Origin of the sequence: Bordetella tumbae (genome assembly GCF_965139195.1) — a bacterium.
Classification (GTDB): Bacteria; Pseudomonadota; Gammaproteobacteria; order Burkholderiales; family Burkholderiaceae_B; genus Bordetella_A; species Bordetella_A tumbae.
In genome coordinates this window covers 1-54,163 of sequence record NZ_CBCSJH010000037.1, presented here as the reverse complement: position 1 = coordinate 54,163, position 54,163 = coordinate 1, and the positions used below count along the sequence as shown (strand labels likewise).

Sequence of the window (54,163 nt, the reverse complement as noted above, 5' to 3'; positions counted from 1 at the left end):
GGCCGAGGCCCCTGCTCATGGGCCGAGTCGCGGCGATAGGCCCGGCGGGGCTTTTACACGCCGACCTCCTGCGCCAAAAGAACTCCACACTACGCATGCCACAGACAGCAACCGAGGCATAAAAAAAGCCCCCACGCCGCGCCTTCGGCTTGCTGCCTCAGTCAACTCAACGTACCTTGCCTTCTTTCCAGGCTTGCAGCAGTTGATCGTATGGAATGGTCTGGCCTTGTGGTTTTTCGTTGGCCAGTTTTTTCCACGGCGCATGCTCGTCCGACAGCCACTTCGACGGATCGCTCTTCTTGTTCAGTTTCGGTGCGCACTGCGCCATCCCTGCACGTTCCAGGCGTGCCATCACCTTGTCCATCTCATCCGCCAGGTTGTCCATGGCTTTTTGCGGCGTCTGCTCGCCCGTGACGGCCGTGGCGACGTTTTTCCACCAGAGTTGGGCCAGTTTGGGATAGTCGGGCACGTTATTCCCGGTAGGCGTCCATGCCACCCGTGCCGGGCTGCGATAGAACTCGATCAGGCCGCCATAGTTGGCTGCATTTTTCGTGAAATAGTCGCTGTGTATATCGCTGTCACGCGTAAAGGTCAGCCCGGTGATGGACTTTTTCAACGATACCGTTTTGGCGTTCACGAATTGTGCATAGAGCCATGCGGCAGCCAGGCGATTCGGATCGGTGGACTTGAAGAACGTCCACGAGCCCACGTCCTGATAGCCGTTTTGCATCCCCTCTTTCCAATACGGACCATAAGGCGATGGCGCCATCCGCCATTTCGGCGTGCCGTCCTCGTTCACCACAGGCAGGCCCTTTTTGGTCATATCCGCGGTAAAGGCCGTGTACCAGAAGATCTGCTGCGCAATATGCCCCTGCGCCGGGACCGGGCCCGATTCAGAGAACGTCATGCCCATCGCCTGCGGCGGCGCGTATTTTTTCATCCAATCGATGTATTTGGTCAGCGCATAGACCGCGGCCGGACTGTTGGTCGCCCCGCCCCGTTCGACCGATGCGCCAACCGGCGTGCATTTATCGTCAGCGACACGAATACCCCATTCATCGACCGGCATCCCGTTTGGCAGGCCCTTGTCAGCGGCGCCCGCCATCGACAACCACGCATCGGTAAAGCGCCAGCCCAGCGACGGATCTTTTTTGCCATAGTCCATGTGGCCATAGACCTTCTTGCCGTCGAGTTCTTTCACGTCATTGGTAAAGAAATCGGCGATATCCTCATAGGCCGACCAGTTTGTGGGCACGCCTAATTCGTAGCCGTATTTGGCTTTGAATTTCTCGCGCAGGTCCGGCCGCGCAAACCAGTCTGCACGGAACCAATACACGTTGGCAAACTGCTGATCGGGCAATTGATAGAGCTTGCCGTCAGGCGCAGTCGTGAAACTCGTGCCGATAAAGTCCTTGATATCCAGATCTGGATTGGTCCACTGCTTGCCGTCTCCGCTCATATAGTCGGACAGCGGCAAAATCGCACCATAGCGATAATGCGTGCCGATCAAATCGGAATCGGAAATCCAGCCGTCGTAAATCGACTTGCCCGACTGCATCGAGGTCTGCAGTTTCTCGACCACGTCGCCTTCCTGAATCAGATCGTGATTGACCTTGATACCGGTGATTTCGGTAAAGGCGCGCGCCAGGGTTTTCGACTCATATTCATGAGTCGTGATCGTTTCGGACACCACATTGATTTCGTTGACGCCCTGGGCCTTGAGTTTGGCTGCCGCGTCGATGAACCACTGCATTTCGGCCATTTGCTTGTCCTTGGACAAGGTCGATGGCTGGAACTCTGAATTCACCCATTTTTCTGCCTCGGGAACGCCGGCCCAGGCCGCCGTGCTCCCGATCAACGCGATGGCCACGGCCATCGTCCGCATACGCAATTTCATGACCCATCTCCTCGAAAGACCTTCCCGTTATGCTGCGGACCTGGGCCTGGGAAGAATTCGGCCGACGGTCGTTTCCCTGCTGTTTTTTATTCAACCCTTGCGCATGACCCAGGCCAACACCACGAGCGACACCGCAAAGCTGATCCATAAGCTCGGGGGATCGTCCAATGCCAGCCAATCCATCATTTTTTCGCCGAACCCTACATAGGCCAGATTGATCCAGGCCATGATCATCAGGCCGATAAAGAGCCGGTCGCCGCGCGTCGTGGCCATAGGCAAAAAACCTTTACGCAATCGCGTTGGCGATTTCAATTCCCACACCGTCATACCGGCCAGCATGAGCACGATGCAAATGAAGAACACCGCAACCGGCGTGGTCCATACCATCCACTGAAACATGGTGCGCGCTCCTTTAGACCCGGCCCATCGCAAAGCCCTTTGCGATGTAATGCCGCACGAACCAGATCACAATGCCGCCCGGCACGATCGTCAGTACGCCTGCGGCCGCCAACACCCCCCAGTCCATGCCGGAGGCCGACACCGTCCGCGTCATCGTCGCCACAATGGGTTTGGCATTGACCGAGGTCAGCGTGCGCGCCAACAGCAGCTCTACCCAGCTGAACATAAAGCAGAAGAACGCCGCCACCCCGACGCCCGATTTGATCAGCGGCAAGAAAATCGTCAGGAAAAACCGCGGAAACGAATAGCCATCGACATAGGCCGTCTCGTCGATCTCACGCGGCACGCCGGACATGAAGCCCTCCAGGATCCACACGGCGAGCGGGACGTTGAACACCAGATGCGCCAACGCGACCGCCAGATGCGTGTCCATCAAACCCAGCGAGCTATACAGCTGAAAGAACGGCAACAGGAACACCGCCGGCGGCGTCATGCGATTGGTCAGCAGCCAGAAAAACACATGCTTGTCGCCAATAAAGCGATAACGCGAAAACGCGTAGGCAGCCGGCAACGCCACCGCCAGCGAAATCAGCGTATTGATCACCACATAAATCAGCGAATTGATATAGCCCGAATACCAGGCCGAGTCCGTGAAAATAGTGAGATAGTGTTCAAAGGTGAAATCGCGCGGCCACAAGGTCAGCGAGCCGACGATCTCGGTATTGGTCTTGAACGACATATTCAACATCCAATACAGCGGCAGGATGGCGAACACCAGATACAACACCAGAAAGCCTGTGCGCCAGGCCCAGCCTCGCTTATCCATGAGACTCCTCCTGCGTGGCCGTACCGGCGCGCTGCATCCAGTTATACAGAACAAAGCACAGCAGCAAAATAATCAGGAAATACACAATGGAAAATGCCGCCGCCGGCCCCAGATCAAATTGGCCCACCGCTTTCTGTGTCAGGTATTGCGACAGGAACGTCGTCGCATTGCCCGGCCCGCCACCGGTCAAGACAAAGGGCTCGGTATAAATCATGAAGCTGTCCATGAAACGCAGCAGCACCGCGATCATCAACACACCGCGCAGCTTGGGCAGCTGGATATAGCGAAACACCGCCCACCGCGTTGCGCCATCGATGCGGGCAGCCTGGTAGTACGCTTCGGGAATCGCGCGCAGCCCGGCATAACAGAGCAGCGCCACCAACGGCGTCCAATGCCAGACATCCATGACCAACACCGTCAGCCACGCATCCAGCGGATCGCCCGTGTATTGATACTGCACGCCCAGCCACGTCAGTCCTGCGCCCATCAAGCCAATATCGGTGCGCCCGAATACCTGCCAGATCGTGCCGACCACGTTCCACGGGATCAGCAGCGACAGCGCGATGATCACCAGCACCGCCGATGCCCGCCACCCCGAGGCGGGCATGCATAGGGCCAACAGAATGCCCAACGGGATTTCAATGGCCAGCACCGCCAAGGAAAAACCGATCTGCCGCAGCAAGGCACTGTGCAGTTCCTCGTCCTGCAGCACCGCCGCATACCACTCCGTGCCGACAAACACGCGCCGATCGGGCGACAGAATGTCCTGCACCGAGTAATTGACGATCGTCATCAGCGGCAAAATCGCCGAAAACGCCACGCATATCACCACCGGCAACACCAATAGCCAGGCACGCTGATTAATCGGTTTCACGTCAGCAGCTCCTCGTTCCGGTAGAAGCACGTATGCGTATTCAACAAAGGCAGCCACACCGTATCACCCACCGCGACCGCACTGCCGGCACGCGCACGGGCGCGCAAGAGCGAGCCCTCGAACTCGCCACTCAACAGCAGATAGGTCCCCAGGTCCTGCACTCGCGATACTTGTACAGGCACTGCGCCCGGTGTATTGGCCGCGCAAGGCTGCAAATATTCTGGCCTCACGCCCAATCGCACGTCGCCAGCATCTGCCAGCGATGCCGCCCTGTGCGGTGGCCAATCGGCGGATGGGTGGCGGCTGGACGTCGCGTCTGCGGCGTGATGGACAGAACCAGTATCAACGGGCGCATTGACATCCGGCATCGAAGCCGAGCCCACGCCTCCTCCGGTGGCAGCCGATACCGCCGCGGAATCAGACGGCGAATGCGCGGGTGCCTGCGACGCCCGGCCGTCCCATAAGCGACTCGTCCCGACCGTCAAGACACCGCCCTGCCATTGCGCCGGCAAAAAATTCATCCCCGGCGAGCCAATGAAATTCCCTACAAACGTATGCGCGGGACGCTCGAACAGATCTTCGGGTGTGCCGATCTGCACGGCCTTGCCACGCGACATGACAACGACCTCTTCGGCAAACGTCAGTGCTTCGGTTTGATCGTGCGTGACATAGATCAGCGTCAGATTCAGTTCTTGATGAATCTCTTTGAGCTTGCGCCGCAGTTGCCATTTCAGGTGTGGGTCAATCACGGTCAAGGGCTCGTCGAACAGCACGGCTGATACATCGCTGCGCACCAACCCGCGGCCTAGCGAGATTTTTTGCTTGGCATCGGCGCTCAAGCCGCTAGCCCGGCGATTCAGCTGCGCCGACATGTCCAGCATCTCGGCAATGCGCCCGACGCGGCCCTGGATATGGGCCTCGGGCATGCCACGATTGCGCAACGGAAAGGCCAGATTGTCCGCCACCGTCATCGTGTCGTACACCACCGGAAACTGAAACACCTGGGCGATATTCCGCTGCTGCGGCGTCAACCCCGTCACATCGCGGCCGTCAAACAAAATACGTCCCTGCGACGGTTTCAGCAGACCGGAAATGCAATTAAGCAGCGTCGTCTTGCCGCAGCCCGATGGCCCGAGCAAGGCATAGGCGCCCCCGTCGCGAAACGTAAAGCGCAAGGGCAACAACGCATAATCGTCATCCGATTGAGGATGACTGACATACGCATGAGCCAAATCCAGTTCAATGGCGGCCATCAGGCAACCCCCGCCGGATTACCGGCCGCCAGCAGCCGGCCCGCCGCGTCAAAGGTGTACAAACTCGCCGGATCGAAATACAGGGTCAACGGGTCCTCCAATTGATAGCGGTGTACACCCGCCAATTGGGCGACCACGGGCCCCGCCGCCGTTTCGGCATGCACATAGGTATCCGAGCCGGAAATCTCCGCGAGTTTTACCGTGCCCTGCAGCGCCACCCGGCCCGCTGCCGGCTCGACACTGAATGCGCCCGCTCGCAGCCCCGCCGTCATTTCGGACTGACCCGTGCCGGCATGTGGCTGCGCGGCTGGCGCAGACCGGCCAGCGCCGGCATGCAGCCCTGGCACGAACTCACGCGCGTCTGGACCTGCGTCGGCCGGCGCGCCTGCCGCTAGCGCAGCCTGCCCCCTGCTTTCCGGCACGCGCCCCGCCGCAATGCCTCCCTGCAACACGATGCCACCGTCCTGACGCTGTGCAGCAAATAAATTCATCGGCGGGTCGCTGAACACCTGCGCCACCCGCAAGGACGCCGGCTGGTGAAACACCTCTGCCGCAGGGCCGTATTGCAGCAACTCGCCCGCATCCATCACCGCGGTATAGCCCCCCAGCAGCAAGGCCTCGGCCGGCTCGGTCGTGGCGTACACCACAGTCGATTCCCCCTCAGCAAAGAGGCTGCCGAGCTCGTCGCGCAACTCTTCGCGCAGCTTGTAGTCCAGATTGACCAGCGGCTCGTCCAGCAAAATCAGCGGCGCCTGCTTGGCCAGCGCCCGCGCCAACGCCACACGCTGCTGTTGGCCACCCGACAATTCGGCCGGATAGCGCTGCAGCAAATGTTCGATATGCAGGCGCTCCGCCATCGCATGAACCCGAGCCCGGATGTCTGTAGCGCCTCGCAGCTTCAGCGGCGAGGCGATGTTGTCGTACACCGACATCGACGGATAGTTGATGAACTGCTGGTACACCATGGCCACGTTGCGGCGGCGTACCGGCACCCCGGTGACATCCACCCCGTCGACCAGCACCCGCCCCGAGGTCGGCCGGTCCAGCCCGGCCATGAGGCGCATCAGCGAGGTCTTGCCGGCCAGGGTCACCCCCAGCAATACCGTCATTGCCCCGGGAATCGGCGCCAAACTCATCGGATACAGATGCGTTTGTGCCCCCTCCTGCAGAGCGACCTGGTCCAGCGTCAACTGCATTGCTCTCCTCCGGATCACGGATTCGCTGCGTTTTCGTTGTATTTTTGGTTTTTTGCGTTTTAACCAACAAACGAAAGAAAAACAATCTTGCAGTGCGTCATTATTTTTCGCTTTTGTTGTTTTAATATACAGAAATGATCCTGAATCCTCGCCAAAGCGCACTGGTAGAACTGGTCCGTTCCCACGGATCGGCCAGCATCGAGTCCCTGGCTCGGCATTTTGACGTCACGCTGCAGACCGTGCGGCGCGATGTCAATCTGCTGGCCGAGGCCGGCCTCCTGTCACGTTTTCATGGTGGCGTACGCATCGAGTCGTCCACCATCGAAAACATCGCCTATCGCAAGCGTCAGGGCCTGCATGCCGAGGCCAAGCAACGCATCGCCCAGGCCGTCGCGAAAGCCGTCCCCGATGGCTGTTCGCTGATTCTGAACATAGGCACGACGACCGAGGCCATTGCTCGCGCGCTGTTGCATCATCGAGGCCTGCGCGTCATCACCAATAACCTGCACGTGGCCGATATCCTGTCCGACAATCCGGACTGCGAAATCATCATCGCGGGCGGTGTCGTGCGCTCGCGCGACCGGGGCATTGTCGGTGAAGCCACCATCGACTTCATCCGCCAGTTCAAGGTCGATATCGGTCTCATCGGCATCTCCGGCATCGAGGCCGACGGTACCTTGCGTGACTACGATTTCCGCGAGGTGCGTGTTGCACGCAGCATCATCGACCAGTCGCGCGAGGTCTGGCTGGCGGCTGACAGCAGCAAATTCCAACGGCAAGCCATGGTCGAGCTGGCGCATATTTCGCAGATCGACAGGTTCTTTACCGATGCCTATCCTCAGCCCCCTCTGGCGCAGGTGTTGCAGGAATCCGGCGTGCGCTGCGTGATCGCCGAAGCGGACGCCAATGCCTTGGAGGCAGATCCCTTGAATACGGACAGTACGGGCACGGCCGATGCCCCCACAGCCTCTCGTTCCCACCGCGCGCGGCCATAGCGCTTTACGCACGATTTTCCCATCTCTGCCCAAACCGATAAAAACACCATGAACACCGCCCCCGTTCCCAAAGCCATTCCCAGTCGCGATGCCCTGCTGGGCGTACTGAATGACAACGCGACCTGGGATGTGGTCGTGATCGGCGGCGGCGCCACCGGCCTGGGGACGGCAGTTGATGCCGCGGCACGCGGCTACCGGACCTTGCTGGTCGAGGGACAGGATTTCGCCAAAGGGACCTCCAGCAAAGCCACCAAGCTCGTTCATGGTGGTGTGCGCTATCTGGCACAAGGCAATATCAGCCTGGTGCGCGAGGCCCTGCACGAGCGTGGATTGCTCAATCGCAATGCGCCGCACCTGGTCTGGCCGTTAGGGTTCGTCGTGCCGGCCTACGGCATGTTCGATCAGCCGTTCTACGGCATCGGGCTCAAGATGTACGACATGCTGGCCGGCAAACTCAATCTGTCGCCCAGCCGCTGGCTCTCGAAGAAAGAAACCCTGGCCGAGGCCAGCACCATCGCACCGTCCGTGGGCGGCCGCCATCTGCGCGGCGGAGTGCTGTATTACGACGGTCAATTCGACGACGCGCGGTTGGCGATGGCGCTGATGCGCACCTTGTTCGACCTGGGTGGCACGGCCATCAATTACGTGCGTGCCGCCGGCCTGGTGCGCAGCGGCGATGCCCATAACAGCAAAGGCGCCATCGAAGGCGTGATCGTCCAAGACGCCTTCAGCGGCACGGAATACACGGTACGCGCGCGTTGCGTGGTGAATGCCACCGGCGTGTGGGTCGATAGCGTGCGCCGCATGGACGATCCGCAGGCACAGACCATGGTGGCGCCCAGCCAGGGCGTGCATCTGACACTGCCGCGCGACTTTTTGCCGGGCGACAAGGCCATCCTCATCCCCAAGACCGATGATGGCCGCGTGCTTTTTGTCGTGCCCTGGAACGGCCACACCATCGTCGGCACGACCGATGCCCCGCGCGACGATCTGCCGTTGGACCCGATCGCCTCAAACGCCGACATCGATTTCATTCTGCAGACAGCGGCCCGCTATCTCAGCCGCAAACCCACGCGCGCCGATGTGACGAGCGTCTGGGCAGGCCTGCGTCCGCTGGTCAAGGCGACCGGCGAGGCCGCGACGAAAACGCTCTCGCGCGAACACACGATCCTGGTGTCGCGCAACGGCCTGGTCACCGTGACTGGCGGGAAATGGACGACATACCGCCGGATGGCCCAGGACGTCATCGACACCGCCATTCAACATCAGCTGTTGCCTCAGGCGCATTGCCGCACTGCGGATTTGCCCCTGCATGGCGCAAGCCCAGTGGGAGCACAGCCTGGCCGAGCCGGTACGGGGGCGACATTGCCTACGGGCTCGAGCACCGGCTCCCACACCAACGCGACGCGCAACGCCACGGCCTCGCCGTCCGCGCATCAACCGGCCCATGGCACGCCGGACAGCTACTACGGCACGGATCTGCCGCTGCTGCGTGCCCTGCCCGGCATCGATCATGTGCTCGTCAACGCCAGCGGCCTGACAGAGGCCCACGTGCGCTTTGCCGCGCGACACGAGCTGGCGCGCACCGCCGAAGACGTCCTCGCCCGGCGCAACCGCGCCTTGTTCCTGGATAGCGAAGCCGCCATCCTCGCCGCCCCCGAAGTCGCGCGCATTCTGGCTGAAGAACTGGGCCACGACGCTGCCTGGCAACGCGCTACGTTAGAGGCTTTTATGCACACGGCGGCGCATTATCGTCTGAGCAAATAGCACGTAGATCCTCCGCGTACGAGCGATGAAATAGTGCGGACAATGACAAACGGCGCCGTTTCCCGCGCCGTTTGTCAGTCCATCTCAATGTCGTCGAGGCCAGCCAGCCGCATGAGTGATGCTCATGCGTGGGCTCACCCGCGGGTCCATGTCTTACAGCTTATCCAGATCGAGATACCGGCTGGTTTGAACGATCTGCTCGCGTTCCTTGAAACTCGTCAGTTGCGCAGCCAACGCGCTGCTGTCGCCAGTGCGCTTGATTTCCTGCAAGGTGGTTTGCATGGCATGGATGGCAGCACGCTGCAAATCAGACGGAATGATGGCGATCTGATAGCCCAGGGCCGACAATTCATCGACAGGCACCAGCGGCGTCTTGCCCCCGTAAAACATGTTGATCAGCTTTGGGCCGGGAATCCGGCGCGCGATCTCGCGGATCTGCTCGATGGTCTCGGGCGCCTCGACAAACAACATGTCCGCGCCAGCGGCGGCGTACCGCTCGGCACGCACGAGCGCCGATTCAAAGCCTTCGACAGCGATGGCGTCAGTACGCGCAATCACCAGGCAATCCGGGTCACTGAGCGTTTGCCGGGCGATCTTGATCTTGCGCACCATTTCGTCCGTGTCGACCAGACTCTTGTCGTCCAGATGGCCACAACGTTTGGGGAATGACTGGTCCTCCAGATGGAAAGCCGCCACGCCCGCACGCTCCATGACGCGCACGGTACGCTCGACGTTCGCCGATCCGCCAAAGCCAGTATCGGCATCCGCGATCACAGGCAGGCCGCTGGCCTCGACGATTTTCTCGACCCGGTCCATGACCTCGGTAAAACTCAACAACCCGAGATCGGGCACCCCGGCAGCGCGGGCGATCGCTCCGCCACTGGCATAGACGGCATCAAAACCTGCCATCGCGACCAAACGCGCCGAAAGACCATCAAAAGCGCCTGGCGCTACCAAAGTCTTGCCCGTCGTCAATGCCTGCCGCAATTGCTGCGTCGCTTTCATTCTTTGCTCCTTGTCGTTTGGCTCGGAATGGCGAACTCGCGCCTATCTCGCAAGGCAGGCCATCTCGATCAGGGCGCAAATTATGGCGCGGCGAAATCATTACGTCTAATATATGAAAAATACATAATTAATACTTTTTAAATACCGATATGGAACTACGCCATCTGCGTTACTTCGTTGCCACCGCGCAGGCTGAACACTTCACGCGTGCCGCTCAGCAACTCGGTATTGCTCAACCGCCCCTGAGCCAGCAGATACGCGAACTGGAAAAGGAAATCGGCGCCCCGCTGTTTGACCGTGTCGGCCGTGGCGTAGTGCTCAACAGCGTCGGCAAAGTCTTCCTCGAACGCGCCTCGGATATCTTGTCGCGCGTGGATGATGCCCTGCACACGGCACAGCGCGCCGCACGCGGCGAGGCCGGTGTACTGCGCGTCGGATTCACCGAATCCGCCTCCTTCAACGACCTGGTGACGCACACGCTCAGCCTGTACCAACACCGGCATCCCGAGGTCGAAGTCAGTCTGGAGGAAAGCAACAGCGAATCACTCATCGCCTGCCTCGGTGACAAGACAATTGACGCCGTCTTTGTACGGCCGCCCTTTTCCGTAGCCAGCGGCATTCACTTTGTGAAACTCGCCGAAGAATCGCTGGTCGTTGCGCTGCCAGACAAGCACCCACTCGCCACGCAAGCCAGCCTGCACCTGCAGGACCTGCACGCCGAACGCTTCATCATCTATGCCCGCAAATCCGGCTATGGCCTGAGCGCCGACATCGTCTCGGCCTGCCGCCAACACGGTTTCAGTCCGAGTATCGGGCAGCGCGCACCGCAGCTGTCGTCCGCCGTCAACCTGGTCGCTGCCGGCATGGGCATCGCCGTTGTTCCAGCGTCCATGCGCTGCATGCAACCAGCGGGTGTCACCTATCGTCCTTTGGACTCGTCCTGGCCCAAAGCCGTACTGGGCTTGGCCACGCGCCGCGATGAAACGTCCAGTGTGGTGTCGAATCTGCTGCAACTGGTGAGCGAGGGCAGCGATGGCCGAGCCGGTGCGCTCGATAGCCCGCCCCATTGAGAGGGCGTATTATCTCGGGGTTGACTACCGCACCGCTCACTTGCCATGGATGTATTTCAGCAACTGCAGACCCTGCTGACCGATCACCAGATTTCCTATCGCCTGCTACGCCATGAGCCCGCAGGCAAATCCGAAGAAGTCGCCGTCATCCGCGGCACCACCGTCAGTCAAGGCGCCAAGGCGCTAGTGTGCCGCGTCAAGATCACCTCTAACCAGCGCAAAAATGTCTTGGCGGTTTTTCCGGCCGATAAACAAGCCGATCTGGCCGCCATCGCATTAGCCGCTGGCGGCAAGAAAGCCTCGTTGGCCTCACAAGACCTCGCACGCGAACTCACCGGCTGCGAAATCGGTGCCATTCCCCCCTTCTCGTTCAACGAGGAACTATCGCTATTGGTAGATCCCTCGCTGCGCGAACGGCATGACGAAATTGTTTTCAACGCCGGGCGATTGGACGCATCCATCGTCATGCGCACAGAAGACTATTTTCGTCTGGCCCAGCCTGTACAAGCGGTGTTTGTGCATGCTTGACCAGACATACTGACTCGCTCACCAGACTAAAAACATTCCATGTGTCTCGCCGTACTCGCCCTGCACCATCTCACCGGCATTCCCGTCCTCATTGCCGCCAATCGCGATGAGTTTCACGAGCGCCCGACGCAAGCGGCGTCAATGTGGCCCGGCGAGTCCCGCATCTATGCGGGTCGCGATCTGCGCGCAGGCGGCACCTGGATGGGCGTGAACGAACACGGCCGTTACGCCATCGTCACCAATTTTCGCGACCCGCAGCATCTGCTGAACGACGCGCCGTCGCGTGGCGCATTGGTCGAGGACTTTCTACGCGGCGACGCCAGCCCAGCGGACTATCTCGCCGCGGTGCATGAGCACGCGGCGCGCTACAACGGATTCAACCTGATCGTCGGCGACATCGCCGGCGCCTGTTATCTCAGTAATCGCGACGGCGCACCGCGTGCGCTGCCGCCAGGGGTCTATGCCCTCTCGAATCATCTGCTGGATACGCCCTGGCCCAAGCTCACCCGTACCAAAACCGGTTTTGAACGCATATTAGAGGCCACGCCGCAACCCGACGTGCCCGCGCTCTACGCCAATCTCTTTGACCGCACGCCAGCCGACGACGCAGACCTGCCGGCCACCGGCATTCCGTTGGATCGCGAACGCTTGCTCAGCAGCCCCTTTATCGTCAGCCCCAACTACGGCACCCGCGCCTCCAGCGTGCTGGCTCTGCATGCTGATGGCCGCGGCGAACTGCACGAACGCCGCTACGGGCCAGATGGCGTGCCGGTCGGTGATAGCGATTTGACGTTCAATTGGCAGGCTTGAGCCGATATCCGGCAATCAGCCTCTCAACTATCGTTGACTTTTCCGCGTAACCGCTTGACCTCGCCATGCAATACCTTGCGCTGCACCCTGCGGCGCTGCGATGCCCGTGTCGGTCGCGTCGGCCGCCGGGCCTTTACGGGCTGAGCCACCGCGCGCACCATCTCTGCCAGACGCTCCAGCGCCTCGGCGCGATTTTTTTCCTGGCTGCGATAGGCCTGCGCTTTGATCACGATGACGCCGTCTTTCGACACGCGTCGATCCGGTAATTCGCACAGCGCGTCCTTGATGTGATCGGGCAAACCCGATGCCCGCACATCAAATCGCAGATGCACTGCGCTGGATACCTTGTTGACGTTCTGGCCGCCCGCCCCCTGGGCGCGGATCATGCCGAACTCGATATCGCGCTCGTCGAGGTATAGGTCGTCTTGAATGTGATACATGAATAGAAAATCAGCGCGGCGATGGGAAAACCCCTCGCCGCCCTCGATCAAAATGAGAACTACAGATCACATTTCATCGTTATTTTCCGTTTTTGTGAAGTACAGATCGCATTCTGGTGCCCATCGGGTCGAGCACGGTACCAGAACGCATCAATGGATGGGGGGCTCCGGTGTGGGGTCATTGCCCGACAGACTGGCAAAGTCGCAGCCCAGATGAGCCTGCGTCACCTCGTTTTGATAGATGCGCGTAAAGCCACGCGTATAGGGCTGCGGCGGCGGAGACCATTGGCGGCGGCGTGCCTCCAGTTCCTCATCGGACACCAGCATATCCAGACTACGCGCGCCGATATCCAGTCGCACCCTATCGCCCGTACGCAGCAATGCCAGCGGCCCGCCGATGGCTGATTCGGGCGAGACGTGCAACACACAAGTACCGTAATGCGTGCCGCTCATGCGTGAGTCGGAAATGCGCAGCATGTCGCGTACGCCCTTTTGCAGGAGCTTCTTTGGAATCGGCAGATTGCCCCACTCCGGCATGCCAGGCCCACCGATGGGTCCACCGTTACGCAGCACCAAGACCGTGTTCTCGTCCACATCCAGATCGGGGTCCGCCATCGCCTCGAACATCTCGGCGTTCGAGTCGAATACCAGCGCCGGGCCGGTATGGCGCAGCAGATGCGGACTCGCCGCCGAAGGCTTGATGACCGCGCCGTTAGGAGCAAGGTTGCCGCGTACCACGGCCATCGCCAGACCGGCCTCGGCGCAATCCCCTACACCTTGTTTGAGCGGGGCGGCGGGGTCCAGGATCGTGCCGTCCTCCTCGACCTCAGGCCAGTCCGCGAGGTTTTCTCCCAAGGTGCGGCCGGTACAGGTCAGCGTGGATAGATCCAGATGAGCGGCCACCTTGCGCAGCACCGTCGGCAATCCACCCGCATAGAAAAAATCCTCCATCAGGCGCGTGCCCGATGGGTACAGATTTGCGATCACCGGCACGTCTCGCGCAATCGCATCGATCTCATCCAGATTCAACTCGATCCCAGCCCTGCCCGCCATGGCGGGTAAATGGACGGCGGCGTTGGTCGAGCCGCCCAGGGCGACATACGTCACCACGGCATTGCGAAATGCCGCTGCCGTGCAAATCCGCGAGGGTTTCAAGTCCTCCCACACCATTTCAACCGCACGATGACCGCATTGCCACGCCATGCGAGTATGTGCGGCATCCACGGCCGGGATCGCCATCGAACCCGGCAACGATAGTCCCAGGGCCTCGACGATGGCGGTCATGGTGCTGGCCGTTCCCATGGTATTGCACGTGCCTACACTGCGCGTCATGCGCGACTCCATCGCCATCCATTGCGATTTGTCGATGGCGCCGATGGTGTACTCGGCAAAGAATTTTTTGGTATGCGTGCCGGCGCCGACGGCTTCGCCGCGATAGCGGTCGTTCAGCATCGGCCCCGCCGGCATGAAAATGACGGGCAAATCCATCGACAGCGCACCCATGACCAACGCAGGCGGCGTCTTGTCGCAGCCTCCCATCAGCACTGCACCGTCTATAGGCAAGCTGCGCAACAACTCCTCGCACTCTACCGACAGCAGGTTGCGATACAGCATCGTGGTGGGCTTGACCATGACTTCGCCCAGACTGAGCGCGGGCAGCTCCAGGGGATAGCCGCCTGCCTGCAATACGCCGCGTTTGACGGCCTCGGCCCGCTCGCGCAAATGCGCATGGCACGGCGATAAATCGCTCCAGGTGTTGATGATCCCGATCACCGGCCGTCCCATGAATTCCTCACGGTTCAGGCCCTGCTGTTGCATACGCTGGCGGTGCGCGAAGCCGCGAATATCATCGCTGGCAAACCAACGGTGGCTACGCAGCGTTTCTGGTGTCTTGCGTTTAGGTGTGGTCATGGGCGAACAGGTTAATAGGTGGCAGGCGTCACATCGGCGCCGCGTTTCGCAAACCGGGCAGCCGTCTCATCGCAGGCCTTGCGCAGCAGCACTTGATCCGTCGCCACGGCGACAAACAAGGCGCCCAGATCCAGGCACTCGCGCGCCCGAGGCTCGTCCAGCATCAATATACCCGGCGCTTTTCCGCACGCGAGGATCCGGGCGATGGCGCTATCAATGGCGGCGCGCAACTTGGGATGATGCAGCTCCCCAGGAATGCCCATACTGGCCGACAAATCTGCTGGACCGATGAACACCCCATCGATGCCGTCCACCGACGCGATCTGCTCCAGTTGATCCAACGCCTCCATGGTTTCGATCTGCACCAACACACAAAGCTCGCGTTCGGCCTCTTGCACGTAATTCGTGTCGCGCCCAAAACGCGAACCTCGCATGGAGCCACCCATGCCGCGCACGCCCCGTGGCGGATAACGTGTCGCCGCCACCGCCGCCTCGGCCTCATCGCGGTTTTGCACAAAAGGCAATAACAGCGACTGCGCCCCCACATCCAGGTGACGCTTGATCAGCACCGTGTCGTTCCACGCAGGCCGCACGACGGCGGATGCGGGCCGATCATGTTCCGCGGCGACCGCCTGCAATAGCTGCTGAACCACAATGGGATCGCTGGGCGTGTGCTCGGTATCGATCAGCAGCCAATCAAACCCGGCACCCGCGATCAGCTCGGACACCATGGGAAAGGGCAGCGTCGACCACAGGCCGATCTGTGCTTGCTGCGCCTGCAAGGCACGTTTGAAAAGATTAGGACTAGGCATAGGAAAATAGAAAGTTCAATCGATGTGTACGTTGCCGGCCTTGATGACCTCGGCCATGCGTTGGGAATCAGTTTTCAAGCGCGCCTCAAATTCCTGGGGCGTGGACGACAGGATTTCACTGCCTTGCGACTCTTGCGGTTTACGAAACTCTGGCGTGGCGAGAATGGCAGCCATTTCTTTATGCAGCCGCTCGACGATAGGCGCCGGCGTGCCGCTGCGAACCAACATGCCGCTCCACGCGATCTGTACAGTGCCTGGCGCACCGGCCTCTGCCATCGTCGGTACGTCAGGGGCCAGCGGCGAACGCTTTTCATCGGCCACCGCCAGAATACGTATCTTGCCCGCTTGCGCCACCGGCAATACCGCCGACAAATTGTGGAACATCATCGGGATCTGCCCGCCCATGACATCGGTCAGGGCTGCTGGCCCACCCTTGTACGGCACATGCACCAATTGAGTCCCGGTACTCGCCTCGAATTGCAACCCGGTCAAATGCATGGTGTTGCCGTTACCCGCTGAACCAAACGCCAGTTGGCCGGGCGCGGCCTTTGCCGCCTTGACCACATCGGCCACGGATTTGTACGGCGTCTGCGCGCCTACCACCAGTACGTTCGGCGTCTGGTTCGTCAGCGTGATGGGCTGAAAATCCTTGAACGGATCAAAGCCCGGTGACTTGTAGAGATGCGGATTGACCGCCAGCGTACTGATCGAGCCATAAAAAATGGTGTAGCCATCGGCGGGACGCTGCGCCACATAGGCCGCAGCGATGTTGCCGTTGGCCCCTGCCCGATTCTCCACCACCACGGGCTGGCCCAGCCGGGCGGCCAAGGCCTGCGCGAACGGCCGGGCAACCGCGTCGGCGGCGCCACCCGGCGGCTGGGGCACCACCAACGTGACGGGTTTCTGCGGATAGTCCGCCGCGTGGGCAAGCGGCACGGCGGCCAACGCCACCACGGAAAAAACAGCGCGGCCTAGGCGCGAAATCATCATCGTTTGTCTCCTGTCTGCGAAATTCAGGGGTTGTCGTTATCTGCTGGCCGGTCAAATGATACCGGTTTCATTCACTATGGTACCGGTATCATTTTGCACATGCAAGAGGTATAGTTCCGTCCTATGACGCATGTACCCTCGCCCCCTCCGGACTCTGATCACGCGGCCGATTCCCCTGCTGAATCTCAGCCACGGTCTCGTACTCGTCCCAAACTGGGTCATTACACGATCCATGACGTAGCCGCCCTGGCTGGTGTATCGTCTGTCACCGCGTCCCGCTATTTCAATGCGCCCCACAAAGTCTCGCAAAAGCTGCGCGAGCGCATCGATGCCGTCATCGCCCAGACCGGCTATGCCCCCAATCAGATCGCCCGGCGCCTAGCCTCGACCCATGGCGGCCCTGTCGGTGCGATCATGCAGAACGTCAGCAGCCCTACGTTCGCGCAAATGGTGCGTGGGATGACCGATGGGCTGGAGGCCCAAGGGCTGCAATTGCTATTGGCCAATACCGAGTACTCGGTGGACACCGAATCCCGCGCGATACGTGCCTTTGTGGGGTGGCATCCCAGCGGCCTCATATTGACCCGCGGCGATCACTCCCCTGCCATCGACAGCCTGCTGCAGACCTTGCAGATTCCCATCGTTGAGGCCTGGGAAATCCTGGAAGGCCGCCCGTATCACCAAGTCGGTTTTTCTCAGCACGCTGTCGGGCTGATGCTGGCCGAGCATTTCCTGCAGCAAGGCGCGCGGCGCGTTCGCTTTGCCATGGCACAGGGAGCGCACGGCGCACAGGACACACGTGCCGAACGGCGGGCGCAAGGCTATTCGCAGGCCATGCAGCAGGCGGGACTCAGCAGCGACATCGTGCGCGTCGCTGCCGACGATGACTACGCGGCAGGCTTGGCTCACGTGACGCGATTAGCCCAGGAACCCGCAGAGCAACGCCCCGAGGCCGTGATATTTGCGCACGATCATCTGGCGCTCACAGCGCTCTTGCGCGCGCCGACATTGGGTCTATCCATTCCGCGCGATTGCGCGATCGCAGGCTTTGGCGACGTCCCGCTGGCCAGCATTGTCGAACCCGGCCTGACCACCGTACGCACGCAACCCTACAAAATCGGCGAACAAGCCGCTGCCACGCTAGTGGCTGCTCTGCAAAATTCAGCCCAGGAAATCACGGCGCCCACCATCCACCACGTGCCTTGCGAACTGGTCGCACGGGGCAGCAGCCAAGTCCAGGCCTAGAACCTCTCATTGACATCGTCGACGGCCTGGATCAGGCCGGGTTGGAGCGCTTGGCCGGCCTGCCAATCAGCGACGCAATCTGAATTGCTGTTAATGCCGCTTGCGCTTCGGCGCCGGCATGCCGCGCATGCGCGATGCCAGCGTCTTTGCAATGCACGCAAAGGAGTTTGCTGCACAGCGAGTGATTTATCCGGGATCAAAACCTTTAAGCTGAAACACGCTAAGAAATTGAAGCCGCAACACAACGGAGCTTCAACTTCTAATCTAAAAATACGGAGACAATCATGATCAAACGTAGGCTATTCGCCAGCGCGCTGTCATGCCTGGTATTTTTCAGCACGCCTGCGCCGGCCCAATCATTTCCGTCTAAGCCGATAAGGCTGATTCTGGGCTTTGGGCCAGGTGGAGGCGCCGACGCCATCGCCCGTCTGTATGCCTCAGAATTGCAAAATATCCTGGATACGCCAGTGATCGTGGAGAACAAAGCCGGTGCATATGAACAGCTAGGCGGCCGTGCGACTCAGTCAGCCGATGCGGACGGACATACACTCTGGATCGCCACGACCGGCGGCGTCATCCAAGCTCCACTAATACGGGACATGCCCTATGATCCCGCTCGAGATTTCACGCACGTCGGTGTCATTGCCGAAGCCGACGCCGTGATCGCAGTCAAAAACGACCTGCCGATAAAGAGTATGGATGAGCTGATTGCATACGCACGTGCTCATCCTGGCAAGCTCAACTACGGGTCTGCCGGCACAGGTGCGCCCAGCCATTTGCTCGTGGAATACATTCAGTCCGTTACCGGCATCACGACCACACATATTCCGTACAAGAGCGCCGCTGATGTGGCTAGTGCTCTGATGTCGGGCAACGTAGACTTCGCAGTTATCGTGCCAGGCGTATCGGCGCCGTTGATCAATGCAGGGCGAATCCGTGGAATTGCCATCACCGCTAAACAGCGGGCCCCTGCTCTGCCTGATGTGCCGACGCTCGAAGAAGGTTCCATTGCGGAACTGAAGAATATGAGCGTCTATGCTTTTTACGCTGTCCTGGGTCCCAAAGGGATACCTCCCGACATCACTAAAAAGCTGAATAACGCGTTCAATCAGGCCTCCATGTCGCGGGAGGTGCAAGAACTTTCGGTAGGAATGAATTTCCGCCCGGTTGTCAGCACCCCTCAGGAGTTCACAGACCGAATTGCCCTTGACACGGCAATATGGCGCAAAGTTGTACAGAAACCAAAATAGCCTGAACTCCGACCGCGACATTCAAGTATGAAAAAGACAGCAATCATCACCGGCGGCGCATCCGGAATCGGCCAGGCAACCGCACAAACCCTGCATACCCGAGGATGGGATATATGGTGTCTTGATATCAACATACCCAAATCCGCATCGGGTGCCCTACCCGATCCGTTGGGCATTACTTATCTCCAATGCGATGTTTCCGACACCGCAAGCGTGCAGTCGGCACTGTTAAAGATCGCGGAAAGCACTGATAAAGTCGACGCATTGATCTGTTCGGCCGGAGTACTGCGCACCGGCAACCTGATGGACCAAACGCCCGGAGAAATTGACCTGATGATGCAAGTCAATATTAAAGCGCCATGGTTAATTGCCAGGGAGACACTCCCTCTGCTAAAGAGGGCCTCGCGTCCAGACGACCCGGCCCGTGTGGTCTTTGTAGGATCTATAAGTGGCATTCGGCCCAAAGTGGGAGCCGGGTTCTACGGCGCGAGTAAAGCGGCATTACATGTACTGACCGGAGTACTGGCAGTGGAACTGGCAGCCAGTGGCATATTGGTGAATGCCGTCGCCCCTGGAACCGTTGACACACCGATGATAACGGCAGCATCCCAGCCCTCTAAAACCTCTCAGTACAAGCCTTCAGGCGAGTCGCCTTTGGGCAGAATCGCGAACCCTGGTGATATTGTGCAGGTCATTCTTTTCTTTCTCAGCAACGCCGCCCAGTACGTCACAGGCACAGTCCTCCCCGTGGATGGGGGAACACGAGCAGCATTCCAGCCCAGGTAAAGCCCTGGCCCATCGATGATGAAAACAGAGACGCGGCCTAGCTGCCCAACTATGAATTTGCAAGGCGCACTCTTATACTGAGGTCCGCAGATGCATCGGGAATACGAGCCTCGAATGGACGAACTTGCAGCAATTCGTGTCTTTATCAGTGTCGCTGAATCAGGCAGCTTTTCCGAGGCGGGACGCCGGCTGGGCATGTCGACGAGTTCAGTTTCCCGGCAAGTGGGTGCCCTGGAGGAATGGGTTGACATTCGTCTATTCAAACGCACCACACGCAATCTGTCGCTTACCGAAGCGGGTGAAAACTATCTGGCCTCGGTGGCTCCCGCGCTGCGGGAACTCGAACTGGCGCGGCGCAATGCTCACTCCTATCAGCACAAGGTCAGCGGCGCCATTCGGGTCCATGTACGTGCGTCGGCAGGCACCGAGGTTATCGTGCCGGCCCTCTCATCGTTTTTCGCTCTTTACCCGGATATCGAGATTGACCTTACGCTCACAGACGAGCGCATTGATCTTTTGAAGAACGGCGTGGACGTCGCCGTGTGGTTGGGAAAACTCGATGATTCCAACATGGTTGCACGAGAGCTCAGCGGCAGTAAACGCGTCGTATGTGCAAGCCCAGCCTACCTGCAGCGCAGTGGAGTGCCGAAAAAGCCCGAAGACCTGATACACCACAGTTGCCTCGTCTATCTGAAGCACAACTACTCCAAAGAATGGCACTTCAAGAAAGGCGATGAATCCTACAGCATCCCCGTTTCCGGGGCTTTGCGTACCCCCGACAGTGCGGTTCTGATGGCGGCCGCACGGCAAGGGCTGGGGCTTGTGCTGCTTCAAGATTGGATGGTGCGCAAGGCCGTCGAGCTGGGTCAACTACAGGCGGTGCTGACCGACTACGAAGCGTCGCCCACAGGGCAGCACACCTCGCTCTATGTCGTGTATCCACACCGGCACCGTATCCCCCAGAAAGTGCGAGTCTTCATCGATTTTCTCGTGCGACTCTTCGACTCCAGATCAAGCGTAGCGAGATAACACCTCTTTTTCACCTGGGCCTCAAACCAGACCGCAGTCCGCCGTCGACTCAGCAGGGTGCTTCGGCAAGGTGTATGCGGAGTCTGCCAACTCAGCAGCGGTGTTGTCGGGCAAACCGAGTTCGAATGCATTGAGCGTCAGGGATACCAGGCAGTAATAGCCCAATATGGCAACCAGCTCGACCATTGCACGCGTACCGAGCCCGTTTGTTCCCTTCTCGTAACTGGCTTGAGAGAGTTTCCCGGTCTTCAACAGCTCTGACGAAAGCTGATACACCAGTTCCTCATCAGCCTCACGGAACACAGGTGATCCATGGCTGGCGATGGTCGAAATAATCCCGGGGTCAAGCCCGGCATCCAATGCAATTTTCTTGTGTGCCGTCCACTCATGATGAGAAGTCCAGTGACGTGCGCAGACCAGGATTGCCAGCTCGCTGAGCCGGGGGCTCAGCNACGTCTGGAATCGCAACAATGCCCCTAGATGCTGCGCTCGACGAGCGAGCTCGGCATTCTGCAGCCAGGCAATCATGGGAGCGGGTATTTTTCCGCGAGGCCCGGCCTTGGCCTCTTCACACACGCAAGCCTGTTCGGGAGACATGGTTTGCAAATCGGGTAACTCAATGCGGGACATCGGAGCCTCCAGACGGTCAAATAGCGGGACGTGCAGCCGTTAGGCCACCGTCCACGACCAGCTGGGTTGCAGTGATATAACCGGCCTCATTGCTCGCCAGAAACAACACGGCGTTCGCCACATCCCAAGCATCGCCCATGCGGCCAATCGGAACGCTTGCATGGCGGCGTGCAACGAAAGCCTCGGTATCCGTGACGCCCAACTGTTTGACCAGCCGGCTTTCAACCAAGGGCGTGTGCATCGTTCCTGGAACCACGGTGTTGACTCGAATCCCCTTGCGAGCATAGGCGATACCCAGTGAGCGGCTGAACGCCATGATGCCGGCCTTTGACGCTGCATAGCCCACGCTCACTCGCCCCCCCATCTGGAATGTCATGCAGCCGATGCTGGAAACGTTGACAACGGCGCCTACACTGCCATCTTGCTCAAACTGCCGCTCCATGACCGGAAGAACATGCTTGCAGCCGAGAAATGCGGTTTTCAAGTTGAGATCCATCTGGGCATCCCAGGCTTGCTCTGACATCGTCACGGGGTCGCCCGGAGCACTGCCGCCCACATTATTGACCAGCACGTCGATGCGTCCCATTTTGTCGAGACATTCCTGAACCGCGCTGGCAACCTGTTCACTATCGGTCATATCACATTTGCGAAACGACCAGTCCGTGAGGTTCCCCGCAAGCATCGCAGTGCGCGTCCCCTCAATGGCGGCCTCGTCTCGATCAACGCCAAAAACACGTGCGCCCTGGCGAGCCATGAGGACGGCAGTGGCTTTTCCGTTACCCCAGCCCTCCCCTATGGATCCGGCTCCCGCAATGAAAACGACTTTACCCGACATATTGAGCATATTGCCTGTTCCCTTAGAGCACTTGATGAAGCCCCATGTAAAGATTCTACGTACGGAGAGCGAGGGAGAAACAGCACAGAAACCGGAAAGCAACCTTGCTCCACATGCAAAGATCAGGCCATGCGCGGCCCTCAGTTCTGGAATGTCCCGGCGTCTGCAACACACCTTTCCATAATCAGTACATGCATAAACTGCGGAATCCAAGAACAATGAAGCTCCTGCTCCTTCGCACGGAGCAAGGCTCAGATAACAACATGGGACAAATCAATGAAAATCACGAGAAGATCTCTTCTGATAGCCAGTGCCGCACTGCCGCTTGCGGGCTGGGGCAAGCTCGCGCATGCGCAGCGTTATCCTTCACGGCCAATACATATCGTGATACCTGCTGCCGCATCGACCTCGATTGATGTCACGGCCCGGTTTTTCACTGAGCCTCTAGCTCAGCGTCTTGGCGGTTCTACCGTCATTGAGAACAAGCCAGGCACAGGCGGACTCATTGCGTACGCTGGCGTAGCCAAAGCGGCCGCAGACGGCTACACCTTGATGATGGCAGGAATACCAATGTATCTGCTGCCTTTGCTCTCCCAGGGCACCGCCACCTTCGATCCATTGGCGGCTTTCTCGCCTATTGCCCGCGTCGCGAGGGTGTCTTTCGGATTGGTGGTGAACTCAAGCTCGCCTTACCACACCCTGCAGGACTTGATCCGAGCGATGCGCGACAAGCCCAATGAGTTGACCTACTCGTCTCAGGGAGTCGGCAGTGCAGCTCACTTGTGCGGCGCCCTTCTGACCCATATGAGCAATACAAAAGCACAACACGTTCCGTACAAATCAACGGCGACGGCAACGACAGACGTAGCGGCCGGCCTGGTCAGTTTCACCATGCAGCCCGGCCCGTCCGTCCTCGGTTTGCTGCAGACCGGGAAACTGCGCCTGCTGGCTGTATCAGGAGCTCAACGCTGGGAAGCTTTCCCGGATGTCCCCACCGTCGCACAGGCGGGCATCCCAGACTACGAGCTTTCTTCATGGTTAGACTTCGTCGCGCCAAAGGGCACGCCCGATACAGTCATGACGCTCTTGGACGGGCAGCTCAGAGAGATTGCACGCACGCCGGAATACAAGGACTTCTGCAGCCAAAAAATGATCTTTGCAGAAGAGGTCGGCCATCAGGAGCTCGCACGACAAATGCAACACGAGGCCAGGAGATGGAAGGAGATCGTCGAGTTGATTTAGGCGTCAAAAGGCTGGCGGAACGTTGAGAGGCAGGTTCCCCGGTATCAGCCCGATACCGGAGAGTCCTGCCTATTGAGTCAATCCCAGCTCGCGCGCCTTGATCTGTATCGCAACGTAGTGCGTATACACCCGGTTCTGGGATAACCCGCCCCCCACAAACCACAAACCCCGCTGCGGCGTCGGGCCAAACATGTTGCGCAACTCCCCGTTTTCTGCCAGCCCCCAGATGGGGCCCACTTTCTCGGCAATCTCTTCACCGAGCAAATTTTTCACTACCTCTTCCTGCGGATAATAGCCAGTAGCCGCAATCAGGAGATCGGCCTTCTCTATGGTGCCATCCTTCATCAACAAGCCTTCGGCAACGAACCTTTCGGCATCCTGCCATTGCAGCAGACCGATGTCACCGCTCGCGATCAACTCGGCGCATCCACAATTCAGGTAATAGCCGCCATGGCGCGTACGCAGCTTCATCTGGTGACCTGCCTCATCAGGGCCGAAATCCAGCTTGAAACCACGCGCCCGCAGGCCATTCAACAGCTCTTTGTCGTGCTCTTTCATCCTCTTTACGTTGAGCTGATATCCACGGCGCAGCAATGGCATGGTCGGCGCGGTGCCGATGAGATCGGCATCTTCCAGAGGGATGTTCTCTTGGTAGTGCACCGTGTTGTTAAACGCGGCGGCCTCCACACTCACCACAGTCGTTGAACCGCGCTGTATGAGTCTGACGTTCGCACCATGCTCGTGTAGATCTTGAGCGCAATCGTGCCCGCTCGTACCCGTACCCAGTACGAGCACGTCCTTGCCCTTATACGAGGCACCGGAGTAGTAGTCTTCGGTGTGCAGCACTTCGCCCTTGAAATCGGACAGACCGGGTAACTCGGGGATTCTTTTTCCGCCGGCGATTCCGTTGGCGAAAACAATATGTGTTGGGTGCAGCGTTCGCTCTGAACCGTCCTCGACCCGTACGGTCGCATTCCATCGCCCGGACTTTTCATCGTAGTCGCCATGTATGAACGTCGTGCTCGTCCAGACATTGCACTGCATCGCCCACGCGTAGAACTCCAGGAAACCCGCAAGCATGTCCTTTGGAAGGTACTTGGGCCAGTTCGGCGGAAACGGTATGTAGGGAAAATGGTTGATAGCCACTTCGTTGTGCAGTGCCAGCGAATGATAGCGATCACGCCACGTCTGACCAACACGTGCGCCCCTCTCGACCACCAATGCGTCCACGCCCAGCAAGCGCAATCGAGCCGCCAATGAAACGCCACCCTGGCTTCCGCCAATGATCAGAACCACGGGTTCGCGATCTTCGAAACGTTGTTCTTGCGTGCGCAAATCCGACCAGTTTGCACCTCCAAAGTTGCGCGAAATCGCTGAGCCTGCAGGCCGGCGCTGCAGAATCGGTTCTTCGTGCCCCTTAAGCTCCGTCATCGAACTGGAAAACACCCACGCCCTGTCCGGCGCAGTGACAGGCAGCCGAAGCACACCATGGCAACGCGCGACGTCGGTTTCAAAGCTGAAGATCGCTTCGATGACATCCTCTCCCGTCCGTTTCACACGCCGGGGGGGAGTCCGTCCTTGCGCCACGCGGAAATTGCGAGCGTTGACTTGAGGCTGATGGCATATCAGAGCATCTACCACGGACAAGCAATCATCGTGCGGCGAAATGTTCCAGGTGAATGCCAGCATGTCACGCCAGTGACATTCCCCTGCAAAGCACTCGAGCAAGGCTTCGCGATCACATGCTCGCAGCGCTTTTTCGAACGCAGTCAGCCACCTGCTGGCTTGCGCATATTCGGAGCGTTGCTCCATCGCAGTGCAATTTTCTTGTGTTCCTGTGTCGACCAACATTCTTGCCCCTGATAAGACTGGGCTCCCTGCCATTAGGGCCCCACGCATGCAGTCGATTCTAGAGTGGGCGCGGGCCTCCACTAAGTAGCTGGCGCGGCAAAGAACATTGCAGAAACCGCAAAACTCCTGAAGCGAAGTTTCCTTTCCAAATGCCTTTGCCGGGGATGCAAAGCACCTTTTCGGTCTTCAAGTATCTATTGCGCAAGCCAGTCCCTAAAATTTACGCAACACGCCTCCGAGTTCGGCGCTTGTAAATAATCCTTAAAGGGAAACGCCATAGTGCCAGACGAATTCATACTGAAGGCATTGGGAGCAGACATCCCCCAATCATGGCCAACTCAATACCTGCGAGCCGCCTCCAAAGGCGCCAGCGTGCTCACCTCCCTTGAAGACTAATCCACCAACCACAGCCGAACAGACATGAGACTAAAGAACAAAATTGCCATCATCACCGGTGCAGCAAACGGCATGGGCGAAGCAGAGGCGCGCCTCTTTGCCCAAGAAGGCGCCACCGTCGTACTTTCCGACATCGACGACGTTCGTGGCGAGCTGGTTGCCGGGCAGATTCGCCTGGACGGCGGCCAAGCCACATTCTTCAAAGCGGACGTATCGCGAACAGATGATTGGAAGGCCCTGCTCGATCATGCCGTGTCTACACACAGTCGACTCGATATCCTGATCAATAATGCCGGCATATCATCCAGCTCGTTCGGTATCGACGACCTGGATGCTTGGGACACGCTAATGGATGTCAATTCCAAAAGTGTTTATATCGGCTCGCAACTGGCTGCGGAAATCATGAAAAAGGCCGGCAGGGGTTCAATCGTGAATATCTCGTCAATATTTGGAATCGTGGGCGGCGAGACCGGGCATCCGGCGTACCATGCATCAAAAGCTGCAGTACGAAACGTCAGCAAAGCGCTGGCGGTACGGCTGGCCTCGCATGGCGTGCGGGTCAATTCGGTGCACCCCGGCTATATGACGCCGATGGTGTCGTCCAATGCCGCGGGGGTGGACCGGGCCTCAAAATCCCCAATGATGCGCCTGGGACAACCGATAGAGGTTGCTTACGGTGTGCTCTTTCTCGCTTCGGATGAGGCATCTTTTGTCACCGGAGCCGAACTGGCGATTGATGGCGGTTTTTTAGCGCGGTAGTAACAGGCAGGCTAGGCGGCGCTGCAGATCACGAAACGGTACTTCCGTGCCAGTTGGTCGCGCGCGGCGGCAACAAGGCCGCATAACCCGGTAAAATACTGGATTACCCTAGATCGGCCCTGCCGTTCTCGCATGACTTATTCCGCCAAAGAAATCTTCAAAACCCTGCAAGGCGAAGGCGCCCAGGCGGGGCGTGCTGCTGTGTTCTGCCGGTTCGCCGGATGCAATCTGTGGTCGGGCCGCGAGGCCGACCGGGCCAGTGCCGCCTGTACGTTCTGTGACACGGATTTTGTCGGCATCAATGGCGAGGGTGGCGGCAAATTCGCCACGGCGACCCTGCTCGCCGATACCATCGCGGCGACATGGGGCCCGGATACCAAAGACCGCTATGTCGTCTTCACCGGCGGCGAACCGCTGTTACAGCTCGACGAGGCCTTGCTCGAGGCGGTGCACGCGCACGGTTTTACCGTCGCCATCGAAACCAACGGCACGCTGCCACCGCCCCCCGGTATCGACTGGATCTGCGTCAGCCCCAAGGGCACCGCACCCGTCGTCATCGAACGCGGCCACGAGCTGAAGCTGGTCTACCCGCAAGCCAATGCATTGCCCGAAACCTACGCCCACCTGGATTTCGAGCACTTTTTCCTGCAGCCCATGGACGGGCCGGCGCGCGTCGCGAACACCGAACAGGCCGTTCAGTACTGTTTGCAGCACCCGCAATGGCGGCTCAGCCTGCAAACCCATAAATACATAGGCATTCCTTAATGATGACCCCTCACGCCCAGCGAGGCTTGCGATGATCTCAGTGACTCGCAAGCTGGAATTCGATGCCGGGCACCGCATCCCCGATCACCGCAGCCAATGCCGCAACCTCCATGGCCATCGTTATGTCCTCGAGGTCACCCTCACCGGCGATATCGTCGACGCGCCGGGGGAATCCGATAACGGCATGGTGATGGATTTTTCGGAAATCAAATCCATCGCCAAGCAACATATCGTCGACCCCTGGGATCATGCCTTTCTGGTGTATCGCGGCGATGAGGCGGTGCGGGGGTTTCTCGATACCTTGCCTGGCCACAAGACCGTGGTGCTCGACTGCATCCCCACGGTCGAAAACCTGGCCAGCATTGTTTTTCGCACCCTGGCGCCGCACTACCATGGGCACTATGGCGCACAACTGCGCCTGAGCCGCGTGCGCCTGTACGAGACGCCCAATTGCTGGGCGGATTGCGAGGGCTGAAACGCCCTCATCACAGGCCTTTCTCTCGCGTTGCCATCAGATAGTTTTCCGCCGCGCCATCGTTCACGCTGTTCCACAGCAGTTGATCCGCACGAAACTCGCGCCACGATGTAAAGACTTTGGCGAACTGCGGGCTCTTTGCTGCGTAGTCGTCCAGGACCTGCTTGGTCGCGCTCTGCATCGCTTGCATGACCTCGCGCGGCCAGGACTTTAGCTTGACGCCCTGCCCCACCAGGCGCTTGAGCGCCACGATATTGTTGGCGTCATACTTGGCCAGCAAATCATCGGCTGCCATGGCGCTGGCGGCACGCAATGCCTCTTGGTAACGGGGCGGCAGCTTGGCCCAGCTATCGCGATTGATCGCCAGGCATAGGTTCGCCCCCAGTTCCATGACGCCAGGACCGTAGTAGTAGCTCGCGACCTTGGCAAAACCCAGTTTTTCGTCGTCGTACGGCCCCACAAACTCCACTGCGTCCAGCGCCCCCTTTTCCATCGCGGGATAAATATCGCTGCCCGCGACCTGCTGCGGGATGGCGCCGAGTTTTTCGTACACCATGCTCAGCATGCCAGGCGTACGTATCCGCAGTCCCTTCAGATCGTCGACTGTCTTGATCTCTTTGCGAAACCAGCCGCCCATCTGCGCGCCCGTATTGCCGCAAGGAATCGCCAAGGCATTGAAGCGAGCGTACAACTCGTCCATCAATGCACCGCCGCCGCCATGCAATAGCCATGCCGTCTGCTGACGCGGCGTCAGTCCGAACGGCACGCCTGTATCAAACGACAAGGCAGGCTCTTTACCGAGGTAATAAAAACCTGCAGTGTGCCCACACTCGGTCGTGCCGTTCTGCACGGCGTCCAGCACCTGCAAGGGCGGCACGATCTCGCCCGCAGAAAATCCCCGGATGGTGAATTTTCCATCCGTCAGATCGGAAACGCGCTTGGTCAGGTATTCCGCGGCTCCCCAGACGGTGTCCAGGGACCGTGGAAAACTGCTGGGCATACGCCAATTGATGGTGGGAGCCTCTTGCGCCACGACCGGCGCGGACAACAGGGCCCCACCCGCCCCTGCCAAAGTTAGGAAACGGCGGCGTTGCATGGCAAAGCTCCTCTCAATCGAGACAGTCAGGCGCCTCGCGCAACGCGCGACGGGCGAAATAGGCGAAAGTCAGCTCCAGGATCTTGGGCTTGACCAGAAAATCGTGGGACTCGCGTGCGCGGTCGGCAGGCACGGGATTGACCGGCCCGATCGCGCGGGCACGCAATTGCAATGCCGCGACCTGCTCGAGCCAAATAGCCATCACCGTGGCTTCCTCGACCGATTTGCCGGCCGTGAGCAGGCCGTGATTCGCCAAGAGGATGGCACGTTTGTTACCCAACGCCTTGGAGATGATTTCGCCTTCGTCGTCACCGATAGGCAAACCCGGCCACTCGGGCAGATAGGCACAATCGTCAAAAAACGGCGTGGCGTCCATGTGCGCCACAACGAGCGGCTCACCCACCATCGACAGCGCCGACACGGACGGGGGATGCGTGTGCACAATGCACTGGACTTCCGGGCGATGCCGGTAGATCCAGGCGTGGAAACGATTGGCCGGATTCGGCAGCGATTTGCCATCCAGAGGATTGATGTCTTCATCGATCAGAATCAATTCGCTGGCACGTGCCTCGTCGGCGCCGATCCCGAAAGGCAAGGTCCAAATCGTGCCAGGCTCATCGCCCCGCGAGGTGATCTGTCCGGCCAGGCCGCCATGCCAATGGCCTTGCGCGGCCAGCATCCGGCAAGCCAGGGCCATTTTTTGCGCTGAAGTCCAATTCGCCGAGGGCGTCGCCCGTGCCTCGATCTCGCGATCGACACGGCTGCGCAGGGCTTCTTTATCTTGAAAAGCGTAATCCGACATCTTGATATCCGTTCATTCCAGGGAGAGACAACACGTACCGGTTATCTCGTCTGCTTTGCCCTATAGGCAACATGTTGTCCAAAGTACAAATTATTGCCCATATAGACAACAAGGGGAAACCCTCAATGTCGCGCTGTGCGCCACGCCCAAAAGTGGCATCATCGCGTTTTCGCCCGAGATAGCCGCCGTCTTGCCATGCCAGCCAAACGTCCACCTTTAGCCGCCGCGCCCCCTGATGCTCAGCAAGTGGGTCTACGTATCCGGGCAACGCGACGCCAGCGCAAATTGACGCTGACAGCACTGGCGGCGCAAACCGGCTTGGACAAGGGATTTCTGTCGCGCCTCGAACGCGGGGAAAAATTCGGATCGGTCGGCACGCTGCATACGGTGGCAACCGTGTTGGGAACGCCGCTGTCCGCCCTGCTGGGCGAGGCCGATCCCAAAGACGAAATCCATATCGTGCGCGCAGGCGAACGGCACCGATTGAGCTCGTCAGACACGGAGCCAGGTGAACACACTTATGAAGCCATCACCATGGGAGCCAGCAACAGCGGCCTGTCCGTCATGGTGGTAGAGGTCGGAACGCATGGCGAGCGCACCGTGGCTCACCACGGCGGCGATGAATTGATCTTTGTGCTGGAAGGCCGCGTCCGCGTGCATTTCGGCGAACACACGGTGCTGCTGGAGCGCGACGATAGCGTGCGTTTTCCGGGCTATCTGCCACACAGCTTGTGCGCCGAAGGCCGCAAGACCGCACGAGCGCTCATCATTATCGCCAGCGATCAGGCTTGAGAGCAGGTTGCCTGGTCGGTACCCTGCCGTCATAAAGCAAGACGCCCTCACCCCATGCAATGAAAAGCATGGCATGCAGTAGAGAGGTCTTCAGCCAGCCACGTCGGCCGCCCCCATGGATACGGCCGTTTCGTTCATGAAACGGGCCATGCGGACATCCAACTCGGTCACGCCGTCAGCCGAATGGGTGGACAGCACCACGTCGACGCGGTTGTACACGTTGAACCATTCGGGGTGGTGATCGAGCTTCTCGGCGTACATGGCCACGCGCGCCATGAAACCAAAGGCAGCGTTGAAGTCTTTGAACTGGAAGCTTTTCTGGATAGCGTCACGCTCGGCATGCGCCCGCCAGCCGGCAAGGCCGGACAGGACGTTCTGCGCGCCCAGCCGGGGCAAGGATGGTTTAGTCAAAGTCGCTCTCCTGAACGGTCAATGTGCCCTAAAGGAAAATTCTCGCCCAAATATATTGTTAGGATGCTAATAAATAGCATACAATACAAATATGACGAACCCACACACCGACTCCTGCCTTATGGCCACCACCGCCAGCCTGATGGTGCTATCGCGTGCTTATCGCAGCGTAGCCGATAGCGCCCTGTCTGCCTATGGCCTGTCACAGGCAACTGCCTGGCCTGTCATTTTGACGGGCCGGCTGGGCGATGGCGTGCGCCAGGGTGCGCTCGCCGAGGCGCTCGGTGTCGAGGGACCATCGTTGGTTCGTGTCTTGGATCAGTTGGTTTCGGCCGGTCTGATCGAACGCCGCGAGGATCCGCACGATCGCCGTGCGCGCACGATACATCTGACGCCTGATGGCCATGCCCTGCGCGAACAAGTCGAAGGCGTCCTCGTCAAGCTGCGCCGCGAGATTTTCAAAGACGTCAGTCACGAAGACCTGCAAGCATGCATGCGTGTTTTTGACACATTGAAATCGGCACTAGGCCGAGACGATGCGGTTCCCATGCCCAAGGAGCCCCGGCCATGAAACTGCCCGACGGCGATGAAATACTGTTTTCGATCAAGTGCTACATAGGCGCCATTACGGCGCTTTATCTTTCGTACTCCATCGGATTGTCCCGCCCGTTCTGGGCGATGACGACGGCCTATGTTGTGGCTCAACCGTGGGCCGGCGCAGTGCGATCCAAGGCGGTTTTCCGGCTTGGTGGTACTTTTTTTGGCAGCGCCGTGGTGGTGTATCTCGTGCCGCGCCTCGCCAGCCAGCCAGTGCTGATGGTGCTGGTCATGTCGCTCTGGATCGGTCTGTGCCTGTATATCTCGGTTCTCGACCGCACTCCCCGCTCGTATTTGTTCATGTTGGCGGGTTATACCGCCGCCATGATCGGCTTTCCGAGCGTGACCGATCCCACGACGGTGTTCGATACGGCTTTAGCACGGGTCGAGGAAATTTCTCTAGGCATTGTTTGTGCAACGCTAGCGCATAGTTTGATTTTCCCGCACGGAATTGCCGGCCCCTTGATGGCGCGACTGGATGCGACGATGCGCGATGCGCGCAACTGGGTTCACGATATCCTGACCAATCGCGAGACCGTGCTGCGCGGCAAAGAGCGTCGCGTCTTGGCCGAGGATCTATCCCAACTGCGTATACTGGCCACTCACGTGCCGTTCGATACGGGCAATATCCGTTGGACGGCGGGTGCGGTACGCGCAATGCAAGACCAGATCTCTGCCTTGACACCATTGGTGTCGGCTGTCGATGATCGTTTGAACGCACTGCAAAAAGACGGGCGTGCACTGCCCGATACCGTCAATAGCATTTTGCGGGACATTGCGGCTTGGGTCGATATGGGTCCCAAGGCCGACCGCGCACAAGCCCACACACTGCGTACGGCGTTGACGGCGCTGACCCCCGAGATCGGTCCTGCTGCCGATTGGCATGATGTGTTGATGATCAGCCTGGTCAATCGTTTACGTGAGTTGGTCGACGGTTTTGATCGCTGTCTGGCATTGCGACATGATATTCGTGATGGTCTGGCGGGTACGCCGCGCAAGTCCGGCCGCCCCGCCCGTCTGGAGTTCGGTGCCGTGATGCACCGTGACCATGGCTTGGCATTGTGGTCGGCGCTGGCCGCTGGCCTGGCCGTGTCAATCTGCAGCATTTTCTGGATTCAAACGTCGTGGACTAACGGCTCGACGGCAGTCATGATGGCTGCGATTTTCAGCTGTTTCTTTGCCGCGCAGGATAACCCCGTGCCCGGCATCATGATGTTCCTGAGGTACACGATTTACTCGATTCCCATCTCAGCACTGTATTTATTGGGGATCTTGCCAGCGGTGCATTCGTTCGAAATGCTGGCGTTTGTCATGGCGCCTGTCCCCCTGATGCTCGGTGTATTGATTGCCCGTCCGGCTTATACCCTCAAGGCCATGGCCTTGCTATTCGGCTTTCTGGGGACACTCGCGCTGCACGATACGAACACAGCCGATCTGGTGTCGTTTATCGACACGATGACCGCACAAATCATCGGTGTGACGACGGCGGCTATCACTGCCGCGATCTTCCGTACCATGAGTGCAGACCGCAGCGCACGTCGAATTCAAGCCGCGAACTGGAAAGAACTGGCGGCGTTGGCGAGCGCCAGCCAGGCTCCCTCGCGTTCGGCCTATGCCTCTCGGATGTTGGACCGTATCGGCATGCTGCAACCTCGCCTGTCTCTCGCTAAACGCGCCGATGACCATTTGGCCGATGATGCGTTGAAAGATCTGCGCGTCGGTAACGATATTGCCGAGCTGCAGCGTGCACGCCGTATTCTGCCTGCCATCGACGCCACGGTACGCCCGGTATTGAAAGGCTTGGCGGATTTTTTTCGGCAACGCTCGACCCAACACCGCAAGTCATCCGATTACCCCAACTTGCTCGACAACATTGACCGGGCCTTGGCTCGCGTTACGGCATCTCCTGGGGCGCTGGTGGCGCGCGAACGCGCCGTCGTGGCGCTGGTCGGCATCCGGCGTGCCTTGTTTCCTGAAGCCCCTGACTATCAATCCGGTATTTTGCTGCCGGCCCATGCATCATGATCGGCGAATTTAATTTGTACGGCATTTATTTCCCTTGGCCATTGGTGCTGGGGGTGATCACGCTAGGGGTCGCCTGGGTCGTGCGCCGGGTGTTGGCCCGAGTCGGTTTTTATCGGCTGGTATGGCACCCCGCCTTGTTCGATATGGCGCTATATGTGGTCCTGCTCTATGGCGTGTACCTGATTTCACCTTATATATTCAAGAAGTAGCATCATGAACATCCTCAATTCGCCGCGCTTTCGCCGTGTAGGCAAATTTGTCGTGACGGTACTGACCGTATGCGCGGCGGTCTATGCCGGCTGGCAGTTATGGATCCATTACGAAATCGATCCCTGGACACGCGATGGGCGCGTCAAGGCCTACGTCGTGCAGGTCGCGCCCGATGTATCCGGCCTGGTCACTGCCGTCCCTGTGAACGACAACCAAGACATCAAGAAAGGCAATGTCCTGTTTGAAATCGATCGCGCACGGTTCCAATTAGCCCTGGACCAGGCCCAGGCCGCCGTACGCTCACAACAAGTGGCTCGTGACCAGGCGACACGAGACGTCAAACGCAACCGTTCGCTCGGTTCGTTGGTCGCGACCGAAGCCGTCGAACAAAGCCAGGCACGCTTGCAACAAGCCGAGGCCGCTTTGGCCGAAGCCGAAGTCCAACTCAATACCGCCAAGCTGAATCTGGAGCGTAGCCGCGTGGTGGCGCCGGTTGATGGGCGCGTCACGAATTTGGATTTGCGCGCGGGCTCCTATGCGACAGCCGGCCGCGGCGTCATGGCTCTCGTTGATGCCAACTCGTTTTACATCGAAGGTTATTTCGAAGAAAACAAACTGGTGCACATCCACGAAGGCGATGCCGCCACGGTCACGCTGATGGGTGAATCCCGTCAAATCAGCGGCCACGTGGAAAGCATCTCGATGGGGATTGCGGACCGCGATCGCAGCTTGGGTGAAAACTTGCTCCCCAACGTGAACCCCAACTTTAACTGGGTACGCCTGGCGCAGCGTATCCCCGTGCGTATCCGCATTGATAAGGTACCCGAGGGTGTCCGTTTGGTAGCGGGTCAGACTGCAACGGTGGAGGTTCATTCAAAATGATTGCCTCTCGCGCTCTAACCCCGCTGGCGCTAGCCATCATCCTCGCGGTGGCGGGCTGCGCCGCGGTCGGCCCGGACTATCAAGTCCCCACAGACGCCGCCGTGAATCGCCCTGCCGCTGCAGGCGAGTTTCAAGAGTCCCACGAAGCGGTCTTTCAGCAAAATAGCGTGCCCGGTACGTGGTGGCGCTTGTACGAAGACCCGACGTTAGACAAACTCATCGGTCAGGCACTGCAGGCCAATACCAGTTTGCGTATGGCGGCGGCTAATCTGGAACGCGCTCAGGCCGTGACCGAAGAGGCCCGTGGTGCTCAACAACCGACCATCGGCGTGAATGCTTCGCCCACCTATGGGCATGCGTCCGGGGTCTCCGTGCTGTCGCCAGACACACGGCCCATGAACCGCTGGTCGTATTCCGGTGGCATCAGCATCGGCTACCAAGTCGATTTATTTGGCAAAATCCGTCGTGCCATCGAGGCTGCCGAGGGCGACGAACAGTCTGCTCAGGCCGCCTACGATGCCACACGCGTGACCGTCGCCGCGGAAACAGCGCGTGCCTATGCGGATATCTGCTCGGCCGGTATGCAACTGGCCTCGGCCCGCCATTCGGTGAACGTGCAGCGCGACTCGCTGGACGCGGTGCAACGCCTGCAACAAGCCGGTCGCGGCACCGCACTGGATGTCACGCGTGCACGTAGCCAGTTGCAGCAATTGCAAGCCAACCTGCCGCCCTTTGAGGCGAGTCAACGCACAGCACTCTATCGCTTGGCTGCGCTGACCGGCCAGACGCCCGCCGAAATGTCCACGACGCTATTAGAGTGCCACCAACCACCCCGCCTGACGCAGGCGATCCCGGTCGGAGATGGCGCCGCCCTGCTGCGCCGCCGGCCCGATATACGTCAGGCCGAGCGCAGCTTGGCCGCCGCGACCGCGCGTATTGGCGTCGCCACGGCGTCGTTGTACCCGTCCATCTCGCTGGGCTTGTCGGGAGGGTCTGCTGGGCCTGCCACCATGTTTGGCGAACGCGGCACCTTTAGCTGGAGCGTCGGCCCACTGATTTCCTGGACAGTCCCTAACACGGGTGTGGCGCAGGCGCAGATCGCGCAAGCCAAGGCCGTCGCGAGCTCCGCCCTGGCCAACTTTGACCAAACGGTATTGGGTGCACTGCGCGAAACTGAAAGCGCACTGGTCTCATATGCCCGACAGCTCGATAGAAATGCCGCCTTGGCAGAGGCGCGCAACCAAAGCGCGATCGCAGCCAAGCAAGCCGAGCAACTATTTCACGCAGGTAAAACCGATTATCTGAACGTGTTGGATGCACAACGCACGTTGGCCAGCGATGAAAGCGCATTCGCAGCATCGCAGGCGGCATTAAGCAGCGATCAGATCGATTTATTCCTGGCGTTGGGTGGAGGTTGGCAGGATACGCCGGTGGCTCAAGATACGTCCGCGTCGGATCAAACCACATCGCATACTCGATCCCAGAACCGGCCAAGCGACAGGTAAAGTGCCTGTCGCTCAAGCTGTCCGCCCCTAAAGCCGCAGCTCAGACCTGGTTTTAAGCACTACGGATCAATGCAGCGTCTCGCCCTTTGACGGCGCCTGATCCAGCCCCAGCGCGGCTTCCCAACTGCGCAGCGGGACGCAGGTTTGCAGGCGTTCGATGGCGCGCTGGATCAAGGCCGGATGCAGCTCGTGGCCGACGCGGCTGGCCACGTCGATGGTGCAATCACCATGTAGAGAATCCAGCCATGCCTGCGCCGTTTGGGCATACGACACGTTCATCACGTGATCATCGGCCCCGTGCAACAAGTGGATGGTCGTATATTGCGGCGGGACTTTAGGCAACTGGGCATAGCGGCCGGAAAATGCCAGCACGCGCCCGGCCAGACCATCATGTGCCTGCACGGCCTCGAGCGACATGATCGCTCCCTGCGAAAAACCGGCCAGCGCGGTATCGGACTGCAATAGGCCAAATCGAGCCTGTGCGGCGCGGACATAATCCACCAACGGCGGCAAAGCACGGGCCACGCGTTCCGCGCGGTTGTCCTCGTCAATCCCGCGCACCGAAAACCATTGGCGCCCCTCGCCCCCGCCGTCATAGGGCTCAAATCCGGCCGGTGCCAAAATCGCCGCCGCCGGAAATGCCGTGCGTACAGCCTGGATCAAGGCTGCAAGACTGTGCGGCGTACTGCCCACACCGTGCAGCAGGATAAAAAGCTGTTTGATCTCGGTATCGGCGTCAGGCAGGAATTCAAGGGAGGCAGGCTCTGTCATGGGGGGCTCCAGCATGTCGGGGCATGGTGGATCTGGCCCCAATACGTCATTGTAAATCCCTCCCGAAAATACTGTATATTTATACAGCAAAAGAGATTAACCATGATGTCCCCAGAACATATCCATCCCGCCTTATGGCGAGCTACCCAATTGGCTCACGGCGCCCAGCGCGGCGTTGCCACCGGCTATGCCACGCTGTCGGCCCAACTGCCTGGCGGAGGCTGGCCCTCGGGCGCGCTCATCGAGCTCCTGACACCGCATGCCGGGATCGGTGAAATCCGACTGCTGCAGCCGGCATTGGCGCAGCTTGATCGCCATCATCCGATTGCCTTGGTCCAGCCCCCGCATGTGCCACACCAGGCTTGCTGGCAAGGCTGGCGCTTGAATCCCGAGCAGTTGCTCTGGATTGCCCCCGAGCGTCCGCTGGATGCACTCTGGGCGGCCGAGCAAATCCTGAAACACGGCAGTTGCGGGGCACTGTTGTGCTGGCTGCCTCGGGTCCGTCCAGAATCCTTGCGCCGCCTGCATCTGGCGGCTCAGATGGCAGATACGCTGTGCTTTGTGTTGCGTCCGGCCACCGCTGCACAACAGGCATCACCCGCGCCATTACGACTGGCCCTGGCGCCTGCCCCCGGCGGGCTGTCTGTGCATATTCTGAAACGCCGCGGTCCGAGTTGCACAGAGCCGTTGTCGTTGGTTTTCGAATCCCCGATGCATACGGGGGTGGAGACTGGCGTAGGTACGGTGCCATCCGTGGAATCGACCGAGGATACGGTCGCCACACCGATGCTCACATCAGGAACCCTGTCTCCTGACTCGTTAAAAACAATGCTTTCATCAGGAACCCTATCCCCCGGCGCGCTTAATACCCTTTTCACATCCGGAGCCCACGCCACCGACGCGTTAAAAAGCTTGTCTTCTGATCATGTCTCTTTGGATCGCCACCTTTCTGCGCAGCCTGCCGCTCGACGCCGTTCATCCACGATGGTCCCCTGAGTCGGCGTTTGCGGTGTTGGAGCAAGCTCGTGTTGCGGCGCTGACGCCAGCGGCTGCGGCGACGGGCATCCATATCGGCATGCGTCGCGCTGGCGCTGCCGCGATCGCGCCAGATGTTCCGCTCTTGACACGTGATCCCTTGGCCGAAGAGCACTTGCTGCACGAAACCGCGCTCGCTTTGCTGCAATACACGCCCGACCTTGCCATCGCAGCGCCGGATACGTTGCTCTTACAAGTCAGCGCCAGTCTGATGTATTTTGGCGGCCCTCGCCGCCTGCATCAACGCATTGCCACTACGCTGCAGGGCATGGGTCTGCACACGTCTTTAGGCATGGCTCCCACGGCACAAGGCGCCTGGTTGTTAGCGCATCAATCCTCGGACCGAACACCGAGACGCACGCTGCAAACTCACACCTTGGCACGTCGGCTCGATACCTTGTCCCATACGTTATTGCCTAGTGCTGAGCCTCGTCGGGAATGGTTGCACAGTATTGGCTGCCGCACCCTCGGCGACCTGCGTCGATTACCTCGTGCCGGGCTGCAACGTCGTTGCGGCACCGAGTTGCTCCATACGTTGGATGCGGCTTATGGCGACGCGCCCGAGTGCCACGTCTGGATGCAGCCACCCGCCCGTTTTTTTCAACGTCTGGAATTACCCGATTACATCGAGCATGCCGAGGCGGTTTTGTCCTGGGCGCAACGGCTCATCGAGCCTCTCTGTGGCTGGCTCGTCGCCAGACGTCGCGCGGTTCAACATTTCACGCTGGCGCTGGAGCACGAGCGCGGCCGACATGCTCGCCCGCCGACCACCTTGCCGATCAGTCTGGCACAGCCCGCGTGGCAGACCTCGCATCTGCGAAATCTGCTGCGTGAAAAACTTGGACGTTTACCACTGGAGGCCCCAGCCATCGCATTGAGTCTGCGTGTGGATGACACCGTAGAACAACCTACCGCCAGCACCAGTTTGTTTCCCGATCCCGGTGGCTCGCCAGCGGAGCACGCCCGTTTGCTGGACCTGCTCAGCGCACGCTTGGGACGCGAACGCGTGTTGCAGGCGCAACCGGTTGCGGACCATCGCCCCGAGACAGCGAATCGCTGGTGTGCGGCTCAAGACGCCAAAAAGAGTCCTGACTCTGTCCAGCGCTCATCGAGTCACCCCGATCCGCTATCACGGCCCCCGTTCGCCCTCATGGATCGTCCCTTTTGGTTGCTCGACCCTCCGATTCCGTTGCAGGTCCAGCAACATCGTCCGGTCTATTCCGGCCAACCTTTGCGGCTCGTGCGCGGACCCGAGCGTATCGAAAGCGGCTGGTGGGATGCTGCGTTGACGGTGCGCGATTATTTTGTCGCCGAGGACGCGGCATCCGCACGCTATTGGATTTACCGCGAGCGCGATACCGAACACGCACGGTGGTTTTTACATGGACGGTATGCCTGATATTCCGGCCCTGCCGGGCTTGCCCGCTTATGCGGAATTGCAATGCCTGTCGAACTTCTCGTTTCTACAAGGGGCCTCGCATCCCGAGGAACTCGTCACGCAAGCTGCGCTATTGGGATACAGCGCGATTGCCATCACGGATGAGTGTTCGTTGGCCGGTGTGGTGCGTGCATTGGCTGAGGTGGAAAAACTGGCTAAAGAGGAAGAACGGAAGATTCACCTCATTATCGGCAGTACGCTGCGGCTACATACCGCCTCTGCGTCGCCACAGACATACCCTCTGTCACTCGTGTTGCTGGCACAAACACGCGAAGGCTATGGCAACTTATCCGAGTTGATTACGCTGGGTCGGTCGCGCGCTGAAAAAGGCGCGTATCAGCTCTATCTGGATGATATTTCTGCCCCCACACCTGCGTATACGCATCTGCGTCATATGCCCGAGTGCCTGGCAATTTTGTCACCCCCACAGGGTACACCGGCAGAGGTCATCGCGAAACAAGCACAATGGCTGGCGCACACCTTTCCTGGCCGGGCCTGGATCGGCCTGACATTACTGCATCATGCGCGCGATGATATACATCGCAACGCTATCCAGCATGCCGCCCGTCTAACGGGGCTGCCCGTCACCGCGCTCGGGGATGTGCATATGCACGTGCGCTCGCGCAAACCCCTGCATGACACATTGACTGCCATCCGCAGCAAGCGCACTGTCTCGCAGTGTGGCTACGATCTGCAATCCAACGCTGAACAGCATCTGCGCAGCCGCTTGCGCCTGTCATCACTCTATTCGCTCGAAATATTGGCTGAAACGGTAGCCATCGCACAGCGTTGCACGTTTTCGCTGCGGACCTTGCGCTATGAATATCCTGATGAAATCGTGCCCGAGGGAGAAACGCCCACCAGCTATTTGAGACGAGAGGTCTATGCCGGTGNGGCAAAGCGCTTTGCCGCAGGCATCCCTTCCTCTGTTCGCGAGACAATCGAAAAAGAACTTTCGCTCATCGCCGAATTGCAATACGAGCCGTATTTCCTGACGGTCTACGACATTGTGCAAGAGGCAGATCGCCTAAAGATTCTCTGTCAGGGACGCGGCTCGGCCGCCAACTCCGTCGTGTGCTACTGCCTGGGTATTACTGCCGTCGATCCGCAATGCAGTCAGACATTGTTCGAACGCTTTATCAGCAAGGAACGTGGCGAGCCGCCCGACATCGATGTCGATTTCGAGCATCAACGTCGCGAAGAAATCATTCAGTATATCTATGAAAAATACGGCCGGCATCGTGCTGCGCTGACTGGCGTTGTCATTTCCTATCGGCCCCGCAGCGTGTTGCGCGATACTGGCCGCGCGCTGGGCATCGACCCAGGAGTCATTGATGCGGTGGCTCGTGCGCATCAATGGTGGGATGGCAAACGCGCCATGCTGCGTACGTTAGGTGGCTGTGGTTTGGATCCTAATTCGACCGTCGCTAAACACTGGGCCATTCTGGCCGAAACCTTGATCAATTTTCCGCGCCATTTGTCTCAGCATCCTGGCGGATTTGTTATTTCACAGGGAAATCTGGCCCGTCTGGTGCCCATCGAAAACGCAGCCATGCCGGATCGCAGCGTTGTGCAATGGGACAAAGATGATCTCGATACGTTGGGCCTATTAAAGGTCGATGTGTTGGCGTTGGGTATGTTGTCTGTTCTGCGTCGGGCATTGAATTTTGTTAATCAACGACGAGGGATATCGTGGGCTTTGCACGATATTCCCAAAGAGGAATCCGATACCTACGACATGATCTGCAAGGCCGACACGATAGGCGTATTCCAGATCGAGTCTCGCGCGCAGATGAGCATGTTGCCTCGTCTACGACCTCGCAAGTATTACGATCTGGTCGTGCAAGTCGCCATCGTGCGGCCGGGGCCGATTCAGGGAGGGATGGTGCATCCGTATCTGAAGCGGCGACAAAATCCTGCGGAAATCACCTATCCCAGCAAGAAGGTAGAGGCCGTTTTAGAGCGCACCATGGGCGTACCCATATTCCAAGAACAAGTCATGCAAATCGCCATGGTCGCTGCCGATTTTTCAGCTGGCGAAGCCGATCAACTGCGACGCTCCATGGCTGCTTGGAAACGCAAAGGCGGCATCGACAAATTCAATGACAAACTCGTCACAGGTTTACTCAAAAACGGCTATACCGAGGAATTCGCTGACGCCATCATCCGGCAGATCCAAGGCTTCGGTGAATATGGTTTCCCGGAAAGCCATGCCGCCAGCTTTGCCCTGCTGGCCTATGCGAGCGCTTGGATAAAGTGCAATGAACCGGAAGCCTTTCTGGCAGCGCTATTGAATTCCCAACCCATGGGCTTCTATGCGCCCGCGCAATTGATCCAAGACGCGCAACGCCATGGCGTGCGTGTGTTACCGACCGATGTCACTATCAGCAATTGGGAAGCTACATTGGAGCCCTTGCCAATAGAAGCCTTGCCTGTGGAAACATCATCTATCGCTACACCACTGGCCTCGTTGACACAGCCTCCCGCAGCATCAGGCAGTGCACATCGCGACGCATCACTCCCGAACGATTCATCCGACCAGCCACGTCTCGCCGTCCGCCTGGGCCTGAACCAAATCCAAGGCCTCTCAGAAGCCGCCGCGCTACGCATCGAACACGTTCGCGCCATACAGCCTTTCATTCACACCCAAGACCTCGCGCGTCGTGCAGAGCTCACCCGGCATGACCTTGATGCATTAGCGGCGGCCGATGCGCTGCATCGTTTGGTCGGCCATCGCCGGCTCGCCAGTTGGGAAGCCAGCGCCAGCGTAGCCAGCCGCGATCTGCTGCGCGAGGCAGATCTCACAGAGACCGAAACGCCATCCTTACCTGTCCCCACCGAAGGCCAATCGATTATCGAAGACTATCGCAGCTTGCGAATGACCTTGCGACGCCATCCGCTGGCGTTGCTGCGTCCTCGCCTGCAAAGCATGCGTTTTGAGTCTGCAGCGATACTCAACGAGTATCCCGACCGCCGCCTGGCCCGCGCCTGCGGACTCGTCACCATGCGCCAACGCCCCCAAACCGCCAAGGGCGTCATATTCCTCACCCTGGAGGACGAAACCGGCCCCGTGAACGTCGTCGTACGGCCGGAGCTCATGGAGCGCCAGCGACGAGAGCTGCTCGGCTCCACGCTATTAGGGGTGTATGGCACGTGGCAAAACGTCCAGGGCATCCACCATCTCATCGCGAAACGGTTGATCGATCTGTCGTCATTACTCGGTGGACTGACGGCACGCAGCCGGGATTTTCATTGAGGCCGGCTGCCCAGCAATCCCCCCCACGCCGCGCCTTCGGCTTGCTGCCCCGTCAAAGGGGGTTCTTTTGTTTTTTATGTGGCCGATGAGTTAGCCCCCAATAGAGAAAATATCGCGGGCTCCACCACCCTCTTTTCCGCCATAGCCGATTGCATCGCAAGAGTGATGTCCACGTTCAGACGGATCAGGTTGTCAGCCGCCAGCAACTGAGAACCGGCAAGCGCCTGCCCTAACGTCCCAGCTCCATCGACCCCCACCCCCAACAATGCCCGGGCCAAGCCGATATTACCGTTACTAGCCGCCTGCATCAGCGCAGCACGCCCCTCGTCAGGCTGGGCCCGCACGAACATCTGCAATTGATCAGTTAGACCATTTTCGAACAGACTCTCACATACCTCGACATCATGCAGACCGCAGATCTCGATCCAATTGATCGCCTCACGCACATAGCCTTGCTCGATGAAACGGGTCAGCCCCTCGGTGACGTCCAGCCCTGCCCCAACCAGCGTGTTGACCGCTCTCCAACGTCCACTTTGCAAGGCGTAATTCACCACAGCGGTAATATCGACACCAGCAGCCACCAATAGTATCGCCGCGTTGACATCGGTTTCGTCCACCGCATTTTTGAGCGCCTCAGTACCATCGACCGTTCCGTCTGCGATCAAACGTTTGATCGCCGGCCAATCGCCGCGCTCGACGGCGAGCCACAGCTCAGCAGATCGGTGAAATCCACTCGCCGCCAATGCATTTGCTGCGGTTTTCCAACTGCTTTCCGGTATATCCCCCATATTGCTGAGTGCCTCATACCGTCTCTTTGCAAGCAGAGATGCGCCGATCACGCGATCATCGTCCACATCCACATACGGCGCGACCTCGGATACCTTGGTTTTTACCAAATCAACGAAGCTTCGGATTTTTGTGTACGTCGGCCCCGAGCCATTCCCGTTAAAGTGCGGTTTGAGCTCAGCAAAGTCCGCGCCAGCGATCATCAACAAGGCCGCCATCGGGATACGATTCAGGCTCATCGCATTCCGCACGGCAAATGTGCTGTCTGCGTTCGCGTCAATGAGGCTGCGCGTCTGTGCCAGATTTCCTGCATCTGCCACTTCGATCAAGAGCGCGCTGATAGCATTTTTATAGCGGTCGTAACCGTCCGGGCTCGATGGCACGTGACCACATAAAACCATTTCCCCCGCCTCCAGCATTGTTTGGAACGCGTCGTCATCCTCCGGTTTTTTCGCTAGCGCCTGCAACGCCCGTAATACGTGATCGCCCCCTTCACCAATGAGAACCGCCACTGCCCTGACATTGTTATCTCTGGCCAGATCCATCAGCACGTCAAAGGCGTTGGCCCCATTGGACAACAAGGTTTTCATCGTTTTCAGATCACCGACATCGGCGGCTTGTTCCAATAGCTCGGAGGGATCCACGCCAATATCCAACAATCGTCTCACCGCGTGCATCTCTCCGCGATCGATAGCCGACGTCAGCTCCCCAATACCATCGGCACCACAAACTAACAACACGGTGGCGACGTCCATTAAATTGCGTCGGACGGCCCGTTCGAATGCCTCGGACACGTCGGCCCCCGAGGCGATCAATTCGTCAGCCATCTCTTTCCAGCCTCTGCTCATGGCATTCACCAAGAGCTTCGATGGATTTGCCCCGGCGGCGGCCAAGACTTTCATCATCGCAATACCTTGTGCTTTGTCCGCGGACATCAGCGGCGTGTATCCCAACCGATCCGGCGTATTAATGATGCGAGGATCATCACCACATCGCAGCAACAAGGCATCAAAAATCTGCGCATGACCCATTTCAATGGCGACATGCAGTGGTGTCTGCCCAGCGGTGTTGATCGATCTCAGGTCGACCTCGGGATGCTGCAGCAGATCCTTGACGGCACCAAGATCGCCCGCGGCGATAGCGTCGAAAAAGATCTCATTGGAAAAGGGGCGTTGTGTTGAATCGCGGTCGGCGACGACATGCTGGACGTTGGCTGAGGCGGCAGCGCCATTGGACGGGCTTTGATTGACTTGCATAGAGTGGGCTCCGTAAGCGAAAAAAAGCGCTGCCTCGTGTGGATCACGCCGATATAACGCGCCCCCCAGAGACAACGAACGCCTCAATGAGTAACTCAAGCCCAGATATTGTTCCGCCAGTCACACGGCTCTCGCCAAATTAGCCATACACCGCGCTAAGTATCGATCACCCTGCGCGTAAACAGTTCTAAATAATCCATCAGGCGATTCGCGCCGACCACGGCCTCGGCGGCCTGGCCGCTGACAATCGCCTCGACCATAGCGAGATGCGCAGCCGCCCCCTCGCTGATCTCGCCCTCGTGCTGGTAGGCATACCAGAACCTGCGGCACTGCACCACCAGAGGGATGACTGCCTTGACGGCGGATTTATTACGGCAAGCTGCGTGACAGATGTGATCCAGTTCTTGATCAGCGGTCATGTAATCATCGAGATTGCCCCGATCGGCCGCCTTGACCATCTTGTGCGCACATGCCAGCAACGCCTTGCGCTGACTGTCTGTCGCCCGCCGCGCCGCGCTGGTGCAGATCAGTTGCTCCAGCACGCGCCGCGTGGCCAGGACATCCAGGTGCTCCATCACATCGATCGTCGACACCAAGAGCCCGCGCCGCGGTTGTTGCACGACCAGGCCGATTGAGACCATGCGCATCAGCGCCTCGCGTACAGGCGTGCGCCCCAGCCCTGTCATCTCAGCCAATTCGGCTTCGATGACGGGACTGCCAGGGGCAATCTCCAGTTTGGAGATCAATGTCTCGATCTTGTCGTACGCAAGGTCGGCGGCTCGCCGTTTAGGCAGACGGGCCGACGATGAAGCGGATGTTTTTGTCATGAACGAAAGCGTACCGGAATCCTGCCGGGCTCACAGTCCCGGCGTGCGCACGAATTTACAGGGTCGCGCCGATTTTGCGCAACTCGGCAATTTGCGGCGCCTTCGGCAACCAGATCTTGTCGAACTCCGCGATGACGGGCTGCGGATCGTAGCCGGCATCGCTTTTGAAGGCGATCGGCGTCTCTTTCAATTTCTCGATCAAGCCTTTTTCTGTGGTCACGATGTCTGCGATCTGGGCATCAAGCGACTGCGCCACCAGGCCGCGGATCAGGTCCTTGTCCTTGGCATCGAGGTCCTTCCAGACACGTCCGGATACCAATGGCGCAAACGGCATGAACAGCGCATTCATCGGCAAAAGCGCTTTGGAAACCTTGTCAAAACGCTGGTTCCACGATAGCTCGATATCGGCCTCCAATCCGTCTACCTGGCCATTGGTCATGGCATCAAACACCGCCGGAGTCGGAATCGGCGTCGGCGCCACACCAAAGAGCTGGTAAAAATCACGATAAACCGGCGTAGGGTTAATACGCAGCTTCATGCCCTTCAGATCGGTTGGCGCATTAACGTCGCGCGTGGCAAACACCACCCGCATTCCCGTAATCCCCCACCCCAAGCCTATCGTCCCGGTCTCTCGCGGCAACACCTCCAGCAACTTGAGCGCCTGTGGTGTCTTGACCAATTTGGCGACGCTCTCCGTCGAACGCACCAAATACGGCGCATTGATCGCCGCCACACTATCGACGCGCGATCCCAGTTCGGCTGCCTGAATCCAGCCCATATCCAAGGCCCCGGTTTGCAACTGCTGCATCATGACTGACTCATTACCCAATTGGCCCGAGTGAAAAACCGTCACACTCAGCCGGCCATCGGTTTCTTTCTTCAGCGCTTCGCCAAACGCCACGGCTGCACGATTCCAGGAGTGCCCTGCGGGAGTAATCAGCCCCACGCGAAACTCTCGCGATGACGCGGCCCGCACAGCAGGCGTCCAGATCATCGGCGCCGCAGTCGCGGCCAAAGCAGTTTGCATAAAACGGCGGCGGGAATAAATAGTCATGACGCGATCCTGTGATGGATTATCAAAGAGAGAAAACAACAGACAGCGTAAGAAGACCTGCGCGGCCTACCTGAGCAGAGCCAAAGACAGCGACGGGAAAAAAGACAGCAAGATCAGTGCGACGCAACACACCAGAAAAAACGGCAAGGTGACGACAAACATCTTGCCCGGCTTGGCCCCAGTCACGGCTGCCGCGACAAAAAAGCACAACCCGACAGGCGGTGACATCAACCCCAGCACCAGATTGATCACCACCACCACACCAAAATGAACGGGATCAATGCCATAAATCCCCGTCGCCACGGGCAACAGAATGGGAACGGTCATGATCAAACCCGGAATGCCGTCGATCACCGTACCGATCACCAGCAGAATCAAATTGGCCAGCAGCAAAAAAGCCAGAGGCGTCGTGGCCACGGACTGAATCCATTGCGCCACCATCTGCGGCACCTTGCCGTAGATCAGCAGCCAGGAAAACACCGCCGCGGCGGCCACGAGAAACAAAACAATGGCCGCGTAAATCGCCGACCGCAACATGATGTCGGGCAACATGCGCCAGCGAAATTCACCAGTGATATGACGGCCCACCAATGCCGCTGCCAGCGCCCCTACCCCCGCCGCCTCGGTCGGGTTGGCCAGACCGCTTGTGATCGACCCCACAATAATCACGGGAATGGACAGCGTCGGGCTGGCCCGCACAACAATCGCAACGCGCTCACGCCAGCTGCGCCGCTCGCTGCGGGGATAGGCATACACCATTCCCATCATCGCAATGATGATAAAGAACAGCACCGTCAACAGCAGCCCCGGCAAGATGCCGGCAATCAGCATATCGCCCACCGCCACCTGCGCGAGCACGCTATACACCACGAACATCACTGACGGCGGGATGATGGAGCCCAGCATCCCGCCATACACCGTCAAGCCCGCCGAGAACGTCTTGTCGTAACCCTGGCGTTCCATTTCAGGCACCATGGTTTGCGACATCACCGCTACCTGTGCAGTCGCCGACCCGATGATCGACGACACCAAGGCATTGGCCAACACATTCACATAGGCCAATCCGCCTTTGACCGAGCCGATGAACGCCATGGCCAGCTCGACCAGCCGGCGGGTAATGCCACCGTTGTTCATGATCTCGCCGATCAAGATGAACAGCGGAATCGCAATCAGCCCGTAGCTATCCACCCCTGCAAACATCTGCATGGGAAACGATTGCAGCAGCACGGTATTTCCCGTGCCGAAAATATAGGCCAGGCCAGACAGGCACAGACAGATACCGATCGGCACGCCTGCCAGCAACACCACCAGGAAAAAAATGGATGTCAGCATCTCAGTTCACCATGTCCGGACTGCTCACAGGGAAATTGCGGCGTGACTGACGCGGTGTCCAGGACAGGTCCTCAAACAAATTGGCCAGCGCATGCAAGGTCAGGGATATGGCGAACAGAGGCATTACCATCCTCAATATCCAGACGGGCCAGTTCAGCGTCTGCGTGCGCTCGGTATAGAGAAAATTGAACGATTCTCCGGCGTAGGCGTGCGCATCAAAGCCATAACTGGCAATGCCGATGGGGTCCAGCCACGTCCAGCACATCCAGACCATTGCCAATGCAAAACTCAGCACACAAGCGGTCGCGACGATGCGTGCGATCCGCACACCACGCGGGCTGAGTTTCTCGGTCAGCATGCCTACTGAAAAATCCAACCGCAGCCGCGTCATGATCGACGCGCCGACAAAGGTCAACCACACCATCGTGTACACGGACGCCTCGTCGATCCAGTAAATCGGCACACCGGCATAACGCGTCACCACGTTGATCAATACCAAAATCACCAACAGCGCCATCAGCCCGCTGAGCACACGCCGCTCAATACGCAAGACGCACTCCGAGGCGCCCACAATCCCACGCACAGGCCATGATGCCGCCGAGACGATAGGCGGATCGCTCTTCAGATCAGACATTTTTCACCCTTGGTATTTCTATTGAATATTTGAAATATATTTAATTTTGAACAAAAGCCTGGCGTGTCGGCATTGGTTGTTTCCCTTATCTGGTTGAACACGAGCGCCCCGTAGAGCGGGGCCAACAGTTGGGTATCCCCCAAACTGTTGGGTCCTTCATCACGGAGACTAGGCGATGAGCTACATCACCGAACGATATTGTTCCGGACGTTCGGCTAACGCCTTTTTCACGACACCTTCGACATAGGCGCGCTCGTCGCCCGTCAACGGCAAACGAGGACGGCGTACATGCTCGGTGCCTACACCGACCAGCGCATCAATCAGCTTCAAATTCTGGACCAGCTTGGTAGACACGTCCAAGTGCAGCAGCGGCGTCATCCACCGATATAGCGCCAATGCCTCTGCGAATTTTCCAGCCTTCATTAAATCGAACAGCGCGACCGTCTCACGCGGAAACGCGCACCCCACCCCCGCCAACAAGCCGTCGCAGCCCAGCGCCAGCCCTTCGTACGCCAGGTCGTCCACGCCCATGAAAATCTGGAACCGATCGCCCAGCGCATTGCGCAGATCAGTCACACGGCGAATATCACCTGTGCTTTCCTTGATCGCCCCGACCCATTTGCAATCGGCGAGTTCGGCCATGTGCTCCGGTTTCAGATCGACGCGATACGCGACCGGATTGTTGTAGACCATCACAGGCTTTTGCGCCGCCTCCGCCATCGTACGCACGTTCAGGATGGCTTCACGCGCATCCGCCACATAAATCACCGACGGCATCACCATAAAACCCGCAACGCCCAGTTTGTTCGCGCCATCAATATATTTCAACGCGTCGCGGGTACTGGTCTCCGACACGTTCGCCAGCACTGGGATCCGCCCATCGGCAGCCTCCAGCGCAATGCGCGTCACTTCCAGTTTTTCATCCAGCGACAACGTGCTGGCCTCACCCAGAGAACCGCAGGTCACTAGACCGTGTATGCCATTGCGGATCTGAAAATCGATGTGCTTGATCGTACCTGCCGCATCAATGCTCTCGTCGGCGTGGAATTTGGTCGTAATGGCCGGAAAAATACCGGTCCAGCGGGTGGCGTTCATGCGCGCTCCTTATGCACGGGGTTGAACTGAAAAAGTGGCATTGATATTTCATTAATATATTTACGATATCTTATGAAATTAGCCGCCCGCCATTAAGGTTTTCCATGAGATCGACCACGCTTTTTGTTTTGGGGCGGCCCGGCAACAAAAAAGGCCCCCACGCTGCGCCTCCGGCTTGCTGCCCCCCAAGGGGGCGTTTTTGTTTTGGGGCGGCCCGGCAACAAAAAAGCCCCCACGCTGCGCCTCCGGCTTGCTGCCCCCCAAGGGGACGTTTCTTGTTTTGGGGCGGCCCGGCAACAAAAAAAATCCCCCGCGTTATAGCGGGGGAAACGTCATCTCGTATCCGTTATCAGCGCGCCCATCAAGGCCTGAACGGCACCGCGTCAATCGGCAATTCCAATCCTGACATCTGCGCCGTCAATAGCGCCGCGCTGCCGCAGGCAAGCGTAAAGCCCAAAGCCCCCTGCCCCAGGTTCAGCCACAGGTTATCGGCCACACGGCTCTCGCCAATCAAGGGCTTGCCGGTAGGGGTTGCCGGGCGCTGCCCTGCCCACGATACGGCCTGGCTCAGATCCAATTGAGGAAAGGCCTCGCGCACCTGCCGTTTCAGCAAAGCGATACGTGCCGGATCAATATCGGCATTGGGGCTGCCGATATCCACCATGGCAGCAATGCGCAACACGCGTCCGATGCGCGCATACACAATGCGCCGCTCGTAATCGGTCACGCTGATTTCGGGGGCTGTCCCATCGCCGGGCTCCATTGGCACACTCAGGCTATAGCCTTTCAGCGGATACAGCGGCAAATCCCGGCCCAAGGGCTTGATCAGACTGCGCGATGCAACCCCTGCTGCCAACACGACAGCATCGGCCGTAATATCCCCATTTGCCGTTTCCACCGCCACAATCCTGCGGCCCTCGCGACGCAACGATTGCACGGGAGTCGCCATGCGGCATTCGACATTGCCCAAGTCTTTCAGGCGCCGGAACAAACCCTCGGTAAATTGACGGCAATCGCCGGCCTCTTCGCTGGGGGTGTAGACAGCTCCAGCCAGATTCCCGCCCAATCCCGCCAAGGCGGGCTCCAGCGCAACGGTTTCGGCTGCGCTCAATACGCGCTGCTCGGCCCCCAATGCCGCTTGATAGTCCACCAGCCGACGCGCTTTTTCCAACAATTCGGGGCTGCGATAAGCAATCAGTTTGCCATTGCGCACGTGACCAAAATCGAGATTTTCTTGTTCGAGCAGACGATGCAATACATCGCGGCTGAGGTACGACAGGGACTGTAATTGCGCCGTCGACGCCTGGGCCACGGACGCACGGCAGGCCAATGCGAATTGCAGGCACCATAGCCATTGATGAGGGTCCAGGCGCGGCTGGAACCGCAGCGGCGAATCGGACCGCAACAGCCAGCCCGGCACGCTGGGCAGCACGCCCGGCCCCGCCAGCGGGGCCACATAGCTATAGCTCAGTTGCCCGCCGTTGGCGTAACTGGACACCGTCGCCGGACGCGCCCGGCTATCCACCAGCACGACGTCATGACCTTGACGCGCCAGAAAATAAGCCGACGTCACACCAATGACGCCGGCACCGATTACACAGACTTTCATCGAAACCTTGGCTGATAAGAGACATTCTCGCTGTCTCTTATTCTGAGAGCTTGGCCCCGTTCCCACCAATGCCAATCTGACAGGTAGTCATAACCTAAGGTTTACCCTAGGTCCATCAAGCCACCAATTGCAGCCTCACGATAGCCTCGCCCGTGGGCGCACGCACCAGATCGGCCAAGGTGTGCCGATTCAATTCGTCGTAAAACGTCTTCAAGCTGTCTGCCAATACGCCTGAGAGCAGGCAAAACCCCTGCAGTGCGCAAACCGGCTCCCCGCAATTCACCAATGCTTTTTGGTTTTCCAGGGCATAAACCAGATCGCCGAGCCGGTATTCGGCCGGCGCACGTGCCAGCCGAATACCGCCGCCCTTGCCCCGGGCGGTCGTCACCCAGCCCTGCTGGGCCAGGAAATGCGCGACCTTGACCAAATGATTGCGCGACACGTCGAACCGCTCGGCGATCTCGGGGATCGTCACCGGCGTATCGCGGCCGTTGCCCTGCGTCAGATACATCATGACGCGCAGGCCAAAATCAGTGTATTTGGTCAGTTGCATGCGGTCGCACTATACCGGTTAAGCGCCCGGGCCGCCCGTGCCGAATAATTCGGCATGGATGCGCTCTGGCGCCACACCCAACGCGGTCAGCGCTTGACGCTGCGCGCTCATAAAGGGCAAAGGACCGCACAAGTAGTAGTCCGCGTCCGGCAGCACTGCAACATCGCGAATGGACTCCAGGTTCATACGGCCCGCGTAGTCATAATCCTGGCCTTGCTGGTCCTCCGGGGAGACGCTTTCGTAATAGACCACTTTGCGCACATTGGGCCGCGAATTCGCAATGTCGTTTACATGCGATTTCATGGCATGCACGGAACGGTCACGGCAAGCGTGCACGAATCGAATCTGACGGCCGTCATCGCGCGCGACCAGGTGATTCAGCATCGACACCATCGGCGTCAAACCTACGCCGCCGCTCAACAGCACGACTGGCGCAGCGCCTTGATCGTTCAAGGTGAACTCCCCTTGCGGAGGAGCCAGGTCCACCACGTCACCTTCTTTTACGTTGGCGTGCAATACATTGGAAACGCTGCCCGCAGGCGTGTTGTCGGTGCCCGCCTCACGTTTGACCGAGATACGCAGACGGCCTTTGCCTGGCGCATCCGACAGGCTGTACTGACGCGGCTGCATGAGGCCTAATTGAGGCACATAGACGCGCAGGGAAATGTATTGCCCGGGCAGATAATCCGGCACAGAGCCGCCGTCTGCGGGGACCAGATAGAACGACGTGATTTCGGCGCTTTCCGGGACTTTGCTATCCACACGGAAACCACGCCAGCCAGTCCAACCGCCGTCCTTGCCAGCGGACTGTGCGTAAAGCTTGGCTTCTTCGGCGATGAGCAGATCGGCCAACTGACCATAAGCCGCAGCCCAGGCTGCAATCAACTCATCAGTCGCGGCCTCCTCGCCCAGGACTTCTCTGATCGAAGCCAGCAGATGCTTGCCGACAATCGCGTAATGCTCGGGCCGTATCCCCAAGCTGACGTGCTTATGCACGATGCGAGTCACTACCGGCATTAACACCGAAGGATCATCAATATGCTCGGCATACGCGGCAACAGCCGCAGCCAAGGCCTGCTGCTGTTGCCCGCCATCCTGGTGGCCTTGATTGAACACCTGCTTCAGTTCCGGGTTGTGGCGGAACATGCGGGCATAGAAGTGACAGGTGAGCGTTTCACCGTGGACTTTCAATACCGGCGCAGTGGCTTTTACCAGATCGCGGACTTCCTGGCTCAACATGATGCTAGCTCCTTCGGCTACTAGAAAACTTTAAACATGTATTTATTATACATATTTAAGATGCTTATGAGGTGACGAGGGGTGGTGCGTGACTATGTGTGTGTTTTTTTTAGGGTGCTTGGGATGGGAAGCGAGAGTGATTTTTCGTGGCGTGAGGTAGAGGTTCTGTTGGTCGTCGAGCCGAGGCAATCGGCCCGGCCGGGCTTCACAAAGTCGAGTGGAGCGGACGCTGAAGGGAGGCCCNNNAGNGNCCGCTCCACTCGACTTTGAGGCGCCCGGCCGGGCCGATTGCCTCGGCTCGACTGGCAGCAACTAGAATTCTCTGCATCGCTGGCACGACTTTCTTGCTTGGCGTTTTTCTGCAGCCGCATTGGTAGAGAGAAAGATCTTTCGGTGCTACTTTCGGCGGACGCCCAGCGCGTCCCCCTCAAGCGATCGGTCCGGGCATACGGGAGGGGTGGCGTGGTACCTGGTTGGAAGATCTGCTTGGCAGCGTTTAATGCTTGCGGCGATGATGCACAGGGCACTTTTTTCGGCAGCGTATCCGTAGCATGTCCGTGCTCTGGATCAGAGTTCATCGCCGCGGACGTGATTTACGCTCACCATGATGGCGCTATAACGGGTGCCATGCGTGGCATTACGTCAATGTGACTCGAGAGATCTTTTGTCCCGCAACGGTGCTACAGCCTNTGCATGCNGATCCCGAACGCGATTTTCGGGGGTGCAGGGCACCCGAAAATCNCAGCCCTGCAAGATCTTTCTCTTCACCAGGCTGATGCAGAAGAATGCCAAGCAAGAAAGCCGTGCCAGCGATGTGATGAGCTTGAGTTACTGCGAGTCGATGCGGGGCAGTGGCNGCGTGGGGGCGCCTCGTTGGCGAGCGGAGTGGATGTCGAAGGGAGCGCGAAGGCGCGGACGAGAC

At 59.0% G+C, this 54,163-nt stretch carries 48 protein-coding genes and 2 pseudogenes; 24 read left to right on the top strand and 26 right to left on the bottom strand.

Translation table 11 applies throughout. The features are described from left to right. Positions 1-166 precede the first annotated feature (166 nt). From ACNA0J_RS25045 to ACNA0J_RS25020, 6 genes are all read right to left on the bottom strand, one after another. Entirely contained in the window at positions 167-1,897 is a 1,731-nt protein-coding gene (locus ACNA0J_RS25045; protein WP_415821616.1) for an ABC transporter substrate-binding protein, read from the bottom strand. Positions 1,898-1,987: 90 nt separating this feature from the next. Next, positions 1,988-2,296, bottom strand: a complete 309-nt coding sequence (locus ACNA0J_RS25040) for a DUF2160 domain-containing protein (protein WP_415821615.1) — start codon at positions 2,294-2,296, stop codon at positions 1,988-1,990. 13 nt (positions 2,297-2,309) lie between these two features. Further along, positions 2,310-3,122 (bottom strand): carbohydrate ABC transporter permease, encoded by an 813-nt coding sequence (locus ACNA0J_RS25035; RefSeq protein ID WP_415821614.1) that lies wholly within the window; start codon positions 3,120-3,122, stop codon positions 2,310-2,312. Continuing rightward, positions 3,115-3,996 (bottom strand): carbohydrate ABC transporter permease, encoded by an 882-nt coding sequence (locus ACNA0J_RS25030; RefSeq protein ID WP_415821613.1) that lies wholly within the window; start codon positions 3,994-3,996, stop codon positions 3,115-3,117. Before ACNA0J_RS25030 ends, ACNA0J_RS25035 begins: the two co-directional genes overlap by 8 nt. After that, on the bottom strand, positions 3,993-5,249 hold the full coding sequence (locus ACNA0J_RS25025) for an ABC transporter ATP-binding protein (RefSeq protein ID WP_415821612.1): 1,257 nt from the start codon (positions 5,247-5,249) through the stop codon (positions 3,993-3,995). The genes ACNA0J_RS25030 and ACNA0J_RS25025 overlap by 4 nt, the downstream gene beginning before the upstream one ends. Next, complete coding sequence (locus ACNA0J_RS25020) at positions 5,249-6,445, bottom strand: ABC transporter ATP-binding protein (RefSeq protein ID WP_415821611.1); 1,197 nt, start codon at positions 6,443-6,445, stop codon at positions 5,249-5,251. Before ACNA0J_RS25020 ends, ACNA0J_RS25025 begins: the two co-directional genes overlap by 1 nt. Positions 6,446-6,579: 134 nt before the next feature. Between ACNA0J_RS25020 and ACNA0J_RS25015 the strand changes: the two genes are divergently transcribed. After that, complete coding sequence (locus ACNA0J_RS25015; RefSeq protein WP_415821610.1) at positions 6,580-7,440, top strand: DeoR/GlpR family DNA-binding transcription regulator; 861 nt, start codon at positions 6,580-6,582, stop codon at positions 7,438-7,440. 48 nt (positions 7,441-7,488) lie between these two features. Further along, a complete protein-coding gene (locus tag ACNA0J_RS25010) occupies positions 7,489-9,207 on the top strand; it encodes a glycerol-3-phosphate dehydrogenase/oxidase (RefSeq protein ID WP_415821609.1) in 1,719 nt (572 codons plus the stop codon). Between the two features lie 153 nt (positions 9,208-9,360). Here ACNA0J_RS25010 and ACNA0J_RS25005 read toward each other — a convergent pair whose 3' ends face one another. Further along, positions 9,361-10,212 (bottom strand): isocitrate lyase/PEP mutase family protein, encoded by an 852-nt coding sequence (locus tag ACNA0J_RS25005; RefSeq protein WP_415821608.1) that lies wholly within the window; start codon positions 10,210-10,212, stop codon positions 9,361-9,363. A gap of 149 nt (positions 10,213-10,361) precedes the next feature. Between ACNA0J_RS25005 and ACNA0J_RS25000 the strand changes: the two genes are divergently transcribed. The 3 genes from ACNA0J_RS25000 to ACNA0J_RS24990 are packed head-to-tail and all read left to right on the top strand — an operon-like array spanning position 10,362 to position 12,620. Beyond that, positions 10,362-11,282: a LysR family transcriptional regulator gene (locus ACNA0J_RS25000; protein ID WP_415821607.1), complete on the top strand. Its 921-nt coding sequence runs from the start codon at positions 10,362-10,364 to the stop codon at positions 11,280-11,282. 45 nt (positions 11,283-11,327) lie between these two features. Beyond that, entirely contained in the window at positions 11,328-11,810 is a 483-nt protein-coding gene (locus ACNA0J_RS24995; RefSeq protein ID WP_415821606.1) for a YbaK/prolyl-tRNA synthetase associated domain-containing protein, read from the top strand. A 39-nt stretch (positions 11,811-11,849) separates the two neighbouring features. Further along, entirely contained in the window at positions 11,850-12,620 is a 771-nt protein-coding gene (locus ACNA0J_RS24990; protein ID WP_415821605.1) for an NRDE family protein, read from the top strand. 23 nt (positions 12,621-12,643) lie between these two features. Here ACNA0J_RS24990 and arfB read toward each other — a convergent pair whose 3' ends face one another. The 4 genes from arfB to ACNA0J_RS24970 form a co-directional block, all read right to left on the bottom strand. Next, positions 12,644-13,060 (bottom strand): alternative ribosome rescue aminoacyl-tRNA hydrolase ArfB, encoded by a 417-nt coding sequence (gene arfB / locus ACNA0J_RS24985; RefSeq protein WP_415821604.1) that lies wholly within the window; start codon positions 13,058-13,060, stop codon positions 12,644-12,646. A gap of 150 nt (positions 13,061-13,210) precedes the next feature. Beyond that, positions 13,211-14,971: an IlvD/Edd family dehydratase gene (locus ACNA0J_RS24980; protein WP_415821603.1), complete on the bottom strand. Its 1,761-nt coding sequence runs from the start codon at positions 14,969-14,971 to the stop codon at positions 13,211-13,213. A gap of 11 nt (positions 14,972-14,982) precedes the next feature. Further along, a complete protein-coding gene (locus ACNA0J_RS24975; protein ID WP_415821602.1) occupies positions 14,983-15,783 on the bottom strand; it encodes an HpcH/HpaI aldolase family protein in 801 nt (266 codons plus the stop codon). Positions 15,784-15,798: 15 nt separating this feature from the next. Beyond that, positions 15,799-16,773, bottom strand: a complete 975-nt coding sequence (locus ACNA0J_RS24970; RefSeq protein WP_415821601.1) for a Bug family tripartite tricarboxylate transporter substrate binding protein — start codon at positions 16,771-16,773, stop codon at positions 15,799-15,801. A 123-nt stretch (positions 16,774-16,896) separates the two neighbouring features. Here ACNA0J_RS24970 and ACNA0J_RS24965 point away from each other — a divergent pair, with 123 nt between their 5' ends. From ACNA0J_RS24965 to ACNA0J_RS24950, 4 genes are all read left to right on the top strand, one after another. Continuing rightward, entirely contained in the window at positions 16,897-18,018 is a 1,122-nt protein-coding gene (locus ACNA0J_RS24965) for a LacI family DNA-binding transcriptional regulator (RefSeq protein WP_415821600.1), read from the top strand. Between the two features lie 284 nt (positions 18,019-18,302). Further along, positions 18,303-19,268: a Bug family tripartite tricarboxylate transporter substrate binding protein gene (locus ACNA0J_RS24960; protein ID WP_415821599.1), complete on the top strand. Its 966-nt coding sequence runs from the start codon at positions 18,303-18,305 to the stop codon at positions 19,266-19,268. Positions 19,269-19,295: 27 nt separating this feature from the next. Next, the gene (locus ACNA0J_RS24955) at positions 19,296-20,054 is read left to right on the top strand and encodes an SDR family NAD(P)-dependent oxidoreductase (RefSeq protein WP_415821598.1); all 759 of its coding nucleotides are present in this window, start codon (positions 19,296-19,298) and stop codon (positions 20,052-20,054) included. A gap of 114 nt (positions 20,055-20,168) precedes the next feature. Further along, complete coding sequence (locus ACNA0J_RS24950; RefSeq protein WP_415821597.1) at positions 20,169-21,083, top strand: LysR family transcriptional regulator; 915 nt, start codon at positions 20,169-20,171, stop codon at positions 21,081-21,083. A 646-nt stretch (positions 21,084-21,729) separates the two neighbouring features. Here the strand turns inward: ACNA0J_RS24950 and ACNA0J_RS24945 are convergent. Beyond that, positions 21,730-22,761, bottom strand: a complete 1,032-nt coding sequence (locus tag ACNA0J_RS24945; RefSeq protein WP_415821596.1) for an SDR family NAD(P)-dependent oxidoreductase — start codon at positions 22,759-22,761, stop codon at positions 21,730-21,732. A 5-nt stretch (positions 22,762-22,766) separates the two neighbouring features. On the opposite strand from ACNA0J_RS24945, the gene ACNA0J_RS24940 reads away from it, so the two are divergent. Then, a complete protein-coding gene (locus ACNA0J_RS24940) occupies positions 22,767-22,964 on the top strand; it encodes a hypothetical protein (protein WP_415821619.1) in 198 nt (65 codons plus the stop codon). Then, positions 22,933-23,790 (top strand): tripartite tricarboxylate transporter substrate binding protein, encoded by an 858-nt coding sequence (locus ACNA0J_RS24935; RefSeq protein ID WP_415821618.1) that lies wholly within the window; start codon positions 22,933-22,935, stop codon positions 23,788-23,790. The genes ACNA0J_RS24940 and ACNA0J_RS24935 overlap by 32 nt, the downstream gene beginning before the upstream one ends. Positions 23,791-23,859: 69 nt before the next feature. Here the strand turns inward: ACNA0J_RS24935 and ACNA0J_RS24930 are convergent, their stop codons facing one another. Further along, a complete protein-coding gene (locus ACNA0J_RS24930) occupies positions 23,860-25,602 on the bottom strand; it encodes a flavin-containing monooxygenase (protein WP_415821595.1) in 1,743 nt (580 codons plus the stop codon). A 459-nt stretch (positions 25,603-26,061) separates the two neighbouring features. Here ACNA0J_RS24930 and ACNA0J_RS24925 point away from each other — a divergent pair, with 459 nt between their 5' ends. The 3 genes from ACNA0J_RS24925 (at position 26,062) to queD (ending at position 28,036) form a co-directional block, all read left to right on the top strand. Then, entirely contained in the window at positions 26,062-26,796 is a 735-nt protein-coding gene (locus ACNA0J_RS24925) for an SDR family NAD(P)-dependent oxidoreductase (protein WP_415821594.1), read from the top strand. Between the two features lie 132 nt (positions 26,797-26,928). Continuing rightward, a complete protein-coding gene (gene queE / locus ACNA0J_RS24920; protein WP_415821593.1) occupies positions 26,929-27,561 on the top strand; it encodes a 7-carboxy-7-deazaguanine synthase in 633 nt (210 codons plus the stop codon). A gap of 31 nt (positions 27,562-27,592) precedes the next feature. Then, a complete protein-coding gene (gene queD / locus ACNA0J_RS24915; protein WP_415821592.1) occupies positions 27,593-28,036 on the top strand; it encodes a 6-carboxytetrahydropterin synthase QueD in 444 nt (147 codons plus the stop codon). Between the two features lie 10 nt (positions 28,037-28,046). Here the strand turns inward: queD and ACNA0J_RS24910 are convergent, their stop codons facing one another. Continuing rightward, the gene (locus tag ACNA0J_RS24910; RefSeq protein WP_415821591.1) at positions 28,047-29,132 is read right to left on the bottom strand and encodes a TRAP transporter substrate-binding protein; all 1,086 of its coding nucleotides are present in this window, start codon (positions 29,130-29,132) and stop codon (positions 28,047-28,049) included. Between the two features lie 13 nt (positions 29,133-29,145). Continuing rightward, positions 29,146-29,934, bottom strand: coding sequence for an aldolase (locus tag ACNA0J_RS24905; protein ID WP_415821590.1), 789 nt, complete (start codon positions 29,932-29,934; stop codon positions 29,146-29,148). A gap of 195 nt (positions 29,935-30,129) precedes the next feature. Here ACNA0J_RS24905 and ACNA0J_RS24900 point away from each other — a divergent pair, with 195 nt between their 5' ends. Beyond that, positions 30,130-30,726 carry a helix-turn-helix domain-containing protein gene (locus ACNA0J_RS24900; RefSeq protein ID WP_415821589.1) on the top strand — a complete coding sequence of 199 codons (597 nt, stop codon included), beginning with the start codon at positions 30,130-30,132 and terminating at the stop codon, positions 30,724-30,726. A 90-nt stretch (positions 30,727-30,816) separates the two neighbouring features. On the opposite strand, the gene ACNA0J_RS24895 is transcribed toward ACNA0J_RS24900, so the two are convergent. Beyond that, a complete protein-coding gene (locus ACNA0J_RS24895) occupies positions 30,817-31,137 on the bottom strand; it encodes a 4a-hydroxytetrahydrobiopterin dehydratase (RefSeq protein WP_415821588.1) in 321 nt (106 codons plus the stop codon). Between the two features lie 121 nt (positions 31,138-31,258). Between ACNA0J_RS24895 and ACNA0J_RS24890 the strand changes: the two genes are divergently transcribed. The 5 genes from ACNA0J_RS24890 to ACNA0J_RS24870 are packed head-to-tail and all read left to right on the top strand — an operon-like array spanning position 31,259 to position 36,356. Then, positions 31,259-31,708 (top strand): MarR family winged helix-turn-helix transcriptional regulator, encoded by a 450-nt coding sequence (locus ACNA0J_RS24890; RefSeq protein WP_415821587.1) that lies wholly within the window; start codon positions 31,259-31,261, stop codon positions 31,706-31,708. Next, positions 31,705-33,759: an FUSC family protein gene (locus ACNA0J_RS24885; RefSeq protein ID WP_415821586.1), complete on the top strand. Its 2,055-nt coding sequence runs from the start codon at positions 31,705-31,707 to the stop codon at positions 33,757-33,759. The genes ACNA0J_RS24890 and ACNA0J_RS24885 overlap by 4 nt, the downstream gene beginning before the upstream one ends. Beyond that, positions 33,756-33,968: a DUF1656 domain-containing protein gene (locus ACNA0J_RS24880; RefSeq protein WP_415821585.1), complete on the top strand. Its 213-nt coding sequence runs from the start codon at positions 33,756-33,758 to the stop codon at positions 33,966-33,968. The genes ACNA0J_RS24885 and ACNA0J_RS24880 overlap by 4 nt, the downstream gene beginning before the upstream one ends. Before the next feature lie 4 nt (positions 33,969-33,972). Then, a complete protein-coding gene (locus tag ACNA0J_RS24875; protein WP_415821584.1) occupies positions 33,973-34,851 on the top strand; it encodes an efflux RND transporter periplasmic adaptor subunit in 879 nt (292 codons plus the stop codon). Then, positions 34,851-36,356: an efflux transporter outer membrane subunit gene (locus ACNA0J_RS24870; protein WP_415821617.1), complete on the top strand. Its 1,506-nt coding sequence runs from the start codon at positions 34,851-34,853 to the stop codon at positions 36,354-36,356. The genes ACNA0J_RS24875 and ACNA0J_RS24870 overlap by 1 nt, the downstream gene beginning before the upstream one ends. 66 nt (positions 36,357-36,422) lie before the next feature. On the opposite strand, the gene ypfH is transcribed toward ACNA0J_RS24870, so the two are convergent. Further along, on the bottom strand, positions 36,423-37,127 hold the full coding sequence (gene ypfH / locus ACNA0J_RS24865) for an esterase (RefSeq protein WP_415821583.1): 705 nt from the start codon (positions 37,125-37,127) through the stop codon (positions 36,423-36,425). Between the two features lie 102 nt (positions 37,128-37,229). On the opposite strand from ypfH, the pseudogene imuA reads away from it, so the two are divergent. The 4 genes and pseudogenes from imuA to ACNA0J_RS24845 all read left to right on the top strand — a co-directional run. Further along, positions 37,230-37,868: pseudogene (gene imuA / locus ACNA0J_RS24860) on the top strand (translesion DNA synthesis-associated protein ImuA); the annotation flags it as partial. Positions 37,869-38,052: 184 nt separating this feature from the next. Next, positions 38,053-39,561 (top strand): Y-family DNA polymerase, encoded by a 1,509-nt coding sequence (locus tag ACNA0J_RS24855; RefSeq protein ID WP_415821582.1) that lies wholly within the window; start codon positions 38,053-38,055, stop codon positions 39,559-39,561. Beyond that, a pseudogene (locus ACNA0J_RS24850) lies at positions 39,545-40,493 on the top strand (PHP domain-containing protein); the annotation flags it as partial. The gene ACNA0J_RS24855 and the pseudogene ACNA0J_RS24850, both read left to right, overlap by 17 nt. A 1-nt stretch (position 40,494) precedes the next feature. Then, positions 40,495-42,856, top strand: a 2,362-nt coding sequence (locus ACNA0J_RS24845; RefSeq protein WP_415821581.1) for an error-prone DNA polymerase, incomplete at its 5' end; no start/stop codon positions are given. Positions 42,857-42,930: 74 nt separating this feature from the next. On the opposite strand, the gene ACNA0J_RS24840 is transcribed toward ACNA0J_RS24845, so the two are convergent. From ACNA0J_RS24840 to hmpA, 9 genes are all read right to left on the bottom strand, one after another. Continuing rightward, positions 42,931-44,898 carry an ankyrin repeat domain-containing protein gene (locus ACNA0J_RS24840; protein ID WP_415821580.1) on the bottom strand — a complete coding sequence of 656 codons (1,968 nt, stop codon included), beginning with the start codon at positions 44,896-44,898 and terminating at the stop codon, positions 42,931-42,933. A gap of 155 nt (positions 44,899-45,053) precedes the next feature. Then, the gene (locus ACNA0J_RS24835; protein WP_415821579.1) at positions 45,054-45,725 is read right to left on the bottom strand and encodes a GntR family transcriptional regulator; all 672 of its coding nucleotides are present in this window, start codon (positions 45,723-45,725) and stop codon (positions 45,054-45,056) included. A gap of 55 nt (positions 45,726-45,780) precedes the next feature. Next, positions 45,781-46,779, bottom strand: coding sequence for a TRAP transporter substrate-binding protein (locus ACNA0J_RS24830; RefSeq protein WP_415821578.1), 999 nt, complete (start codon positions 46,777-46,779; stop codon positions 45,781-45,783). A 66-nt stretch (positions 46,780-46,845) separates the two neighbouring features. Beyond that, positions 46,846-48,111 (bottom strand): TRAP transporter large permease, encoded by a 1,266-nt coding sequence (locus ACNA0J_RS24825; RefSeq protein ID WP_415821577.1) that lies wholly within the window; start codon positions 48,109-48,111, stop codon positions 46,846-46,848. A gap of 1 nt (position 48,112) precedes the next feature. Next, positions 48,113-48,745 carry a TRAP transporter small permease gene (locus ACNA0J_RS24820; protein ID WP_415821576.1) on the bottom strand — a complete coding sequence of 211 codons (633 nt, stop codon included), beginning with the start codon at positions 48,743-48,745 and terminating at the stop codon, positions 48,113-48,115. Between the two features lie 180 nt (positions 48,746-48,925). Beyond that, positions 48,926-49,840 (bottom strand): dihydrodipicolinate synthase family protein, encoded by a 915-nt coding sequence (locus ACNA0J_RS24815; protein ID WP_415821575.1) that lies wholly within the window; start codon positions 49,838-49,840, stop codon positions 48,926-48,928. A 361-nt stretch (positions 49,841-50,201) separates the two neighbouring features. Next, the gene (locus ACNA0J_RS24810; RefSeq protein WP_415821574.1) at positions 50,202-51,449 is read right to left on the bottom strand and encodes a D-amino acid dehydrogenase; all 1,248 of its coding nucleotides are present in this window, start codon (positions 51,447-51,449) and stop codon (positions 50,202-50,204) included. A 115-nt stretch (positions 51,450-51,564) separates the two neighbouring features. Continuing rightward, positions 51,565-52,002 (bottom strand): RrF2 family transcriptional regulator, encoded by a 438-nt coding sequence (locus ACNA0J_RS24805; RefSeq protein ID WP_415821573.1) that lies wholly within the window; start codon positions 52,000-52,002, stop codon positions 51,565-51,567. A gap of 18 nt (positions 52,003-52,020) precedes the next feature. Further along, complete coding sequence (gene hmpA / locus ACNA0J_RS24800; RefSeq protein WP_415821572.1) at positions 52,021-53,241, bottom strand: NO-inducible flavohemoprotein; 1,221 nt, start codon at positions 53,239-53,241, stop codon at positions 52,021-52,023. Between the last annotated feature and the right edge of the window lie 922 nt (positions 53,242-54,163).

What these genes read in the sequence shown, in the direction of transcription:
- ACNA0J_RS25045 (WP_415821616.1), bottom strand. Translation starts at nt 1,897, where the DNA reads ATGAAATTGCGTATGCGGACGATGGCCGTGGCCATCGCGTTGATCGGG.
- ACNA0J_RS25040 (WP_415821615.1), bottom strand. Translation starts at nt 2,296, where the DNA reads ATGTTTCAGTGGATGGTATGGACCACGCCGGTTGCGGTGTTCTTCATT.
- ACNA0J_RS25035 (WP_415821614.1), bottom strand. Translation starts at nt 3,122, where the DNA reads ATGGATAAGCGAGGCTGGGCCTGGCGCACAGGCTTTCTGGTGTTGTAT.
- ACNA0J_RS25025 (WP_415821612.1), bottom strand. Translation starts at nt 5,249, where the DNA reads ATGGCCGCCATTGAACTGGATTTGGCTCATGCGTATGTCAGTCATCCT.
- ACNA0J_RS25020 (WP_415821611.1), bottom strand. Translation starts at nt 6,445, where the DNA reads ATGCAGTTGACGCTGGACCAGGTCGCTCTGCAGGAGGGGGCACAAACG.
- ACNA0J_RS25015 (WP_415821610.1), top strand. Translation starts at nt 6,580, where the DNA reads ATGATCCTGAATCCTCGCCAAAGCGCACTGGTAGAACTGGTCCGTTCC.
- ACNA0J_RS25010 (WP_415821609.1), top strand. Translation starts at nt 7,489, where the DNA reads ATGAACACCGCCCCCGTTCCCAAAGCCATTCCCAGTCGCGATGCCCTG.
- ACNA0J_RS25005 (WP_415821608.1), bottom strand. Translation starts at nt 10,212, where the DNA reads ATGAAAGCGACGCAGCAATTGCGGCAGGCATTGACGACGGGCAAGACT.
- ACNA0J_RS25000 (WP_415821607.1), top strand. Translation starts at nt 10,362, where the DNA reads ATGGAACTACGCCATCTGCGTTACTTCGTTGCCACCGCGCAGGCTGAA.
- ACNA0J_RS24995 (WP_415821606.1), top strand. Translation starts at nt 11,328, where the DNA reads ATGGATGTATTTCAGCAACTGCAGACCCTGCTGACCGATCACCAGATT.
- ACNA0J_RS24990 (WP_415821605.1), top strand. Translation starts at nt 11,850, where the DNA reads ATGTGTCTCGCCGTACTCGCCCTGCACCATCTCACCGGCATTCCCGTC.
- arfB (WP_415821604.1), bottom strand. Translation starts at nt 13,060, where the DNA reads ATGTATCACATTCAAGACGACCTATACCTCGACGAGCGCGATATCGAG.
- ACNA0J_RS24980 (WP_415821603.1), bottom strand. Translation starts at nt 14,971, where the DNA reads ATGACCACACCTAAACGCAAGACACCAGAAACGCTGCGTAGCCACCGT.
- ACNA0J_RS24975 (WP_415821602.1), bottom strand. Translation starts at nt 15,783, where the DNA reads ATGCCTAGTCCTAATCTTTTCAAACGTGCCTTGCAGGCGCAGCAAGCA.
- ACNA0J_RS24970 (WP_415821601.1), bottom strand. Translation starts at nt 16,773, where the DNA reads ATGATGATTTCGCGCCTAGGCCGCGCTGTTTTTTCCGTGGTGGCGTTG.
- ACNA0J_RS24965 (WP_415821600.1), top strand. Translation starts at nt 16,897, where the DNA reads ATGACGCATGTACCCTCGCCCCCTCCGGACTCTGATCACGCGGCCGAT.
- ACNA0J_RS24960 (WP_415821599.1), top strand. Translation starts at nt 18,303, where the DNA reads ATGATCAAACGTAGGCTATTCGCCAGCGCGCTGTCATGCCTGGTATTT.
- ACNA0J_RS24955 (WP_415821598.1), top strand. Translation starts at nt 19,296, where the DNA reads ATGAAAAAGACAGCAATCATCACCGGCGGCGCATCCGGAATCGGCCAG.
- ACNA0J_RS24950 (WP_415821597.1), top strand. Translation starts at nt 20,169, where the DNA reads ATGGACGAACTTGCAGCAATTCGTGTCTTTATCAGTGTCGCTGAATCA.
- ACNA0J_RS24940 (WP_415821619.1), top strand. Translation starts at nt 22,767, where the DNA reads ATGAAGCTCCTGCTCCTTCGCACGGAGCAAGGCTCAGATAACAACATG.
- ACNA0J_RS24930 (WP_415821595.1), bottom strand. Translation starts at nt 25,602, where the DNA reads ATGGAGCAACGCTCCGAATATGCGCAAGCCAGCAGGTGGCTGACTGCG.
- ACNA0J_RS24925 (WP_415821594.1), top strand. Translation starts at nt 26,062, where the DNA reads ATGAGACTAAAGAACAAAATTGCCATCATCACCGGTGCAGCAAACGGC.
- queE (WP_415821593.1), top strand. Translation starts at nt 26,929, where the DNA reads ATGACTTATTCCGCCAAAGAAATCTTCAAAACCCTGCAAGGCGAAGGC.
- queD (WP_415821592.1), top strand. Translation starts at nt 27,593, where the DNA reads ATGATCTCAGTGACTCGCAAGCTGGAATTCGATGCCGGGCACCGCATC.
- ACNA0J_RS24910 (WP_415821591.1), bottom strand. Translation starts at nt 29,132, where the DNA reads ATGCAACGCCGCCGTTTCCTAACTTTGGCAGGGGCGGGTGGGGCCCTG.
- ACNA0J_RS24905 (WP_415821590.1), bottom strand. Translation starts at nt 29,934, where the DNA reads ATGTCGGATTACGCTTTTCAAGATAAAGAAGCCCTGCGCAGCCGTGTC.
- ACNA0J_RS24900 (WP_415821589.1), top strand. Translation starts at nt 30,130, where the DNA reads ATGCCAGCCAAACGTCCACCTTTAGCCGCCGCGCCCCCTGATGCTCAG.
- ACNA0J_RS24890 (WP_415821587.1), top strand. Translation starts at nt 31,259, where the DNA reads ATGGCCACCACCGCCAGCCTGATGGTGCTATCGCGTGCTTATCGCAGC.
- ACNA0J_RS24885 (WP_415821586.1), top strand. Translation starts at nt 31,705, where the DNA reads ATGAAACTGCCCGACGGCGATGAAATACTGTTTTCGATCAAGTGCTAC.
- ACNA0J_RS24880 (WP_415821585.1), top strand. Translation starts at nt 33,756, where the DNA reads ATGATCGGCGAATTTAATTTGTACGGCATTTATTTCCCTTGGCCATTG.
- ACNA0J_RS24875 (WP_415821584.1), top strand. Translation starts at nt 33,973, where the DNA reads ATGAACATCCTCAATTCGCCGCGCTTTCGCCGTGTAGGCAAATTTGTC.
- ypfH (WP_415821583.1), bottom strand. Translation starts at nt 37,127, where the DNA reads ATGACAGAGCCTGCCTCCCTTGAATTCCTGCCTGACGCCGATACCGAG.
- ACNA0J_RS24855 (WP_415821582.1), top strand. Translation starts at nt 38,053, where the DNA reads ATGTCTCTTTGGATCGCCACCTTTCTGCGCAGCCTGCCGCTCGACGCC.
- ACNA0J_RS24840 (WP_415821580.1), bottom strand. Translation starts at nt 44,898, where the DNA reads ATGCAAGTCAATCAAAGCCCGTCCAATGGCGCTGCCGCCTCAGCCAAC.
- ACNA0J_RS24835 (WP_415821579.1), bottom strand. Translation starts at nt 45,725, where the DNA reads ATGACAAAAACATCCGCTTCATCGTCGGCCCGTCTGCCTAAACGGCGA.
- ACNA0J_RS24830 (WP_415821578.1), bottom strand. Translation starts at nt 46,779, where the DNA reads ATGACTATTTATTCCCGCCGCCGTTTTATGCAAACTGCTTTGGCCGCG.
- ACNA0J_RS24825 (WP_415821577.1), bottom strand. Translation starts at nt 48,111, where the DNA reads ATGCTGACATCCATTTTTTTCCTGGTGGTGTTGCTGGCAGGCGTGCCG.
- ACNA0J_RS24820 (WP_415821576.1), bottom strand. Translation starts at nt 48,745, where the DNA reads ATGTCTGATCTGAAGAGCGATCCGCCTATCGTCTCGGCGGCATCATGG.
- ACNA0J_RS24815 (WP_415821575.1), bottom strand. Translation starts at nt 49,840, where the DNA reads ATGAACGCCACCCGCTGGACCGGTATTTTTCCGGCCATTACGACCAAA.
- ACNA0J_RS24810 (WP_415821574.1), bottom strand. Translation starts at nt 51,449, where the DNA reads ATGAAAGTCTGTGTAATCGGTGCCGGCGTCATTGGTGTGACGTCGGCT.
- ACNA0J_RS24805 (WP_415821573.1), bottom strand. Translation starts at nt 52,002, where the DNA reads ATGCAACTGACCAAATACACTGATTTTGGCCTGCGCGTCATGATGTAT.
- hmpA (WP_415821572.1), bottom strand. Translation starts at nt 53,241, where the DNA reads ATGTTGAGCCAGGAAGTCCGCGATCTGGTAAAAGCCACTGCGCCGGTA.